Origin of the sequence: Pseudomonas graminis (assembly GCF_013201545.1) — a bacterium.
Lineage (GTDB): Bacteria > Pseudomonadota > Gammaproteobacteria > Pseudomonadales > Pseudomonadaceae > Aquipseudomonas.
Genome location: NZ_CP053746.1, coordinates 4,329,596 through 4,385,511, shown reverse-complemented (window position 1 = coordinate 4,385,511; position 55,916 = coordinate 4,329,596). Strand labels below are relative to the sequence as shown.

53 protein-coding genes and 1 pseudogene (2 of these 54 running past the window's edge) are annotated in these 55,916 nt (G+C 60.6%); 28 read left to right on the top strand and 26 right to left on the bottom strand.

What is annotated here, in order from left to right; genetic code table 11:
* Both cheD and FX982_RS19760 read left to right on the top strand, forming a co-directional pair.
* A protein-coding gene (gene cheD, locus FX982_RS19765) for a chemoreceptor glutamine deamidase CheD (protein WP_172612178.1) crosses the window boundary here: on the top strand, positions 1-456 show its 3' portion. Its footprint begins 78 nt before the window's first position; only the last 456 of its 534 coding nucleotides appear in the window; the start codon falls outside the window, past its left edge; it ends in the stop codon at positions 454-456.
* Positions 419-1,501 (top strand): protein-glutamate methylesterase/protein-glutamine glutaminase, encoded by a 1,083-nt coding sequence (locus FX982_RS19760; protein ID WP_172612177.1) that lies wholly within the window; start codon positions 419-421, stop codon positions 1,499-1,501. Before cheD ends, FX982_RS19760 begins: the two co-directional genes overlap by 38 nt.
* Before the next feature lie 41 nt (positions 1,502-1,542).
* Here FX982_RS19760 and FX982_RS19755 read toward each other — a convergent pair whose 3' ends face one another.
* Positions 1,543-2,847, bottom strand: a complete 1,305-nt coding sequence (locus tag FX982_RS19755) for a tyrosine-type recombinase/integrase (protein WP_172612176.1) — start codon at positions 2,845-2,847, stop codon at positions 1,543-1,545.
* Between the two features lie 1,333 nt (positions 2,848-4,180).
* Positions 4,181-4,429, bottom strand: coding sequence for a CsbD family protein (locus FX982_RS19750; RefSeq protein ID WP_172612175.1), 249 nt, complete (start codon positions 4,427-4,429; stop codon positions 4,181-4,183).
* A 280-nt stretch (positions 4,430-4,709) separates the two neighbouring features.
* On the opposite strand from FX982_RS19750, the gene FX982_RS19745 reads away from it, so the two are divergent.
* Positions 4,710-5,336: a glutathione S-transferase family protein gene (locus FX982_RS19745; RefSeq protein WP_172612174.1), complete on the top strand. Its 627-nt coding sequence runs from the start codon at positions 4,710-4,712 to the stop codon at positions 5,334-5,336.
* 126 nt (positions 5,337-5,462) lie between these two features.
* Here the strand turns inward: FX982_RS19745 and FX982_RS19740 are convergent, their stop codons facing one another.
* A complete protein-coding gene (locus tag FX982_RS19740) occupies positions 5,463-5,831 on the bottom strand; it encodes a histone-like nucleoid-structuring protein, MvaT/MvaU family (RefSeq protein WP_172612173.1) in 369 nt (122 codons plus the stop codon).
* Between the two features lie 276 nt (positions 5,832-6,107).
* Between FX982_RS19740 and FX982_RS19735 the strand changes: the two genes are divergently transcribed.
* From FX982_RS19735 to FX982_RS19720, 4 genes are all read left to right on the top strand, one after another.
* Positions 6,108-6,566 carry a GNAT family N-acetyltransferase gene (locus tag FX982_RS19735; RefSeq protein ID WP_172612172.1) on the top strand — a complete coding sequence of 153 codons (459 nt, stop codon included), beginning with the start codon at positions 6,108-6,110 and terminating at the stop codon, positions 6,564-6,566.
* 184 nt (positions 6,567-6,750) lie between these two features.
* Positions 6,751-7,086, top strand: coding sequence for a hypothetical protein (locus FX982_RS19730; RefSeq protein ID WP_122537078.1), 336 nt, complete (start codon positions 6,751-6,753; stop codon positions 7,084-7,086).
* A gap of 585 nt (positions 7,087-7,671) precedes the next feature.
* Positions 7,672-8,811: a glutathione-independent formaldehyde dehydrogenase gene (locus FX982_RS19725; protein ID WP_172612171.1), complete on the top strand. Its 1,140-nt coding sequence runs from the start codon at positions 7,672-7,674 to the stop codon at positions 8,809-8,811.
* Between the two features lie 337 nt (positions 8,812-9,148).
* The gene (locus FX982_RS19720; protein WP_172612170.1) at positions 9,149-10,696 is read left to right on the top strand and encodes a sensor domain-containing diguanylate cyclase; all 1,548 of its coding nucleotides are present in this window, start codon (positions 9,149-9,151) and stop codon (positions 10,694-10,696) included.
* A gap of 89 nt (positions 10,697-10,785) precedes the next feature.
* On the opposite strand, the gene FX982_RS19715 is transcribed toward FX982_RS19720, so the two are convergent.
* The 3 genes from FX982_RS19715 to FX982_RS19705 form a co-directional block, all read right to left on the bottom strand.
* Complete coding sequence (locus tag FX982_RS19715; protein ID WP_172612169.1) at positions 10,786-11,406, bottom strand: dTMP kinase; 621 nt, start codon at positions 11,404-11,406, stop codon at positions 10,786-10,788.
* Positions 11,403-11,948: a glutathione peroxidase gene (locus FX982_RS19710; RefSeq protein ID WP_172612168.1), complete on the bottom strand. Its 546-nt coding sequence runs from the start codon at positions 11,946-11,948 to the stop codon at positions 11,403-11,405. Before FX982_RS19710 ends, FX982_RS19715 begins: the two co-directional genes overlap by 4 nt.
* A 146-nt stretch (positions 11,949-12,094) precedes the next feature.
* Complete coding sequence (locus tag FX982_RS19705; protein WP_254074830.1) at positions 12,095-14,347, bottom strand: putative bifunctional diguanylate cyclase/phosphodiesterase; 2,253 nt, start codon at positions 14,345-14,347, stop codon at positions 12,095-12,097.
* A 264-nt stretch (positions 14,348-14,611) separates the two neighbouring features.
* Here FX982_RS19705 and FX982_RS19700 point away from each other — a divergent pair, with 264 nt between their 5' ends.
* Complete coding sequence (locus FX982_RS19700) at positions 14,612-16,195, top strand: putative bifunctional diguanylate cyclase/phosphodiesterase (protein ID WP_172612167.1); 1,584 nt, start codon at positions 14,612-14,614, stop codon at positions 16,193-16,195.
* Between the two features lie 186 nt (positions 16,196-16,381).
* Complete coding sequence (locus tag FX982_RS19695; protein WP_172612166.1) at positions 16,382-16,543, top strand: hypothetical protein; 162 nt, start codon at positions 16,382-16,384, stop codon at positions 16,541-16,543.
* A gap of 141 nt (positions 16,544-16,684) precedes the next feature.
* On the opposite strand, the gene FX982_RS19690 is transcribed toward FX982_RS19695, so the two are convergent.
* The 7 genes from FX982_RS19690 to FX982_RS19660 form a co-directional block, all read right to left on the bottom strand.
* Complete coding sequence (locus FX982_RS19690; RefSeq protein ID WP_172612165.1) at positions 16,685-16,924, bottom strand: Rieske (2Fe-2S) protein; 240 nt, start codon at positions 16,922-16,924, stop codon at positions 16,685-16,687.
* The gene (locus FX982_RS19685) at positions 16,917-17,762 is read right to left on the bottom strand and encodes an iron-containing redox enzyme family protein (RefSeq protein ID WP_172612164.1); all 846 of its coding nucleotides are present in this window, start codon (positions 17,760-17,762) and stop codon (positions 16,917-16,919) included. The genes FX982_RS19690 and FX982_RS19685 overlap by 8 nt, the downstream gene beginning before the upstream one ends.
* Positions 17,759-18,604, bottom strand: a complete 846-nt coding sequence (locus FX982_RS19680; RefSeq protein ID WP_172612163.1) for a dihydrodipicolinate synthase family protein — start codon at positions 18,602-18,604, stop codon at positions 17,759-17,761. Before FX982_RS19680 ends, FX982_RS19685 begins: the two co-directional genes overlap by 4 nt.
* Entirely contained in the window at positions 18,597-19,109 is a 513-nt protein-coding gene (locus FX982_RS19675) for a DUF6190 family protein (RefSeq protein WP_172612162.1), read from the bottom strand. The genes FX982_RS19680 and FX982_RS19675 overlap by 8 nt, the downstream gene beginning before the upstream one ends.
* Positions 19,102-20,295, bottom strand: coding sequence for a pyridoxal phosphate-dependent aminotransferase (locus FX982_RS19670; RefSeq protein WP_172612161.1), 1,194 nt, complete (start codon positions 20,293-20,295; stop codon positions 19,102-19,104). The genes FX982_RS19675 and FX982_RS19670 overlap by 8 nt, the downstream gene beginning before the upstream one ends.
* 152 nt (positions 20,296-20,447) lie before the next feature.
* Positions 20,448-21,146 carry a LuxR family transcriptional regulator gene (locus tag FX982_RS19665; protein ID WP_254074829.1) on the bottom strand — a complete coding sequence of 233 codons (699 nt, stop codon included), beginning with the start codon at positions 21,144-21,146 and terminating at the stop codon, positions 20,448-20,450.
* A gap of 40 nt (positions 21,147-21,186) precedes the next feature.
* Complete coding sequence (locus FX982_RS19660) at positions 21,187-21,816, bottom strand: glutathione S-transferase family protein (protein ID WP_172612159.1); 630 nt, start codon at positions 21,814-21,816, stop codon at positions 21,187-21,189.
* 88 nt (positions 21,817-21,904) lie between these two features.
* On the opposite strand from FX982_RS19660, the gene FX982_RS19655 reads away from it, so the two are divergent.
* On the top strand, positions 21,905-22,975 hold the full coding sequence (locus tag FX982_RS19655; RefSeq protein ID WP_172612158.1) for a transketolase-like TK C-terminal-containing protein: 1,071 nt from the start codon (positions 21,905-21,907) through the stop codon (positions 22,973-22,975).
* On the opposite strand, the gene FX982_RS19650 is transcribed toward FX982_RS19655, so the two are convergent.
* The gene (locus FX982_RS19650) at positions 22,960-23,424 is read right to left on the bottom strand and encodes a MarR family winged helix-turn-helix transcriptional regulator (protein WP_172612157.1); all 465 of its coding nucleotides are present in this window, start codon (positions 23,422-23,424) and stop codon (positions 22,960-22,962) included. The genes FX982_RS19655 and FX982_RS19650 overlap by 16 nt on opposite strands.
* Before the next feature lie 128 nt (positions 23,425-23,552).
* Here FX982_RS19650 and aceE point away from each other — a divergent pair, with 128 nt between their 5' ends.
* The gene (gene aceE / locus FX982_RS19645) at positions 23,553-26,222 is read left to right on the top strand and encodes a pyruvate dehydrogenase (acetyl-transferring), homodimeric type (RefSeq protein ID WP_172613112.1); all 2,670 of its coding nucleotides are present in this window, start codon (positions 23,553-23,555) and stop codon (positions 26,220-26,222) included.
* A 112-nt stretch (positions 26,223-26,334) separates the two neighbouring features.
* Here the strand turns inward: aceE and FX982_RS19640 are convergent, their stop codons facing one another.
* Positions 26,335-27,345 carry a zinc-dependent alcohol dehydrogenase family protein gene (locus FX982_RS19640; protein WP_172612156.1) on the bottom strand — a complete coding sequence of 337 codons (1,011 nt, stop codon included), beginning with the start codon at positions 27,343-27,345 and terminating at the stop codon, positions 26,335-26,337.
* Between the two features lie 173 nt (positions 27,346-27,518).
* Between FX982_RS19640 and FX982_RS19635 the strand changes: the two genes are divergently transcribed.
* Positions 27,519-28,418 (top strand): LysR family transcriptional regulator, encoded by a 900-nt coding sequence (locus FX982_RS19635; RefSeq protein ID WP_172613111.1) that lies wholly within the window; start codon positions 27,519-27,521, stop codon positions 28,416-28,418.
* A gap of 79 nt (positions 28,419-28,497) precedes the next feature.
* Here the strand turns inward: FX982_RS19635 and FX982_RS19630 are convergent, their stop codons facing one another.
* The gene (locus FX982_RS19630; RefSeq protein ID WP_172612155.1) at positions 28,498-29,427 is read right to left on the bottom strand and encodes a helix-turn-helix domain-containing protein; all 930 of its coding nucleotides are present in this window, start codon (positions 29,425-29,427) and stop codon (positions 28,498-28,500) included.
* Between the two features lie 283 nt (positions 29,428-29,710).
* On the opposite strand from FX982_RS19630, the gene FX982_RS19625 reads away from it, so the two are divergent.
* The 3 genes from FX982_RS19625 (at position 29,711) to FX982_RS19615 (ending at position 32,775) form a co-directional block, all read left to right on the top strand.
* Positions 29,711-31,024, top strand: a complete 1,314-nt coding sequence (locus FX982_RS19625) for an ABC transporter substrate-binding protein (protein WP_172612154.1) — start codon at positions 29,711-29,713, stop codon at positions 31,022-31,024.
* 55 nt (positions 31,025-31,079) lie between these two features.
* Entirely contained in the window at positions 31,080-31,853 is a 774-nt protein-coding gene (locus tag FX982_RS19620) for an L-iditol 2-dehydrogenase (protein WP_172612153.1), read from the top strand.
* Positions 31,854-32,052: 199 nt separating this feature from the next.
* Positions 32,053-32,775 carry a YkgJ family cysteine cluster protein gene (locus FX982_RS19615; RefSeq protein WP_172612152.1) on the top strand — a complete coding sequence of 241 codons (723 nt, stop codon included), beginning with the start codon at positions 32,053-32,055 and terminating at the stop codon, positions 32,773-32,775.
* A gap of 34 nt (positions 32,776-32,809) precedes the next feature.
* Here FX982_RS19615 and FX982_RS19610 read toward each other — a convergent pair whose 3' ends face one another.
* Complete coding sequence (locus FX982_RS19610; protein ID WP_172612151.1) at positions 32,810-33,766, bottom strand: threonine dehydratase; 957 nt, start codon at positions 33,764-33,766, stop codon at positions 32,810-32,812.
* Positions 33,767-33,871: 105 nt separating this feature from the next.
* On the opposite strand from FX982_RS19610, the gene FX982_RS19605 reads away from it, so the two are divergent.
* Complete coding sequence (locus FX982_RS19605) at positions 33,872-34,678, top strand: AraC family transcriptional regulator (RefSeq protein ID WP_172612150.1); 807 nt, start codon at positions 33,872-33,874, stop codon at positions 34,676-34,678.
* A 15-nt stretch (positions 34,679-34,693) separates the two neighbouring features.
* Here the strand turns inward: FX982_RS19605 and FX982_RS19600 are convergent, their stop codons facing one another.
* Together FX982_RS19600 and FX982_RS19595 are read right to left on the bottom strand one after the other, a co-directional pair.
* Positions 34,694-35,320, bottom strand: a complete 627-nt coding sequence (locus tag FX982_RS19600) for a glutathione S-transferase (protein WP_172612149.1) — start codon at positions 35,318-35,320, stop codon at positions 34,694-34,696.
* 16 nt (positions 35,321-35,336) lie between these two features.
* On the bottom strand, positions 35,337-35,552 hold the full coding sequence (locus tag FX982_RS19595; RefSeq protein WP_172612148.1) for a DUF6434 domain-containing protein: 216 nt from the start codon (positions 35,550-35,552) through the stop codon (positions 35,337-35,339).
* Positions 35,553-35,697: 145 nt separating this feature from the next.
* Between FX982_RS19595 and FX982_RS19590 the strand changes: the two genes are divergently transcribed.
* The 3 genes from FX982_RS19590 (at position 35,698) to FX982_RS19580 (ending at position 39,588) form a co-directional block, all read left to right on the top strand.
* Entirely contained in the window at positions 35,698-38,025 is a 2,328-nt protein-coding gene (locus FX982_RS19590; RefSeq protein WP_172612147.1) for a putative bifunctional diguanylate cyclase/phosphodiesterase, read from the top strand.
* Positions 38,013-38,888, top strand: a complete 876-nt coding sequence (locus FX982_RS19585) for a phosphate/phosphite/phosphonate ABC transporter substrate-binding protein (RefSeq protein ID WP_172612146.1) — start codon at positions 38,013-38,015, stop codon at positions 38,886-38,888. The genes FX982_RS19590 and FX982_RS19585 overlap by 13 nt, the downstream gene beginning before the upstream one ends.
* 418 nt (positions 38,889-39,306) lie before the next feature.
* Entirely contained in the window at positions 39,307-39,588 is a 282-nt protein-coding gene (locus FX982_RS19580; RefSeq protein WP_172612145.1) for a hypothetical protein, read from the top strand.
* A 38-nt stretch (positions 39,589-39,626) separates the two neighbouring features.
* Here FX982_RS19580 and FX982_RS19575 read toward each other — a convergent pair whose 3' ends face one another.
* Together FX982_RS19575 and gcvA are read right to left on the bottom strand one after the other, a co-directional pair.
* Positions 39,627-40,454, bottom strand: coding sequence for a DMT family transporter (locus FX982_RS19575; protein WP_172612144.1), 828 nt, complete (start codon positions 40,452-40,454; stop codon positions 39,627-39,629).
* Between the two features lie 75 nt (positions 40,455-40,529).
* Positions 40,530-41,435: a transcriptional regulator GcvA gene (gene gcvA / locus FX982_RS19570; protein WP_172612143.1), complete on the bottom strand. Its 906-nt coding sequence runs from the start codon at positions 41,433-41,435 to the stop codon at positions 40,530-40,532.
* A 354-nt stretch (positions 41,436-41,789) separates the two neighbouring features.
* On the opposite strand from gcvA, the gene FX982_RS19565 reads away from it, so the two are divergent.
* From FX982_RS19565 to FX982_RS19535, 7 genes are all read left to right on the top strand, one after another.
* Positions 41,790-42,950 (top strand): transporter substrate-binding protein, encoded by a 1,161-nt coding sequence (locus FX982_RS19565; RefSeq protein ID WP_172612142.1) that lies wholly within the window; start codon positions 41,790-41,792, stop codon positions 42,948-42,950.
* Complete coding sequence (locus tag FX982_RS19560; RefSeq protein WP_172612141.1) at positions 42,947-43,531, top strand: ANTAR domain-containing response regulator; 585 nt, start codon at positions 42,947-42,949, stop codon at positions 43,529-43,531. Before FX982_RS19565 ends, FX982_RS19560 begins: the two co-directional genes overlap by 4 nt.
* On the top strand, positions 43,528-44,376 hold the full coding sequence (locus FX982_RS19555; RefSeq protein ID WP_172612140.1) for an ABC transporter permease: 849 nt from the start codon (positions 43,528-43,530) through the stop codon (positions 44,374-44,376). Before FX982_RS19560 ends, FX982_RS19555 begins: the two co-directional genes overlap by 4 nt.
* Positions 44,376-45,302, top strand: a complete 927-nt coding sequence (locus FX982_RS19550; protein WP_172612139.1) for an ABC transporter permease — start codon at positions 44,376-44,378, stop codon at positions 45,300-45,302. The genes FX982_RS19555 and FX982_RS19550 overlap by 1 nt, the downstream gene beginning before the upstream one ends.
* 27 nt (positions 45,303-45,329) lie before the next feature.
* Positions 45,330-46,937: an ABC transporter substrate-binding protein gene (locus FX982_RS19545; RefSeq protein ID WP_172612138.1), complete on the top strand. Its 1,608-nt coding sequence runs from the start codon at positions 45,330-45,332 to the stop codon at positions 46,935-46,937.
* 88 nt (positions 46,938-47,025) lie between these two features.
* Complete coding sequence (locus tag FX982_RS19540) at positions 47,026-47,973, top strand: acetamidase/formamidase family protein (protein WP_172612137.1); 948 nt, start codon at positions 47,026-47,028, stop codon at positions 47,971-47,973.
* A complete protein-coding gene (locus FX982_RS19535; RefSeq protein WP_172612136.1) occupies positions 47,970-49,712 on the top strand; it encodes an ABC transporter ATP-binding protein in 1,743 nt (580 codons plus the stop codon). Before FX982_RS19540 ends, FX982_RS19535 begins: the two co-directional genes overlap by 4 nt.
* 87 nt (positions 49,713-49,799) lie before the next feature.
* On the opposite strand, the gene FX982_RS24925 is transcribed toward FX982_RS19535, so the two are convergent.
* Together FX982_RS24925 and FX982_RS24920 are read right to left on the bottom strand one after the other, a co-directional pair.
* Complete coding sequence (locus tag FX982_RS24925) at positions 49,800-50,504, bottom strand: methyl-accepting chemotaxis protein (protein WP_438826340.1); 705 nt, start codon at positions 50,502-50,504, stop codon at positions 49,800-49,802.
* A 204-nt stretch (positions 50,505-50,708) separates the two neighbouring features.
* Positions 50,709-51,587, bottom strand: a pseudogene (locus FX982_RS24920) (cache domain-containing protein); the annotation flags it as partial.
* 400 nt (positions 51,588-51,987) lie between these two features.
* Between FX982_RS24920 and FX982_RS19525 the strand changes: the two are divergent.
* On the top strand, positions 51,988-52,749 hold the full coding sequence (locus FX982_RS19525) for a YoaK family protein (protein WP_172612134.1): 762 nt from the start codon (positions 51,988-51,990) through the stop codon (positions 52,747-52,749).
* 52 nt (positions 52,750-52,801) lie between these two features.
* Positions 52,802-53,158 carry a hypothetical protein gene (locus FX982_RS19520; RefSeq protein WP_172613110.1) on the top strand — a complete coding sequence of 119 codons (357 nt, stop codon included), beginning with the start codon at positions 52,802-52,804 and terminating at the stop codon, positions 53,156-53,158.
* A gap of 306 nt (positions 53,159-53,464) precedes the next feature.
* Here the strand turns inward: FX982_RS19520 and FX982_RS19515 are convergent, their stop codons facing one another.
* The 3 genes from FX982_RS19515 to FX982_RS19505 all read right to left on the bottom strand — a co-directional run.
* Positions 53,465-54,556 (bottom strand): polyamine ABC transporter substrate-binding protein, encoded by a 1,092-nt coding sequence (locus FX982_RS19515; RefSeq protein WP_172612133.1) that lies wholly within the window; start codon positions 54,554-54,556, stop codon positions 53,465-53,467.
* Positions 54,553-55,587, bottom strand: a complete 1,035-nt coding sequence (locus tag FX982_RS19510; RefSeq protein ID WP_172612132.1) for a histone deacetylase family protein — start codon at positions 55,585-55,587, stop codon at positions 54,553-54,555. Before FX982_RS19510 ends, FX982_RS19515 begins: the two co-directional genes overlap by 4 nt.
* 132 nt (positions 55,588-55,719) lie before the next feature.
* Positions 55,720-55,916, bottom strand: the 3' end of a protein-coding gene (locus tag FX982_RS19505; RefSeq protein ID WP_172612131.1) for an AraC family transcriptional regulator. 796 nt of this gene lie beyond the right edge of the window; the window shows 197 of its 993 coding nt (coding positions 797-993); the start codon falls outside the window, past its right edge — the gene reads right to left on this strand; its stop codon occupies positions 55,720-55,722.

Here is a 55,916-nt window from a genome sequence, read left to right as displayed (position 1 = left end):
CGCACACTGCTCGGTTCCTGCGTCGCGATCACCTTCTGGCACCCGCAGCGGCTGATCGGCGGCATGTGTCACTTCATGCTGCCAGGACGCCTGCGTCACGATCTGCCGCTGGACGGCCGATATGGCGACGAGGCGCTGGAGTTGCTGCTTCGACACGCTCTTATCAACGGTACTCAGGTTCAGGATTACCAGATCAAGCTGTTCGGCGGCGGCAGGATGTTTCCCGATCAGCCGCGCGACCTGCGCACGCAAGATGTGGCCAGCTTGAATATTCGCGCAGCGCTGGACCTGGCCGAACGTTACCACCTGCACCTGACGGCTCAGGACATGGGCAGCACCGGTCACCGCACGATCATGTTCGACCTGTGGAACGGCAACGTCTGGGTTCGGCACCAACCAATGGGAACACTTCAACACGATGCCTACCAAAAAAATCAGCGTTCTGCTGGTCGATGACTCGGCCGTGGTCCGCCAGGTGCTGATGGCCATCCTCAGCGACACCCCCGACATCCATGTCATGGGCGCGGCGTCCGACCCGATTTTCGCCATGGACAAGCTCGCCCGGGAATGGCCCGATGTGATCGTGCTGGACGTGGAAATGCCACGGATGGACGGGATCACCTTTCTCAAGAAAATCATGAGCGAGCGTCCGACGCCGGTCGTGATCTGTTCCTCACTGACCCAGAAAGGCGCCGAAACCTCCCTGCAGGCGTTGTCGGCAGGGGCTGTGGAAATCATCACCAAGCCCACGACCGGATTGAAGAATTTCCTGATCGAATCGGCGGCAGAGCTCGTTGCAGCGATACGTGCTGCTGCACATTCCAACGTCAGAAACCTAGGAAAGCGCAGCGCCAGCCCGGCGCCGTTAGCCGCGCCGGCAGGGAAGCTGACTGCCGATGCCATCCTGCCGGCCGCCAGTGGCCACGCCATGGCACAGACGACCGAACGCATCGTCGCCATCGGCACCTCCACCGGTGGGACCCAGGCGCTGGAAGCAGTGCTCAAGGCTCTGCCGAGGGTGTGCCCGGGCATTGTGATCGTGCAGCACATGCCCGAGAAGTTCACGGCCTCCTTTGCCGAGCGGCTCAATAGCATCTGTGCGATCGAGGTGCGCGAAGCACGTAACAACGACCGCATCCTGCCCGGCCTGGCGCTGATAGCGCCCGGTGGCAAGCACCTGATGGTCACCCGCAGTGGCGCTTATTACCACGCGCAGGTCATCGACGGGCCGCAGGTGAATCGCCATCGACCTTCAGTGGATGTGCTGTTTCGGTCGGTGGCCAAGTTCGCCGGCAAGAACGCCACCGGGATTATCATGACCGGCATGGGCGACGACGGCGCCCGCGGTCTCAAGGAGATGCTCGACGCCGGCGCCGCCACCGTGGCCCAGGATGAGGCGAGCTGCGTGGTGTTCGGCATGCCCAAGGAGGCCATCAAGCTCAACGCTGCCCAGCGGATCATGCCGCTGGAGCATATCCATCAGGCGATACTGAACGGCTAGCCTGGCCGCCGGCCTTCAGCTTCCGGCCAGGCAATGAACGATCACGATCGCTCTTTCATGGGCAGACGCTTGACCGAGTACGCCCGCTTCTCGTCCTCGGAGTTGTAGTAGACGTTCTGCGTCGTGCTGAGGCTGTTATGGCGCAGATCGACTTGCAGATCCTTCATGTCCCGGTGCGGCGCGTCGAAGGTGGCCGAGGTGTGCCGCAGCCAGTGCAAGGATGCAGCGCGCAGACGGCCGACGTCTTCATCGGGCCAGTGCTCGGCTTGCATACGCTGCAGCGCGCGATCAAACACCTCCTGCAGCAGCACGCGGATATGCCGGTCCGATAGCCCGGCGCGACCGCGCTGAGTGGCGATCAGCGGCGTGCTTTCACGGAAGCCGGGCAGGGGAGAAAGACCCTGATGCAGGCGCCAGCGCTTGAGGTAGTTTTCGACATAATCGTCGCGCACGCTGATCTTGCCGGCTTTATTGCCTTTGCCCACTACGTGGTACCACCAGTTGCCGGCGCTGTCCTTGCGCAGATCGCCCATGGTCGGTTTCCAGTTATCGCGACCCACCAGATCGGACACCCGCAGGTACATGGCAAAGATCGTCGCCACGATAAACAGCGTGCGTTCGTACTTGGTGTCTTCGGCGGCCAGCAATTCGGCGGTTTCCAGCACGAAATCCCACTGCAGCGAGGTCAGGATGCGCGTGTCCTGGTTATCGGTGTTGCGCTCCTTGTATTTGCTCTTTTGCTTCACCGCGCGAAAAGGGTTCTGCTCACAGAAACCTTCGTCGATCGCGTGCTGGAAAAAACTGCCGCATACGGCGAAGATCTGCGCGATAGAGCCTTGGGCCAGCCGGTAAGTGTCCTGGAGGGCGGGCCGGTTTTCTTCCTGCGCGCGCTTGCGTTCTTCCTTGGCGACGGTCTGGCTGAACGGCCGCCAATCAGGGTTGAGCGCGTAGGTGTCCGTCGCGGTTTTCTTGCGTGCACCCAGGCGGGTGAAGCGGGATTTGACCACCGGACCGACCCAGGCGGGGTCAGGCGCCAGGCAAAATTCCATGAAGCCCTCGGCCTGGGTGCGCCGCATGGCGAGGAGGGGCGTTCTGGATTTGAGCATTGTCCAAAGCAGCAATCGCTCGACGTGGGTGCGGTAGGAATTAAACGTGGATTCATTGCCGGCGTAGGATTTTAGAAAGCTGCGCACGGCGCGGTAGCCTTCGATGGCCTGAGTCTCGGCGGGGAACTGCTCGAGATATTCACGGATCGCGGGAAGCTCTTCCTTTAAGGAGCTGAAGTTGAGCTCGCCAAACTTCGCGTAGGTTTCGAACAAGGGATGAGGTGACGAGGGCGCGGGCATGGGAATTCGCTTGGTGGCAACGCGGAAGGTGCCGGCATGATCATGCAGGACAGGCCCAGATGCAATATCCGGGTCTGACAGTTATCGGATATTGCATTTTTGCGTCGGGGTGTGTTAGCGGGGTTCTCTGGTCACCCTAGGGTTTGTGAACTCTTTTATGCCTTCCGGGCAATTCAAGTGACGTTTGCGTGTGCAGGTAGGTGTATTTCGCGACTTTTGGGCCAGTTTCGACGCCCAGGGGCAGCGATTTGTTGGGCTATCCAGTGGCTTCTGCGGGCGCACTGATACTCTGCTGCCTGTTACGCGGCTGGAGTGACGGTTCATTGGGGCGTCCTTGCACTGACTTGAGCCGGCTGTGTCGGAGGATCGGCTTCGAAGCCTGGGCCTCATGAAGTCGCCGTTCAAGCTCCCGGTGGTCAGGCGCTCGCGGTCAGCTGGATGTCGGCGAGCTGAATTGTCGTGAATCTCCGGATCTGCGTCTGTGGCAGATCGTCTGTCGTGCATATCACTGGCGCTGGTCAGGTATCGACATCCTCGTGACTTGGGGATCAGGTATCGATGCTGATGTGGATGTGGATGTGGATGTTGGCATGGCTTACGAGATGTTCGCTGTGGATTCGGAGGCTGCGCTGGATTCAAGGGTGCGCGGTAGGTAAGCGGCGATTGAGCTTGTTGGATCATTGAGCTCGGCGTGAACGGTGAGCTGTGATCATCGAAAGTGAGCGTTGGGTTTGATGTCTGTGACAGAGGGTCATGAAATGCAGAAGCGCCACGTTCGATTAGCTGGGACACTGGGCCAAATGCGTAACATGGTGTTACGCATAATGTATATTATGTTAAATTATGTGTCGGCGTGCAGGTTCTTTGTAACCGCATTCATCAATCCATAGCCCATCGCTTCCCTATCACAAAACCTGAGCTAGTTGCCGGATCGCACCGCCTGGCAAGTTACGCCGATAATCGCCGATGCGACCCGGAGATCCTGATGCCCAGCACAGGCAGCCCTCGCAATAAATGAACAACAGCTGAATTAACAGCGGCGTGTTTCATGCTAGCTGTACATAAAAACACACAAGCGGTTGCAGGAACTGAACGCTCAACGTTGCAACCGCGGCCAGGGTGTAGGACGGTGCGCCCAGCGAATTGGCAAAGTCGACGTAGTAACTCGATGCCGAGCGCGCATTCAATTGCGCATAGAAGCCCGCGGCCTGGCGGTATTCAAGCTCGGCCTGATAGGCCTGACGCGGCAGGCCGGGCAGGACTGAGCGCGTCGGGGGCAGGCAGGTCCAGACTAAACGGGGACGCCCCTATCGGAACGTCCCTTTCTCCTCACTCAGCGGCGAAAGAGACGGTCCAGAATCAGCAGAGTAATTCCACCAATGGCAACTGCAGCGACTGGTTTCTCTTTAACAAACGCAGAGATGCTGTCCATCGCATCGCCATAGGCTTGGGTCAACTGACCAGAAGCCTGGCGACCGGTACCTTCCGCCTCCAGCTTAGAATCACCAAACAGTTTCCCAACTGCGCTCTGTGCTTTGCCGGCAACCTGCTCTACAACGCCTTCTACCTGTTCGCTCTTCATGATTCACCAAACCTTCGTGTGTGAGTGACCCAGGATCAGCCTGGGATTGGCGCAACGTGCGCAGAATTAGGGGCCAGGGGCAGTGATTAGTTCAGCGACGATCAGCCTCCGGGCTCCTGCGCATGACGGCTAACCGATTCTGCGCCTGTAACCGCCATGTGCTTAGACGTCCCAAGTGCTCGCCTCGCCAAACCATCAAGCCAACGCTGACAACCATTTAGAACCACGGTGCGCCACAAGAGTCTGTCCTTACACACCCTTAAGCCTCATCGAGAATTTCATGATCATCGTTCATCATCTCAACAATTCCCGTTCGCAGCGCATCCTCTGGCTACTCGAGGAGCTCGCCCTTCCCTACGAGATCAAGCACTACCAACGAGACCCCAAAACCAACCTGGCGCCCCCAGAGCTGAAAGCCATAAACCCGCTGGGGAAATCACCGGTGATTCAGGATGGCCCTCATGTACTGATCGAGTCCGGCGCTATCGTCGATTATCTGATCCGCCGCCACGGCAACGGCCGTTTGCAACCTGACCCGGCCACCGCAACCTACGACGAATACGTGCAGTGGCTTCATTTCGCAGAAGGGTCGGCCATGCTGCCGCTGATGCTGAGTCTTTATGTCGGGCGCCTTGGGGAAGCTGGCAAGCCGCTGCAGCCGCGAATCGAATCTGAACTGGCCAACTATCTGGGGTATCTGGAAACCGCATTGAAACTTACCCCGTACTTGTTGGGCGAAGAAATCAGCGGCGCGGACATCCAGATGAGCTTTATTGGCGAGTTTGCAAAGTCCCAAGGCATGCTGCACGACTACCCTGGCCTCTCCGCGTGGATCGACCGGTTCCAGGCGCGGCCGGCCTATATCAGTGCGGTAGAAAAAGGCGGTGATTACAAGTTCGCAAGCTGAGTACTAAACACGCAGGCTTGCTAGCCCCGCCCTGGAAAGCGTCTCCAGACGCTTCATAGCCCACGTCAGGGCGCAATCGCAGTCATAAAAAAGCCGTCTCACGACGGCTGTTTCAGCTTAACCAGGTCATTTAACCAACCAGTTCTCAACCTCGTCGCCGAACTGGCCTTTCCAGGCTTTCAAAAGCTTGTGGTTGCCGCCTTTGGTTTCTACGACCTCACCTGTCAACGGGTTTTTATAAACCTTCATCGCTCGGGCCTTACGTGTTTTTTTCTCGGCAGCCACTGGAGCAGACTGCCGACCGCTGGGTCCCTGAGGATCGAGAATGCCGACTATCTCTTTCAAGCTGAAGCCGTACTCACCGAGGAGGTCACGCAGTTTGGTTTCAAATTCGATTTCTTTCTTCAAGCCGCTATCATTTTTCAGGGTTTCAAGTTCGGCGAGCTGGGCGGCGAGCTGCTGTTCAAGTTTGCGGAATTCAGCAAGGCGGGACATTTAAATCTCCAAGGTCGTTTTGATATGGCCGATGTTAGCCGAACGCCGGTCATCAGTCATTCGCCTGGTTTCCCTAATCACTCCGCCGAACGGCGGGCGCCGCAACAGTAATATCGCCCGGCTGGCTTGCCAAGACTGTTTTGTCAGCGCGGCATCGCTAAACCGCTAGGCGATGGTTTGAACTCCTGCAACTACGTTGCGGCGGCCGTGGGTAGCGACGCAGCACGCACACTTGAATCAGACTCTGCAAACCTGCTCCTCTCAAGGATTAATCACATGTTCCAGACCGTCTTGCTTCGCGATCACATGGACCATAGCGACACATTTGCATCGTGGCTGCATGAACAGTTCGCGTATGAATTCGTCGCCCAGGCGCTCCCTGATTGGCAGCGCGAATTCAAAGCTGGCCAGAACGACGGTAACTGGCGAACCGTGATCGCTCTGGAAAATGGCCAACTGCTCGGAGGGGCTGCCCTGGCCAAGGACGACTCGCCCGATCACCCAGCACTCGGACCATGGCTTGCGTGCGTTCTTGTTGCACCGTTGGCAAGACAGCGTGGCGTGGCCGAACGACTCATTGCAGAGATTTGCTCCACAGCAAAAGGAATCGGACATCAGAAACTGTATTTGCACACACATGACCGACGTGACTATTACGCAAAGCGAGGATGGGAGTATCTAGAATCATTTCATGCCTGGGGCAAAGAGCATTCGCTTATGCAGCGCTTGCTTTAGGCTTTCCCTGCAACAATGTTTTCCCGTCATAGGCGTCGGTCATTCAGGTCATTGGGGCGATCTGAATCGCCCCGGATTTAATAGACACCTCGAATGAGATTGAAGATGTGTCTAAGTGTTATCCCTTCGGGTAAAGTGTCGCCGCCCGATAATTGGATTCGGGCTATAGTCAATGGAGTTTTACGTGAAGTCCTTTAGCAAAATCATCGCTTCTGCAGTGTGTGGTCTGGTTCTGGCGGGTTGCACCGGCACCGCCATGAAGACTCAGCAATATGACAGGAGCCAGTACACCGTCGTTGGCCATAGCGAGGCAAGCGCGACTGGCCTGATGCTTTTCGGCCTGATCCCGATTCGTCAGAACGACCGTTTTGTCCGCGCTCAGAGTTACGCCATCCAGGCCAAAGGTGGCGATGCGCTGATCAATACTCAAGTGCAGGAAAAGTGGTTCTGGGCTTGGGTTCTGAATGGCTATACCACGACTGTATCCGGTGACGTGATCAAACTGAAAGCCGCTCAATAAGTAGCCTTCGGTTTAAGAAAGCCCGGTTCGCCGGGCCTTTCTGTTTCTGGGGGTAGGAATGTTGGGTGCCGGACAGGTGTAGTTTGCCTATTTCTTCCGGTTCGAGATTCCTTACTCCCGGGCTAGCGACATGGAAGTTTTGCGGTCCGTCTGTGGACGGCTTAATCCTTGATGCCCACCCTCTCCTACCGATGATCTGTTCCCGGCGGTGCGCGAAAAATGCTGTGCACTCTGACGACTGCAACTGCTGACACTGCAAATAACCAGGCGTTTGTAACGGCCGTAGTCATCAGTCAATAGCAGGTTTGGTTGGCAGCACCGATCAGGCACTTGCTGCTAAGGGGCTGGAGCGGCGGGTCGTCTTGTCAGTGCCCATTTTCAACAATTCTGAGTATTCAGTACGGTAGGTTTTCGATCCTGCCTGGCGAAAAGTCCGTCAATACAACGCTAGAAGCCGCATCGCAGAGCCATTGCGGCTGTCTGCCGTTCGTCACCCCCGACCAATCTCTTTGAACGATGCCCGGCAAGGGTCTACTAAATCAGGCGTCTACCAACGCAACCCGTATTCAATCTTCAGGAGAACCAATGAAAGCCATTATCTACAACGGTCCTCACGACGTCAGCGTTCAAAACGTTCCTGATGCCAGAATCGAAAAAGCCACAGATGTACTGGTCCGCATTACCACGACCAATATCTGCGGCTCTGATTTGCACATGTATGAAGGTCGCACCAGCTTTGAAACAGGCCGGATTCTGGGCCACGAGAACATGGGCGAAGTGATTGAAGTGGGCGCTGCAGTTGACCGCGTCAAGGTGGGCGACATGGTCTGCCTGCCGTTCAACATCGGCTGTGGCTTCTGCGAAAATTGCGAGCGCGGCCTGACCGGCTATTGCCTGACTGTCAACCCTGGCAGTGCCGGCGGCGCTTATGGTTTTGCGGAAATGGGCCCTTACGAGGGTGGCCAGGCTGAGCTGCTGCGCGTCCCGTATGGCGACTTCAACTGCCTGGTCTTGCCCGAAGACGCTAAAGAGAAAGAAGACGACTACGTCATGCTGTCGGACATCCTCCCAACCGGCTGGCACGCGACTGAATTGTCCGGCTTGCTGCCGGGTGAAAGCATCGCCATCTATGGCGCAGGCCCGGTCGGATTGATGGCGGCCCACGCGGCGATGATCAAAGGTGCGTCGCAGGTGTTTGTCGTCGACAGCCATCCAGACCGTCTGGCACTGGCGGCCAAGCTGGGCGCCACGCCGATTAACACTTCCGAAACCCAGGCGGTCGATCAGATTCTGAATCTGACCCACGGCAAAGGCACTGACCGTGGCTGCGAATGTGTGGGTTATCAGTGCTGCGACAAGCATGGCCATGAAGCGAATCACGAAACCATGAACAACCTGGTCGCCACCACCAAGCCAACCGGCGGTATTGGCGTCGTGGGCGTATTCGTGCCGCAAGACCCGAACGCTGCAAGCGATCTGGCCAAAGAAGGCAAAATGGCCTTCGATTTCGGCTCCTTCTGGTTCAAGGGCCAGCAGATCCGTACCGGTCAGGCTAACGTCAAGGCGTACAACCGTCGCCTTGCCGAGCTGATTCATCATGACCGTGCCAAGCCGTCGCACATCATTTCCCACAGCTTGAAGTTGTCCGAAGGTCCAGAGGCCTACAAGCAATTTGACGCGCGGGCTGATGGCTGGACCAAAGTCGTGCTCAAGCCTTCGGCGTAATTCTCCCGCAGGATGGTTGAGGCGCCGTGAGACTGGCGCCTGAACATTGCTTCACGGGTGATCCGTGCCGAAGCGCTCGCTTTGACCCGGATCACCTATGCACATGATGGGCAATGAAACGGGCGCCGGCAGGCCCAACACATGTCCCGGATATGCCCCCTCCTTCGCTGATCGCGTAACGCGCCACAACCAGGCGTCCGCAGCTCACTACCGCCATCAAGGCTTTCCTTCCGTTATGGATATCCCGAGCGTGCTTGATTCGGAGGCAGCGGGATATGCCCTGCGCGGTACGAAAACTGCATTATCTGCACCACTCGCCAATTAGATGACGCCTGACATGACGCTTGCTCGATTTTTTTCCACAAGATTGACACCCAAAGCGCTGTCCAACTCCCTGATAGGTTTTATTGCGTTAGTCTGTTTACTTTTGATTCTTGCTACCGTCTGGCAGATTCAGCAATCGGCAAATGAGCGAGTGGATGCTGCGAAAGTTTCTGTCTCGAACATCGTCATTGCCGCCGAACAGTTAGCGCGTGACACGATGCTGCAAGCCGATAACACGTTGCAAGATATCGCCGAGCGTGTGGCCCATGACGGGATCGGTGCTGAACAGCAAAGCCGCATGACGACGTTGTTAGCTCGGCAGGTCGAACGCATTGACGGACTTCAGGGGCTGTTCATATTCGATGCGAAAGGCAATTGGGTTGCAAATTCTTTCTCTCAGGGTGTCCAGACCAAAAATAATAGTGACCGCGACTACTTCATTTTTCATCGGGATAACACCACCCAGGCCATCCACATCGGTTCTATCGTTCAGAGCAGAACCACCGGGGATCTGATCATCCCCATCAGCCGCCGCATTGAATCTCCTGACGGATCCTTTGCGGGCGTAGCGCTCGCCACTATTCCCGTTTCCTATTTTCAAAACTTTTTCAGTCGGGTAGATATCAACAACGACGGGGTCATCTTCCTCGCCCTCGACAAAGGTGAATTGCTCGCGCGGCGCCCAACCGTGACTGCGCTGATGACAACCAATCTTTCAAAGGGAGAGATTTTCACTCGCTATCTTCCCCACAGTGATAGCGGCACTGCGATTATCAAGTCGGTGGTAGATGGCGTAGAGAGGATATATGCCTATCGTCGTCTATCGGGCCTGCCCATCATCGCGGCGGCGGGGATCTCCTATCAGCAAGTGTTCGCACCCTGGTGGTCATATGTTGCACAGTCTTTGGCCGTTCTCGGCGTGATCATTTTGGCGCTGGCGTTGCTGGGCGGATTACTGTACCGCCAGATCCAGCAGCTGCTTATCGCGGAACGCGAACTTAATGCGGCGCAGAACAAACTGGAAATCATTGCAATGACAGACAGTTTGACGTCATTAGCCAACAGACGAAGTTACGACAGTGCTCTTAAAAAAGAATGGGCTCGCGCGCTCAGAAACCAGTCCAGTCTTGCCGTGATCCTGTTGGACATAGACTGGTTCAAACAATATAACGATCATTACGGCCACTTGCTCGGCGATGACTGCCTGGTTGAAGTCGCTGCTCTCATTGCCAGAAATGTCAGCAGGCCATTCGACATAGCCGCCCGTTACGGTGGGGAGGAGTTTGTCATATTGCTTCCTGAAACGGAGCTGGCGGGTGCGATTGTGGTGGCTGAAAAAGTACGGCTGTCCATTGAGCAAGCACGGATCCAACATTCAGCTAGCGCTCTGGGCATAGTCACAATCAGCGCTGGCGTCGTTGCGGTCTACCCGACTGACAAAAATAGCCACAGGGGTAGCATGGCCGAAGCTGATCGTCTCCTGTACTGCGCAAAGATAAAAGGGCGCAACTGCATAGAAGCCGCTGCATTCCACCGCGACCCATCGGTGATTTGCCACTAACTAACAGTGTGAATGGAAACGGGCCAGAACCCTACCCTCCGAGATGCCCCACCCCCCGCTGTCACGACACCGCGCTGCGCTGAGTGCCGTCACAGAGAAAGAACTTTGGATATCTCCGAGACCACCTGCCTCGTCGCATCCCCGATCAGCCCCTCATTCCGACACAAAACCCAGCCGTTATCCGATACCGCTCGCTCAAACGCCTCAGTGCAAGCCGCGTGTTCCTCCAGCGTATGAATCACTGTACTGCTCAACCCACGCCGTCGTGCCGCTGCCCTCCCCCATGAAACCTCTGCCGCAGTGACGACCCCGACGTGCAAGTCCGGCACGCGTACCCTCCTGTCAATGTTCAGCTGCAGGATCTCTGCAAACGGGACTGTCCGCCGAAACGCCGCGTCAGACGGGTACCAGCGGTCGATCAGGATGATGCTGTCAGGGGGTTGTTGAGTCAGCACGTGCCGGGTTATCCAGGCACGGCTGTCGGCAAGGCGTACGCACACCTCCAGCTCCAGCCGGCGGCCGGGATGTCTGACGAGTTCGTTGACGAGGGCCATTGTTTCACCCCGATGGGGATCGCTCTTACGCTCGCAGAGGCGGATCACTTTCTTGTCGGCGGCCCTCAGCGATTGGGTGACGGCCTCCAGCAAGGTGGTTTTGCCCACGCCCTTCGGCCCATCCAGGGAAACAAACAGCGGACGGTTTGTCTTCACCCAGCGAGGGCGTCGTCGATGGCCGCTGTCAGCCGTGGATCATCCGCCGTCACGTCCGGCGCGAAGCGACCGATGACGTTGCCGTCACGGCCGATCAGGAACTTCTCGAAATTCCACAGCACTTCGGTGCCTGCGCCGCTTTCGATGCCGTAGCCCTTGAGGCGTTCACGGAACGGGCCGTCGCCGGTGGCAGCGGGCTGTGCGGCGGTCAGTTCGCGGTATAACGGATGGGTGTCGTCGCCGGCGACCGAGATTTTCGAAAACAGCGGGAAATGGACATCGTAGGTGGTGGAGCAAAACGACTGAATGTCGCTGTCGCTGCCAGGCTCCTGCTCCTTGAAGTTGTTGGCCGGAAAGCCGAGCACTTCGAGCCCGGCCTCCTTCTTGCTCTGATACAGGCGTTCAAGCCCTTCGTATTGAGGCGTCAGGCCGCATTTGGACGCCACGTTCACCACCAGCAGCACTTTGCCTTGGTACTGGCCCAGTCTGGCGGGTGTGCCGTCGATTTGCGTGAGCGGAATGTCGTACAGAGAATCAGTCATGGGTCGTTCCTGTGTGCTGTTGAGTGGTGATGGGCTCACCGTCCCCGGTCGGCCCGCAGTGACACCTTAAAGCGTACGGCTGATGATTTCCTCTACAAAACCGTTGTCGATCGTGCAACTTGATCCGGATGGCAGACCTGCTTGCCTCACCGCTGAACAGACCAGGACCGCAGCAACGCGGAAACTTCCTCCGCTCTGACCGGCGGACTCAACAGATACCCCTGAACAAATGGACACTCCATTTCCTTCAGTCGATGCAGCTGAGCCAGCGATTCGACACCTTCAGCCGTGATATCGAGGTTCAATGTCCTGCCCAGGGAAAGGATGCTCCTGACGATGGCGTCGCTGCGGTCAAACGCCATCATTCTCGACACAAACGAGCGGTCGATTTTGATGGCATCCAGTGGATAGCGATCGATGTACCCGAGCGAACTGTAGCCGGTGCCAAAGTCATCCAGCGCAATGCGGATGTTCAACCGACGCAATGCCTCAAGGACCTTCGCGATGGCGTCGGGCTGGTGAAGGAACACTGATTCGGTGATTTCTATTTGCAAGTCTTCCGCGGCCATACCGGCGGCGGCCAGGACGCCTTCGACCTGGGCTATATAACCCGGGCGATTCAGTTCGATACCGGACACATTCACGTTCAGGTGCAACTGCAACCACGGGAATTCCTGCTTCCAGCGCTGAAGTTCCTGACACGCCTGAGTCATGACCCAATGGCCGAGCTCATGTATCACGCCGATGTCCTCCGCCACAGGAATGAACACATCCGGGGGCACGTTACCGAGGTCGGCGTGCAGCCATCTGACCAGCGCCTCAACGCCGCTGATTTCACCTGTTTTCACGTTATAAATAGGTTGATAAACAACGTAGAACTCATTGCGAACGACAGCTTTTTTCAGTGCGCTTTGCATGATCAGTGCATCGACAGCGTTTTTGCGCATGGACGGGGCAAAGGTTGCCCAACGTCCCCTTCCCTGCTTTTTCGCCGCGTACATGGCGACATCGGCATCCCGCAACAGATCCTCCGGTGATGCATGGGAAGCGTCGGCGGTGACGATGCCCAGGCTGCACGAGGTAAAGATGTCCCGGCCATCGATCATCACCGGCAAGCTGAGCTGGCTGACGACGTGTTGAGCGATCTCGACGGCATCCGCGGCGGAGGAGCCCTGCGCAAGCAGAATCGCAAATTCGTCGCCACCCACCCGGGCGAACACATCACCGTCGCGAACGCAACGCTCAAGGCGCCGCGCCACCACCTTGAGCAAATGATCGCCGGCGGTGTGCCCAAGGCTGTCATTCACAAACTTGAAACGGTCCAGATCCAGAAACAGCACAGTGGCTGCCGGCATGGGCCGAACGTCATCGGTGTTAAACAGGTTCAGTAACCGGGACATGAGATACGCGCGGTTGTGCAGAGAGGTCAGGTCATCGTGGAACGCGGCATAGGACAATTCCTGCTCGATGCGCTCGCGCTCCAGCAGCCGCGTTTCCAGTGCAATCTTGGCGTCCCTGTCCGCCTGGGCCTGTCGAACGAGCAGCTCGGCTTCTTTGCGTTCACTGATGTCACGCTGCACCGAGACCCAGTGGGTAAACCATCCGCGCTCGTTGGCCACGGGGACGATGCTCAACTGCACCCAGAATTTGCTGCCGTCCTTGCGCACGTTGATCAGTTCGACTTCCACCGGGTGCCACTGGGTCAAGGCATCGCGGATCTGATCCAGCGCTTCCCGACTGGTTTCGGCTGATTGAAGAATACGCGGCGTCATGCCGATGACGTCCGAAGCATCAAACCCGGTGGTCGCCAGGAAGGCAGGGTTGCAATACACGATCCTCGGCCCTGGTTGATCGATGGGCTCTGCTTCGGTGATGAGAATGGCGTCTTTGGCGTTCACCACAACGGATTCCAGCAATCGCAGGCGCTCGATCATCGGGTTGTCCGATGAAGCAGGTTTCCCGACTTTCGCTTGCATGAGCCTGCCGAAGAGTGCGCCGTGGGTCTGCAACGCATACACCTGCGCCGGGCTCAGGTGCCGTTGCGGGTCATTGCCGGCCACCAGCATCACCCCGAGCAAATTGCCGTCGCCCCCCCGCACCGCGACGCCGACGAGAAATCCGTCGCAAAAATGCATGAACCGGTGAAACATCATCGGAAAACTGCGTCCCGCCACTTCACTGATGATGGTCAGGTTTTCGTGAACCAGCGCCTCGCGCAAAAAGGCCTCGGTCTGAACATCGACCGTCAAGACTTCCTGCGCGCCGTAGCTGGCGAGGATCGCCCAATGCCCTTCTACGCCACCTACCAGCATTGCGCTTGAGCAGTCAGCGGAATGAACCGCGGCCTGGGTCAACAGGTTCATTGCATCCCGGCCCGGGGTGTTGACGTCATCGTGCATTGGGTCTCCTGCTACACGCTGGAACAAGGTCGCAAAGCAGGCAAAGTATCACTGCGCCAGCATTCCTGCAGCGCGCTGATAAAAAAATGTCGGTAGCAGCGCCGGGGTCTTGCGCTTGAAGGACGTGTCACGCTTGCCACGTGAATGTTTCGGTCAGTGTGTCATTCATCAGTTAGAGCAAGTTCTTCGATCAACGGTACGAACCTATGTGGGAAGATGGCAGTCTGACATCACAATTCCCTTTCTGGCCCAGTGAGGCCTGACATGAATGATCTGCACCGCCGCAACCCTTGTCGCCTGCCTGTATTGCTAATGATCGCAGTGTCTACTGTGATTGGCCTGTCCGTCCTGTGGGAATTCAAGCTCGAAGGCTGGGTCATGCACTGGCTCGCTCTGCCGTACGACGCTGATTTTGAAGACGCCGAAAGGTGGCGTTTCGTCCTGACCTCGACCGGATTTTCGCTGATTTCACTGATCGTCCCGACCATTCTGCTCAGACGCCTGATTGCCAACGCCCAGTCGAGCTTCCGTCGACTGAAGCAGGCGCAGGCGCAGACAGAAACCCTGGCCACCTATGACTCGCTGAGCGGTCTCGTCAATCGACGTATTTTCATGAACATGGTGCGCAATCAGCTCGGTTTGCGGCGGCCTGCGGCGGTCATGCTCATTGATCTTGACCATTTCAAGGCCGTCAATGATCAGCACGGTCACGCAGCCGGCGACCTTGTGCTATTCGAGATAGCCCGCAGGCTGGAATCCATCGCCGACGATAACGGCGGGGTGGCGGTGCGTCTGGGCGGTGATGAGTTTTGCCTGCTGTTTCTCAACTTCAAACACCAGACTGAGCTGTGCCAGATCGCCGAGGCCGTGGTCGTTCAGCTCAGTGCGCCGTTGTCTTCCGCGGTCGAGCCCTCGGCACTGGGCGCCACCATCGGCATTTCGCGGTCATGGACAGATGCCCAAGAGGCATCGGCCTTGCTGCACTGCGCTGATACGGCAATGTACCGGGGCAAGAAAAGCGGGCGCTCGACCTTCAACTTCTATGACAGCGAATACGAACGGCAGCGCCGGGCCCAGGCCGACCTCGAACTGTCGCTGAAGCGGGCGGTTGAAGAAGACGAAATCGTGCCCTACTTTCAGCCGATCGTGGCGCTCCCTTCGCAGGAGGTCGTGGGTTTCGAGGTGCTCGCACGCTGGTTGAAACCCGACGGCAGCACCAGCACGCCGGCGGAGTTCATCCCTGTGCTCGAGCGCCTGGGGCTGATCCCCGTCATGACCCGCTCGCTGATCAGGCAAGCCTGTCGCGCCGCCAACCGCTGGGACGACCGCTTGCGCCTCTCAATGAATGTCAGCGCGACCATGGTCACCGACGTGCTGTTTCCCGATCAGTTGCTGAACCAGCTGCGGGAAGAACACTTTGCGTTTCATCGCTTCGAAGTCGAAATCACCGAGGAGGCCCTTGTCGGCAATCTCGACGCGGCACAGCGGAACCTGAGCAAGTTGCATGATCACGGCATTACGGTCGCGCTGGACGACTTCGGCATCGGCTACTCGAGTCTTTATCACCTGACCCGCCTCTCGATCGACAAGATCAAAATAGACCGGTCGTTCTTTGAACCCGGGCAGACCGATCACTTGCCCATGGTCGAAGCGATTCTGGGCATGGCCCGCAGCCTGAAAATGCAAGTCACGGCCGAAGGGGTCGAGGAATTTCACCTGCCTCATCTGCCGTCGTGGCTGGCGAACAGCGGATGCAATTACGCCCAGGGCTACCTTTATGGTCGTCCGAAGCCGGCCTCGAGCCTGTTCTGCTACACGCATTCGTCTTTTGTGCAGCAAGCATGCTGAGGATTCGCGAGCATTTCCCGTGTCGACATCGTCCGCCCGCGCGACTTGGTCATGGGGCTCAGTCATCGCGGCTCGAAATGCACTGAACGCTGAACCCGGCACTGACTCCAAACCTTGCCCCGACGCTCACGGCCACCGTGCCGCGTCGGCAGGCATTCGAATCATCTGCCAGCTCAAGGAATTCCCATGACCGATCCACGTAACGTCGCCCACGACAAAAAAGTGCAGCAAGAGAAAAAGAACCACGGCGAAGAAGTCGCGCCGGATGCCGTGCACGCCCCCCAGCCAGGCATGAAGCCTGCGCTCAAGCACGACGATGATGAGACCGAGCAAGACGAACAGGCGTGAATCAGGCACTGACCTGAGCTGAGATCCAGCGTCTGGCGGCGCTGACGAACGTCAGCCGCCGCCGCACGGTCCCCCGCCCGCCCCCCAATCCTGGGAATTCCGCACCACCCAAGCCACGCGAATCCGCGTCCCTGCAAGCCGTCACGTCAATTTTCGGCAGGTCAGATTTCCGCAGGCAGGCCCGCTCAACTGCTCGCCCGTTTCCAGACTGAACACCGAGAAGTGCAGCGGACAGGCGATCGTCCGTCGGTTGTGATTGACCGTCCCATGCTCCAGCCAGCCCTCGCGGTGCGGGCACAGACTGGGCACTTCGTAGAGGTCCTCCCCGGCCTGAATCACGAAGGTCGCCGGCCTCACTGCCACTTCCCCTTCGTCAAGCATGGGCAACGCCCTCGCCGATTTTGATCGACTGAGCCTTGTACACCGCCTGATCGAACGCATGGTTGGTGATCAACCGCCCCATGCAGATGCCTTGCCAGGCATTGGCGTGGTTCAGTTGCTTGTCGTTGTCCATCGCTTTGAGCAGCCGCTGACCTTCAAGGGCATGGAAGACGTCGATGTGCACATGTTCGCTGTAATAGGTGTGGGCTTTGATCCCGAGCCTGTCGCACAGCGTGGTGTAGCAACCGAAGAAGAACGGCACCACCGTCTCGAAGTAAGTGATGACGCCAGCGAAATATGACGGATCCTGGGCACGCATGGTCAGCCAGCAGAACATGTTGGGAAAGGTGCAGCCTGCCTCGGCGTTCGCCTGAATATTGCTTTCCAGATCCGTCGGCATGCCCAGTTCATCCAGCAGCACCTGATAGAGCGTGGTGTGCGAACGCTTGATGTTCCCCGAGCCGAATTCGTCGATCATCATCCGCAGCATGGGCATCTGGGCCTCAAGGCTCAGACGCGGCATGAGGTGATAAAACACCTGGGCTTCGGTGAGACCGTCGAGGGCGAACTCCTGCACGAGGATCTTGAATTCGTCCAGGCTCATATGTTCGGCCACATAGCGCGCCGTCTCCGGCTCTTCTGCCTTGTCGTGTTCCACCAGCGCCGCGAGCATGGCGCGCAGTTCGCCCAGATTGGCTGGCTGCTGCTCGGTCATGCTGTCGCGGATCGCAGCGTCAAGCCATTGCTGCTCAAAGTCCAGCAGCTCGGCGGGGATGGGCTGAAGCGTCTCGATCAGTGCCCGGTTTGCGCGAAACAGCGATTTCTGGGAAACGATCATCTGGCGTACTCCGCACTGACTGGCTCGAGAGCAACGCGCTCGTGAGCATTATGTTTCTGTGTCGTGAGCGACGAACGCAGGACCCCGCGGGCCGCCAGTTCGCGCTTCACGTGTGCGTACCAGTCATCCTCACCCAGGCAGAATGTGTCATTCAGCCGGGCCACGATGGCTGCAACGTCTGGCTGCTGTGCGAGGCAGGCCACCCGGCACAGGGCCGGCTCGAGGTTGGCAAGGGAGACAACGTTTCCATCGCTGATCAACGCGCCGGCCAGTTCCCGCTCCCAGCCGATGAAGTAATCCACGCCCTCCCCCCGAATGCGGTCGATCTGCGCCTGCGTCCGCGCCTGGCTCGGCGAGTCCTTGAGGCCGGTCACACGCTCCAGCCGAGCAATCTTCAACAGCGTATCGAAGCTCTTTTCATTACCCGACAGCGCCGATTCGTTGTAGACCAGCAGGTCCAGCGGGGTGCGGCTGTGAATCGCCTGGTAATGGGCCAGAATTTGCGCCTGACTGATGCCGGGGGCAAAGGGTGACGTCACGATGATTTCCCTGGCGCCAAGCTTGCGCGCCCGTTCGGCCCGTTCAATTACCTCCTCAGTGGTGGGGAGCTCAATGCCCGCCACAACGCGATGGGTGTCCCCGGCAAACTCGAGGGTGTACGTGAGCATGTCGGTCCACTGCGCGGCGGACAGATTCCAGCCTTCGCCTGAGGTCAGACACGGGATGAACCCGTCAACCAGCGGCCCGCAGGCATGAACGAGCTGCTTCACGCTTTGCCGGCAGACCCTCGCGTCGGCGTCGAGTGGCGTCACCAGGGGCACCAGCACTTGGTGTCTAGACATGCTGGTAATCCTCCTCGGCAATGACCAGCTCAAGGGAGGCGTTGTACAGCCGCTGCAACCCGTCGGGAAACCCATGGACGCCGGACGCGGCGTCGAATGAGGCCAGGTGCGGTTTCAGCGCTGCGCAGTTCTGGTAGTCGCGGTCATGGGTGTAGAACAGGCAATCGGCCTCAAGCACCTGCGCCGCCTGCAGGCGCTTTTCCGCAGACAGCCCGGCCAACGCCGGGCTGCTGGCCGCCCGGGTCAGCGCTGCGTCGCTGTAGCCCGCGCGCAGAATGTTCATGTCGGAGTGCAGGACATCCATAAAGGGGTAGTAAACGTCCTGAAGCTCGCGGGCTTTCTTCCAGATAATGGCATCGCAGACGCCAATCTGGCTGAAGCTCATGCGCACTTCGCTGTGATAGCGCCGGGTGAAAAACCCCAGCGACTTGGCGCGGATGTCGGCATTTTGGTGATGCATGCCCATGAATACCGTCGCATCAATCATCGGCGCCTCTTCAAGCATCGTAAGCCTCCAGCGCCTGGCGGATAACCTGCAGAGCCTCTTCGAAAGCGTCAGGGTCACGGGCCAGGGCCAGGCGCACAAAAGAGCGGCCTTGCTCCGGATGGCTCCAGAAGAAATAGCGACCGGGCAAGACGTAGGCCTGATGGGTCAGCAGGTAGGCTTGCAGGTCATCGCCCGAGAGGTCATCGCGCTGGATTTCAAACCAGGCGACGCTGGTTTCAATGGCCGGTTCTACGTAGCGCAGCATCGTGCCTTCAAGGTATTCGCGTGCCACCTTGCGGTTGGTCTGCAGCACGTCGCGAACGGAGGCAAAGCCATCGGCTTCGCTGTCGTTGATGTACTCGGTGACGACTTGAAGAATGAAGGGTGAAACGTTGAGCAGCACGCTGGTGACGATGCTGTAGATCTCCGGGTTCAAGCGGCGACTGCTCATCAATGTCGCGCATTTCGTGTCCTGCAGCGGCCAGGTTTTGCCGGTGTCTTCCATCACCAGGTAGTCGGTGCCGATCTCATCGAGGATCGCGTAGGCGTCGACGCGCTGACCGCCGGTTACCTTCAGAAACGAGGCGAAGCAGAAGTCCAGAATCAGGATCTTGTCGTGATCGCGGCAGTACTTCGCGACTTCGATAAAGGTTTCCGGGCCCTCGGCGAACATGGACGTGCCGGTCGGGTTGTTCGGGTCCACCAGAAAGATCGCGTCGACCGACGATGCGGTTTTCTCCAGCAGCCGGTAGACCTGGGTAGGGTCAGCCAGGATCGCCTCCGGCAGCGGGGTCATCGGCACTTCCATGTGCTTGAGCAGATCGTGCAGGTTGTCGAAGCAGGGTTCGATCAGGGCGACGCTCATGTCGTGCTTGCGCAGAAAGGTGGCGGTGATGTGCATCGCCACCGAGGCGGCGTACACCAGGTAAATCTCATCGCTGCGCTTGAGCGCATGGTGCTGACCGTGAAACTGAAAAAATGCCTTGATGAACGCTTGCTCGCTCTCGTATTGGGTCAGCGTCTGCGCGCGTTGCCACAACTGGGGGAGCTTTCGGACGATGTCGGCCTGGGTGCGGCTCTGGTTCTGGTGGGTGTGGGCATCGGCAAGATTGTGCCGGGTTTTGAGGGCGGTAATTTCGTGCTGAGTAATGTCTTCCAGGACACGTGCTTCATGCGTACTGACGGGCTGGGCAGAGAACGTCATGAGGGATCCCTCTCATTGTGGGTTTGTTATCAGGGCTGCCCGGCAATCATTCTGTATTCCTTTTCGCCCCGAAACTGTACCTAGGTACAGGCAACGCTTGCCCGCGCAGCCTTGTCGGATGCGCCGGTGCAGAAGGCGCACCGGCACCCCCGTCAGGCGATTCCCAGGCGGGACGCCACAAACACCGCCTGCTTGGCGGTGTCGACCTCAAGCTTGCGCACGATGTTGGCCATGTGGAACTTGACCGTGCGCACACGGATGTCACAGATGCAGGCGATCTCGCTGTAGGACTTGCCGAGGGACACCCAACCCAGAATCGTGTGCTCGCGGACAGTGAGTGGCGGCTCTGCGGTGTTCTGCGACATCGCGTCCGGGTTCATGCCGCTGTGAAACGCCACCAATGCCAGTTGCAGCGTGCCTTTAATGTGCTGGATCTGGCGGTGGAAGTGCGGACTCTGCTCGCGGTTGACCAGACTCAACAACCCCATGCGCTGTTGCGGATCGTGGACGACGAAGGTGTAGCCGTCCTGCATCGAGAACTCTCGGGTGAGCTGCTCGAATGCGCCCTGCCCCTGCACGGGTTTGCGCCGGTAGGCTTCGGTCCAGTGGAAAGGCGCGACGCTTTGCACGCCGTGGGAAATGATCGGATCGACGCGGTGCAGTGCCTCGCCGCAGTATTTGCGCTGCCAGGCAATGGGGAAGCTGGACAGGAAGTTCGACAGGCCAAAGGTGCGTTTGTCGATGGTGGCGTAGGTGAACGGGCAGTCTATTTCCGAGGGCAAGTGCTCGATCAGGGTGGCCAGGTTTGGATCCTGGCCCGGCCTGACGAAAAGCGGAGCGTTGAAATGCATGATCAGCATCTTCTTTTTGTTGGCATCAGGCGGATGGGGTTCAGTGTTCCTGGCGAGAGGTTGCCAGCCCTCGCTTGACGGCCGGGCGCTGCTCGATGGTTTGCAACCAGGCGCGCACCGCCGGAAACAGCGAAATGTCCAGGTCCAGTTCTTCATACGTGCGCAGCCAGGTGAACAGCGCAATGTCGGCGATGGTGTAGCGCTGGCCGGCAATGTACTCGCGATCGGCAAGTTGACTGTTCACTACCTTGTAGAGCCGCAGCGACTCTTTACGGTAGCGGTCCAGCGCCTGGTCGTTGGCGATCGTGCTGGCATGGCGGAACCACCAGAGCTGTCCGAGCATCGGCCCCACGCTTGCGATCTGGAAACTCAGCCATTGCTGGACCTGCAGGCGTTCCGCCGGGTTCTCGCCACCCAGTGCAGCGTGCTGATCAGCCAGATAAGTCAGGATCACTGCCGATTCAAACAGCGTCACGCCGTTGGCGCGATCGATCAGGACCGGGATTTTTCCGTTCGGGTTGAGGGCCAGGAAGTCAGGGGCTTTCTGCTCGCCCTTGTTCAGATCGACAGGGGTCAGGGTGTAGTCGAGGCCGAGTTCTTCGAGGGCGATGGGGATTTTCTGGCCGTTGGGAGTATCGGCCGTGTACAGGTGCAGCGAGGCAGTATTCATCGAAGGTTCCGTCCTTGTGGTTGCATTTGCAATGAGTCTGCATTATTCCTTTAGCACCCCGCAAGACAGTCACAGGAGTTTCATCTTCATGGATAGCCTTCGTTTACAGCGCACCGCCAGGACCGAATCGGCGGCTCAGGCGTGCATCGAGTGCATTGAGCACAGCCACCTGTCGGGAGTGGTCACCCAGAGTTCTCCGCTCTTTACCGTTGTCGATCTGATCAAGCGCCTTGAAAGCGATCAGCGCACCCGCGGCCAATTCTGGAAGGTCAACGACCGTGCCCACGAGCCATCCACCGGCACGGCGATCAGTGCGTGGCCGTTGTGGTTCAGCGAACCGACGCGCAACGATGAGCGGCCGTTGTTCTACATGACTCAGTCAGCCACCTCCGCGCACCTCTCGATGCTCACGTCCCAGACCGGGCAGCGAGGCATTGTTCTCAATGACATTGAGTCTTCCCCGTCGCGCTGGGCAAAAGGTGCTCACCCGTGGTTGCCGTTGTGGCTGGCCTCCAATCGGCACTGCATCCCTTTCGACCCCGCCAGTGGCGATGAAGCCAGGGCAATACTTATCGGTGCGCTTGACGAACTCTATGTGCAAGGGGCGCCCGGCTTCTGCTACATGACGCTGCACGATGAAAGCGGTGATGGGCTGGCGTGTGATCGGACCCAGGCGTTTATGGGGATGTACCGGTTGGACAACCCGACCCCCGTGGCACCGCAGGTTCGGTTGCTTGGCGCAGGACTCATGCTGCGGGAGGTGCAAGCCGCCGCGCAGATCCTGCACGATGACTGGGGCATCGCCGCCGAAGTGTGGAGCTGCCCCAGCTACACCAAACTGGCGCGGGACGCAGAACGCCAGTCCCGGCATAAACGCCTTCTGCGCGGCGAGGCACCGAGGACCAGCCATCTGCAGGACTGCCTCGGCAGCTCGCAGACCCCGGTGGTTGCCGTGACCGGGTACGCAGAGTTCGTCGCGGCACAACTGGCGGCCCATGTGCGGGGGCCGTTCACCGCGCTGGGTGCCGACAGCCTGGAACCCCATCAACGCCTGGACCGGCACTGGATCGCGATGACGGCCCTGCGCGAGCTGGCGAATCTCGAGCAGATCAGCACTGCGCTTGTCAGCCAGGCGCTGGACCGCTATCGGCTGGTCTGAGAGATTTTTCGGGATTGGCGGGCGTTGCGGCTGGCATTTTCCAGCGCGTCCGCAAACAGGCGTTTCTGATCGTCATCGAACTCCACCAGAAACAGTTCCTCGACGGCCTGCTTGTAGACCTGCCAGATCCGTTTGCGCAGGGTCCGGCCGGCGTCGGTGATCCGGGCGATGGCGCCGCGCCCGTCCTCGAGGGACTTCTCCCGGGTGACCAATCCTTCCTTCTCCAGACGGTCAACCAGCCGGGTGAGGTTGTAGCGTTCGATGGCCATGACGTCAGCGAGTTCGTGCATCCTCCGGGCGCCGTCCTGCCCGCTTTCGATACCCCAGAGCGCGTCATACCAGTCGTACGGCGGCAGCTGTTCTTCCGCCAGCCGCCGCTCGATTTCCTTGATCAGGCAGCGGTGCGCCCGAATGAAGTTGTACCAGAGGTCTGGCGATGGGGTGGCCATGGTATCTCCAAATCCTAGGGTTGATTGCAGTTGCAATCATAGCGGCAATGACGCTAGATTCAATTGCAATTGCAACGATGAGCGGGTTGAACAACGGCCCGCTGATGCCATTTTCAGGAGATGTAATGATGGAACAGAGCTACCTGCTTCGCGACGAGGATCCACAAGAAACCCGCGAATGGATTGACTCGATCGCATCCGTCGTCGAGGCAGAAGGCCGCCCCAGGGCCCACTTCCTGATCGACCAATTGCTCGATTTTGACGTTTCTGTTCATGGTGACTTCCATGGACGCGTCACCACGCCGTACGTGAACACCATTCCCCCCGAGCGCGAGTTGCCTTACCCGGGCGACCTCGGCATCGAAAAGCGCCTCAACGCCTTTATCCGCTGGAACGCCCTGACCATGGTCCTGCGGGCCGGCAAGCATTCCGGCGTGGGTGGCCATATCGCCACGTACGCATCGGCGGCAGTGCTCTACGACGTGGGCTTCGATCATTTTTTCCGCGGCCGGACAGACACCTTCGCCGGCGATCTGGTGTATATCCAGGGTCACTCGGCGCCGGGGATCTACGGCCGGGCCTTTACCGAGGGCCGTCTCACCGAGGCGCAGCTCGATAACTTCCGCCGGGAAACCGATCGCGACGGTGTGTCGTCCTATCCCCACCCCCGCCTGATGCCCGACTTCTGGCAATTCCCGACCGTGTCCATGGGCCTGGGCCCGATCACGGCCGCCTACCAGGCGCGCTTCATGCGTTATCTGGAAAACCGTGGCCTCAAGGAGCATCAGGGCCGCAAGGTCTGGGCGTTTCTGGGCGACGGCGAAATGGACCAGCCGGAATCCCTGGCCGCCATTTCCCTCGCCGGGCGCGAAAAGCTCGACAACATCATTTTCGTCGTCAACTGCAACCTGCAACGCCTTGACGGGCCGGTGCGCGGGAACAGCAAAGTCATCCAGGAATTTGAAAGCCTGTACCGGGCCGCCGGCTGGAACGTGATCAAGGTGATCTGGGGGGGTGGCTGGGACGAACTGCTGGCCAAGGACAAATCGGGCCTGTTGCGCCAGCGCATGATGGAATGCGTCGACGGCGAGTACCAGACGTACAAGTCCCAGAACGGCGCTTATGTGCGCGAGCACTTCTTCGGCAAATACCCCGAGCTTCTGGAATTGGTCAGCGACATGACCGACGACCAGATCTGGAAACTCACCCGTGGCGGCCACGACCCGGTCAAGGTCTACAACGCCTACGCCGCGGCATCTCGCAAGACCGGTCGGCCCACGGTGATCCTCGCCAAAACGGTGAAGGGCTTCGGCATGGGCGAAGCGGGCGAAGGCCAGAACATCAACCATCAACTGAAGAAAATGGGCGGCGACGCGGTCAAGGCATTCCGCGACCGTTTCGGGCTTGAGCTGAGCGATGACCTGCTGGGCGAAATGCCTTACCTGCGACCGGATGAAGACAGCGTCGAAGCCCGGTATCTTCGCGCCCGACGCGCGAGCCTCGGAGGCCAGATTCCCGCCCGGCACGCCGAGGTCGAGCCGTTGCAGATCCCGCCGTTGGCGGCGCTGGAGGTGCAGCTGAAAAGCACCGGTGACCGTGCGATCTCCACCACCATGGCCTTCGTGCGGATCCTCGCCACGCTGCTGAAAGACCCGAACATCGGCAAGCTCATCGTCCCCATCGTGCCTGACGAGTCGCGCACCTTCGGCATGGAAAACCTGTTCCGCCAGATCGGCATTCATTCCCACGTCGGCCAGCTCTACACGCCGCAGGATGCCGGCACGCTGTCCTACTACAAGGAAAGCACTGACGGGCAAATCATGCAGGAAGGTCTGAACGAGTCCGGGGCGACGTCATCCTGGATCGCGGCCAGTACCTCCTACGCCAACCATGGCGTAATGACCCTGCCGTTCTACATCTTCTATTCGATGTTCGGCTTCCAGCGGGTCGGTGATCTGCTCTGGGCCGCAGGGGACGCGCGGGCTCGAGGCTTTTTGCTCGGCGCAACCTCCGGGCGTACCACCCTGATGGGTGAAGGCCTGCAGCACGACGACGGTCACAGCCACGTGATGTCGGCCACCGTGCCGTGCTGCGTTTCCTACGACCCGACGTATGCCTACGAATTGGCGGTCATCGTCCACGACGGCATGCGCCGCATGTACGTCGATCAGGAGGACATCTACTACTACATCACCCTGCTCAACGAGAACTACCCGCACCCCGAACTGCCCGAAGGCGCCGAACAAGGCATTCTCAAGGGCCTGTATCGACTGCCGATCGAACGCGAGGCCCAGCCCGGTCGCCACGTTCAGCTGATGGGCAGTGGCTCGATCCTCCCCGAAGTCATCGCAGCGGCGGAGATCCTCGCCAGCGAGTACCAAGTGAGCAGCGACGTCTGGTCGGCAACCAGCCTCACCGAGGTCCGCCGTGAGGCGCAGCAGGTCGAACGCTGGAACCTGCTGCATCCGCTGGAAGAGCCGAAAGTGCCGTATCTGACCGAGGTGCTCGAAGGGCACCCTGGCCCGGTGGTGGTCGCGACGGACTACATGAAAATCCACGCTGACCAGATCCGTCCGTGGATCGGCAATCGTCGCTTCGTCGCGCTGGGCACCGATGGTTTCGGGCAGTCGGACACCCGCGAAGCGCTGCGCCGGCACTTCGAAGTGGACCGTCAGTTTGTCGTGCTGGCAGCGCTGAAAGCCCTGGCTGACGAGGGTGCAATCGACCGGCAAGTGGTGGCCCGCGCGCTGGCCGAGATGCAGATTGACGTTGAGAAAGTCGATCCGATTACCGTCTGATTCGACACCGCGATAGACAAAGAGCCAGGCCATCCGCCTGGCTTTTCGTCGCATGCACAGGCCGCCTCCTTGACCCCGTGCATCAGTCAGCCCGGCCTTGAATAAGTCGACCTCAGCTGACCTTGATCACCACCTTGCCAAACGGCCCCCGAGCCAGATGTTCGTATGCCTCACGGGCCTGCTCGAACGCGTAAACATGGTCGATGACCGGACGAATGTGGTGGGTGTCGAGGAAAGCATTCATACGATCGAACGAAGAACGTGGTGCCACGGCAATCCCGCGAAGGGTGGTCTGACGGAAGATCAGCGGCATCAGGTTCAGCGCGGTGGTTTGCCCGGTCAGGAAACCGATCTGGGCAATTTTGCCACCCACTTTTGTCGCCTGAACGGACGCGTTGACGCCCTCCCCGCCAGCCACCTCCAGCAGCAGGTCCACGCCTTTGCCGTCGGTGAGTTTCAGCACTTCCGCCGCCCAGTCCGGGGTCTTGCGGTAGTTCACGCCCGCCATTGCGCCGAGCTTGATCACGGCGTCCAGATTGTCGTCGCGGCTGGAAGTGATGATGACCTTGGCGCCCAGTGCCATGGCGATCTGTGCGGCGAAGATCGACACGCCGCCGGTGCCTTGCACCAACACCATCTGGCCAGGCTCGATCTGGCCGTAATCCACCAGCGAGTACCAGGCGGTCAACGCGGCGATAGGCAGGGTCGACGCCTCTTCGTCGGTCATGTCATCCGGCGCACGCACCGCGCTGTCTTCGTGAATGATCATGAATTCCGCCAGCCCGCCGGGCAGTGGCGAGCCGAAGCAGTAGTCGGGTTCGTCGGAGGCGGGCATGCCGTCGAGCCACCGTGAGTACAGGTGCGAGTTGACCCGGTCGCCGACCGCAAAGCGACTGACGCCCTCGCCCACGGCGACCACTGTGCCGGCGGCGTCGCTCACCGGAATCAGTGGCTTGGGCACCCTGTGCGGTTCATAGATTCCGTCAACGATGGCTTTGTCGCGGAAGTTCAGGGACACCGCGCCCACCTTGACCAGCAGCTCGCCGGCCTTGGGGGTCGGGGTTGCGGTTTCGCCCAGTTGCAGGTTGTCGAGGCCGAAATCTTTCAGAAGCCAGGCTTTCATCGCGTATCTCCGTTGAAGTGTTTACCAGAAGGCCGGGGTCGGCCGTCAGTGTGGGGGCATTGTTTCTGTTATGAGCGGAGGGATAAATGCCCGGCAACGCACAGGATTGTTATCCTGATGCGCAACAATCATCGCGATTTCCAAGGAGCGAACCGATGGACCTTTTGCAGTCGATGCAGGTGTTTGCGAGGCTGGCTGAGCTCGGCAGCTTCACCAAAGTGGCCGAAGCGACCCAGTTGGGCCGCCCGCACATCACGCGATCGATCCAGACGCTGGAGGCTTCCCTCGGCGTGCGCCTGTTTCAGCGCACCACGCGCACGGTGAAGCTGACGGCCGAAGGCGAGCAATTTTACGAACGGGTCAAAGGCATCCTCGCTGACATCTCGGACACCACGTCGATGTTCGACCGCAGCGGCGTCACCCTGCAAGGGCGACTTCGGGTGGACATCCCCACGGCGTTCTCCCAACGCAGCTTCATCGAAAGCCTGAAGGGATTCACTGGCGCTTTTCCCGCCATCGAACTGGTGGTGGGCGTCACCGATCGAGCGGTGGATCTGGTGGCTGAGGGCGTTGATTGTGTGTTGCGGATCGGCGAGCTGCGCGATTCAAGCATGGTCGCCCGGCAGATCGGCACAGTGGAAATGGTCACTTGCGCGGCGCCTTCCTACCTCGACACATGGGGTGAGCCCATGACGCTCGGCGATCTGGTCCAGCATCAGGGCGTCGATTTTCTCTCGGGCCAAAGCAACCGGCCCCTGCCCTGGTATTTTCAGGACGACGGAGAGGACCAGCCTTACCCGAGTCGCGGGGCCATTACGGTCAACGAGTCCAACGCCTATGTTCACTGCGGGCTGGCAGGGTTCGGCATCATTCAGGCGCCCGGCATCACCGTGGATGCGTTTCTCGCCAGCGGCGAACTGATCGAAGTGCTGCAGCCTTTTCGCCCGGCCCGGCGCAAGGTCTCAGTGCTCTATCCCAGCCGGACGCACCTTGCGCCCCAGGTCCATGCCTTTGCCGACTGGCTGCGTGAACACTTCCCTGCGTTGCATCCCAAATGGTTCAAGGCTGACTGACACAACCGACACACCGGGTACGCCGTCGGGCGTGGCCTTGGGTTCATGGCCGAGCGGTAAGGGTCGAGGGAGAGAACGACTAAGACGCCTTCGACGTGTTCAAGTTGAACAACGTCGCCGCTGTCCCTCTTCGGTAGTCGGTCGGCGTCTGGTTCATCTCGTAACGGAAGTGTCGATTGAAGTTCGACAGGTTGATGTAACCCACTTCAAAGCAGACATCAGCGATGGACATCTGTGTCTGCAGCAACAACCGGCAGGCCTTCTGGATGCGCAGCTTGCGCATCAGGTCGATAAACCCGTGACCCGTCGCGCGCTTGAAGAACCGTGAGAACCCCGGTTCGCTCATGTGCAGTCGCTCGGCAATCACTGACAGCCTGATATCCCCCGTGAGCTCCCGTTGCAGGTAGTCGAACGCCCGGTGAACGCGCTCGGCGCTCTTGGCATCCAGGGTCGGCGCGTAGCACGAACTCGCCAGCGTGCGGGCTTCACGGGTAGGCACTGTGTTCAGGGTGCTGAGCAGCTCAAGAAACAGCAGCAAGCGCTGTAACCCGTTCGCCGAGCCTATGCGTTCAAGCAGGTCGGCAGCCCGCAGTGCGGTTTCGCCGGTGAATTCCAGCCCACGGCGGGCGCGATCAAACAAGCCCTGCAGTTCACCCAGCTCAGGCATCGTCTCGCGCAGCGCCAGCAAGGTGGCACCGTCGAACTGAAGCACGACGTCACGGCCTTCCAGGTATTCACCCGGCGCCAGATCGCCCATCCAGTCATGGGGCAAGTCGGGGCCGATCAGCGCAACGTGCCCAGGGCCGAAGGCACCAATGTAATCGCCAGCCACCAGCTTGCCGCTGCCTTTGCGGATCAGATGAATCTCGTATTCAGGATGGTGATTCCAGCGCGCGAGCGCATAGGGATAGTCGTGCTCGTACCAACGGAAACTCTGCTGGGGTGCTGGCAGGATGATCTCCAGCTCCGCAGGCAATTGCTCGAATAAGTCGGTCCGGCTTGCAGGCATGGTCTGCCCCTTTTTTGTCGTTGTTGGCGCATGCATCGACGCACCATACGCCCATTGCATCGCCCTGCTCCACCTCGCCTGTCGCTGCGCGCTGATACTTTTTTAGCCGGGCGCAGGGCCGGGCTGCGCGGTTAAAAAAGCATCAGTGGCCCATCCTCAGCGTGTTTGTTGCAGGGCGTGCAAGCTGCTGTAATCGACTCGCCACTGCCCGGAGTCACTCGTGGGATGGCAGTGGTTAACAACAATAACGATTCCGCGCCACCGGCGTGGAGTGGAGATCACCATGAAGATCACCCATCACGCGCTGCTGCTGGCTGCCGGCCTGTCTCTGGCTGGGGTCAGTCATGCTGCCGAGACCATCACCATCGCGACGGTCAATAACAACGACATGATCCGCATGCAGCGGCTCTCCAGGGTGTTCGAAGAGCAGCACCCCGACATCAAACTCAACTGGGTGGTGCTCGAAGAGAACGTCCTGCGCCAACGGCTGACGACTGACATCGCGACCCAGGGCGGCCAGTTCGATGTGTTGACCATCGGCACCTACGAGACGCCATTGTGGGGCGCAAAAAACTGGTTGGAGCCGATGAAGGACCTGCCCGCCAGCTACGACCTCGACGACATCATCCCCTCCGTGCGCCAGGGCCTGTCGGTCAACGACACGCTGTATGCGTTGCCCTTCTACGGCGAGAGCACGGTGACCTACTACCGGACCGACCTGTTCAAGCAAGCCGGGCTGAGCATGCCCGAGCACCCGACCTGGACCCAACTCGGGGCGTTTGCCGCCAAACTGCATCACCCGGATCAGGGTCAGTACGGCATGTGCCTGCGAGGCAAGGCCGGCTGGGGCGAGAACATGGCCTTGCTGACAACGATGGCCAACGCCTTCGGCGCCCGCTGGTTCGACGAGCAATGGCGCCCCGAGCTGACCAGCCCCGAGTGGAAGGCCGCTGCCGATTTCTACGTCAACACGCTGAAAAACTACGGGCCGCCCGGCGTCTCCAGTAACGGTTTCAACGAAACCCTCGCCCTGTTCAACAGCGGCAAATGCGCGATCTGGGTCGACGCCAGCGTGGCGGGCTCGTTCACCACCGACAAGGAACAGAGCCGTGTCGTGGACAGCGTGGGCTTCGCGCCAGCACCCGTTGAAGTGACCGACAAGGGTTCGTCCTGGCTGTACGCCTGGTCTCTGGCAATCCCGGCGACCTCCAGACACAAAGACGCCGCCAAGGCCTTCACCACCTGGGCCACCTCCAAGGAATACATCCAGCTGGTGGCGCAGAAAGACGGCATCACCAACGTGCCGCCTGGCACCCGCACCTCCACCTACAGCGATGCCTACCTCCAGGCTGCGCCGTTCGCCAAAGTGACGCTGGAGATGATGAAGCACGCCGATCCGACGCACCCGTCGGCCAAGCCTGTGCCCTATGTTGGCATTCAGTACGTGACCATCCCGGAATTCCAGGCCATCGGCACGTCGGTGGGCAAGCTCTTCTCCGCCGCACTCACCGGCCAGACCTCCGTCGAGCAGGCACTGGCTGCCGCGCAGTCGACGACGGAGCGGGAGATGAAGCGCGCCGGCTACCCAAAGAAATAAACCCACCGCCGACGGACGTCGGCCGGTTCTCACCGCATGACGGATGACTCTTTTTATGAAACGACTCGAAGGTAAAAGCGCACTGATCACCGGCTCGGCGCGAGGTATCGGGCGGGCCTACGCCGAAGCCTACATTCGCGAGGGCGCGACGGTCGCCATCGCAGACATCAACCTGGAGCGCGCGACCCAGACCGCCACCGAACTAGGGGCCAGTGCCTACGCAGTGAGGATGGATGTCACCGATCAAACGTCCATCGACGCGGCCATGGCGGCCGTCGTTGCCACCACCGGCAAGCTGGATATTTTGATCAACAACGCCGCGCTGTTTGATCTCGCGCCCATTACGGACATCACCCGCGAGAGCTACGAGCGCCTGTTCTCCATCAATGTAGCTGGCACGTTGTTCACCCTCCAGGCGGCGGCGAAGCAGATGATCGCCCAGGGTCATGGCGGCAAGATCATCAACATGGCGAGCCAGGCCGGGCGGCGCGGCGAGGCACTGGTGGGCGTCTACTGCGCGACCAAGGCCGCGGTCATCAGCCTGACCCAGTCCGCCGGGTTGAACCTGATCAAACACCGGATCAACGTCAACGCGATCGCACCGGGCGTCGTTGATGGCGAGCATTGGGACGGCGTCGACGCGCTGTTTGCCAGACACGAGAACCGGCCGCTGGGGGAGAAGAAAAGGCTCGTTGGCGAAGAAGTGCCCTACGGTCGCATGGGCACCGCCGAGGACCTGACCGGCATGGCGATCTTTCTCGCGTCAGCGGAAAGCGATTATGTCGTCGCCCAGACCTACAACGTCGACGGTGGCAACTGGATGAGCTGAGGCCTGGAAAAACGTGGGTCGCTGATCCATCGCATCAGCCAGTGGGAATGGCTCGCCCCGCTGATGGCCGCACACGGGACTAACCGGATTGAGCTAACCGCCGTATGATCCCCGTTCAATGAATAGCGGCCCAGGCGACCTAGACATCAACGACTCAACAATTCCCTCAACAGCCAACCCTCCGAACGTAGACCCCGACATGCGCTTCGAGTGCGTCGGCTGCGGCGCGTGCTGCCGCGGCCGCTTCGTCCCCTTGACCCTGAGTGAAGCAGTGACCTGGCTAAAACGCGGCCATTCTGTCGGGGTTTTGCTTGAGGCGTTCGATGAGTCGCTCTGGCCGGTTGGATCGGCCGAGTACGCCTACAACGCCGGGCGATCCGCGCCGGTCCCTGGCGGTTCGGGCACCCTGCGGGTAACGGTGATTCTGGCGGCCAACGCGATCCCTGAATGCCCGAACCTTCAAAAGGACGGCCTCTGTTCGGTGTACCTGGAGCGTCCGCTGGTGTGCCGGATCTACCCGATGGAGATCAGTCCTTTCATTGAGCTGAAACCTCAAGCCAAGGACTGCCCGCCGGAAAGCTGGCAGCAGGGCAGCCTGCTGGCGTCGGATCAGGGATTGGCGATGCTGGTCCAGCAATCGCGCCAGTCCGACCGCGAGGATGCCCGGCGCAAGGTGGCGGTATGCGAAAGCCTTGGTTTGACCGTCGCCGGCTGGAAAGGCAACGGCCTGGTCATTCACCAGCCTTCGGTCGAGACCTTGCTTGCTGCGTGCGAAGGTGCCGAAGTCAATGCTGGCGCTGCTGCGCAGCCTTGGCAGATCAAGGCAGAGGACCCCGCGTTGAGGGATTATCTCCACACCCAGTCCGTGCCCCTGGCTGACTCACCGACCGACGATTACATCTTCCACCCACTACCCCGCTGAACGGCCGCCGCTGAACCGCTTGTCGCTTGCCGTTTCAGCCTATCACCCGCGCATACACCGACCGATCCACATTCCCGCCAGACAGAATGACCCCGACCTTCTTCCCTGCCATGGCCTGGCGTTCCTGAATGAGCGCCGCCAGTGCAGCGGCGCCTGCACCCTCCACGAGGTTGTGGGTGTCGGTGTAATAGACGCGCATGGCCTCGGCGATTTCTTCCTCGCTGACAGCAACGATGCGCTCTGCACCTGCTCGATAGATCGCGAAGGCGGCAGGAATGGGCTGGCGCACGGCAAGGCCGTCGGCAAAGGTATTCGCCGATGGGGTCTGCAAAAGGGTGCCTTCTTCGAACGACCACTTCGCAGCCGCTGCTTCGGTGGACACCACGCCGACTACCTTGGTCTGCAGGCCCAACGCGTCGCGGGCCGCAATGACGCCGCAAATCCCCGACCCGCAGCCGATCGGCACGTAAACCGTGTCCAGATCCGGCGCAGCCATGAACAACTCCAGCGCATACGTGGCCACGCCCTTGAGTAACTCGATGTGGAAAGGCGGGACCAGATAGTGCCCATGCACGTCGGCCAGCCGCGCGGCCTCTTCCCGGGCTTCGTCGAAATCCCGGCCGCATTCGATCACGGTGCCGCCGAGGGCGCGCATGGCGTTGTTCTTTTCCGGCGAATTGCCTTCCGGCACTACGATCGACGCACTCAAGCCCAATGCCGTGGCGGCCAGCGCCAGGCTCTGACCATGATTGCCACGGGTCGCGGTGACGATGCCTTTGACGGCCGGGTAAGTGCGCTTGAGCCAGTGCATGAAGGTAATCCCGCCGCGCACTTTGAAGGCGCCGGTGGGCGTGTGGTTTTCATGTTTGACCCAGACCGTGGTGTTTAGCCGCTCGGCCAGTAACGGCCAGGCATATTGAGCGGTCGGCGGCATGACCGCATACACTTGGCGAGCGGCCTGTTCGATATCGTCGCGTGTCAGTCCGTGCATGGGCGTCTCCTTGAAAATGTGGCCCAGTCTAGGTACAGCCCCGCCGCGCCGGCTTTCAAAAAACTGACCTGACTTTTTGCCGCGCACTTCATTAGTATCAATGCCATGAACCCGACAACACGCCCGCCTCGCCCGCCCCCGCCTGAACCGGTTCGCCGTGTCGAGGCAGGCCCGTGGATGATCGAATTGCTCCCCGCCGCCGGTTACGCCACCCGTTACGTGGCGGCTCAGGCGGCGATTGGTTTCGCCTTCGAAAGCCAGCGCGGCCTGCACGCCATTGGCAGCGATCGGGTGCAACCTTTCGATGCGCTGCCCAACGGCCTCGCGTTCGTGCCCGCCGGTTGCGACGTGTTGTCGGAGTCGCCCACGGGTGGTGAATACCTGCGGCTGCTGCGCACGGACGAGCTTGCGCTGACGGGCGACCAAGCCTTTAACAACCGCATCGATGCACAGGCGATCCCTCTGGCGATGAAGATGCGCGCCGCGTTGCTGCAGTCCTCGCCTGCGGACGACTGGGAGGGCTGGGCGCTGGCGCTGGCTGAACGGGTCGCTGACCGAAGCCCCCACGACACGCCGCTGCAAGGCTCGATCAACGGCAGCCGGATGCGCAGGCTGGATGAGTTCATCGACGCAGGCATCGACGGGCCGCTGGGGGTGCACGCCATGGCGGACATGCTGGGGTTGTCCGAGGGGTATTTCATTCGGGCCTTCAAAAACACCACAGGCAAAAGTCCGCACAGTTACCTGATCGACAGGCGCGTGGCCAAGGCACGGACCCTGATGCGCGACTCAAATGCGAGACTGGCAGAGATCGCCCCTGCCTGCGGCTTCAGCTCCCAGGCCCATATGGCGACCGCCTTCCGGCTCCGTTTGGGCACGAGCCCGGCGAAACTGCGCAGTCAGTGGGGGTGATGACTTGTTTCCCAGTCACCAGCCGTGCCGCTGAAGAACCGCACTGACAACGGGATGGCGGTCAACCGTCTCTAAAGACGAGTGAAATCCGGGCCGAGCCCTCTGCAAATGATCCCGCGCCCCGCTCCACTGGCTGACTACGACAGCAAGCATTTCAACCGCGCCAGGTGCCTGTGGGTGCCAGGCCACCGGGTTGTCAAACACATCGCTGAAAACCTCCCACTGACTGTGCAATTTGCGCCGGGCGCCTGCGACCAAGCGATCCAGTTGATCGGGATCGGCGTCAGGCAGCCACCGTTCCGGGTAGTCGATCAGGCCAATGGAGGCATAGCAGTTGGTGGTGATGTACGCTAGCGCACGGAGTTGTTGGGCACGTTCAAGAACGTCGTGAGCCAAAAGGCCGGACAGCGGAAATGCCAGGCCCAGATGGGTGAGGATGGCCGCGCTCTCCGTCAGCACGCCACCACCGGGGATGACCAGGGTCGGCACCTGCATCAGCGGATTCAAGCGTCTCAACTCGTCCTGCCCGGCGCCCGCTTCCCACGAACAGGCGGGGACCAGGCGGTATTCGGCGCCACACAGGGTAAGTGCCATCTCGATGGCGGCCGAGCCGGATCTCTCGGCCCCAAATAAGGTGAACATGTTTTCCCCTCTGTCGTCAGGCTTTATGGCCATGCCGGCGCTGCCATTCATCAACCACATCGCCCAGGGTCTTGCGGGTGTCGTTGCGTATCCAGGCCATGAAGTCGCGGTCGAATTTAAAGGCCGGTCCGCACTGCCCGGTCATGAAGCGGCGCACGTTCTGGGTGTTGCGGTAATCCTGAGTCACAGGGGTGTTTCGGGAAAGCGGATCGCTGTGCCAGTCGAAAGCCATGGGATAAGTCCGAAAGGGTTGTCCTACGCATTCTAGCGGCGAAACCTGCGTTGCCATGACCGTCCATAAGTGCGCAGGAAGAAACCGTCACGGGATGGCAACAATCTGGTATTAAAGTGCCACCATATTCTGCCGGAAGCATCCAGTGATCCCTCGATCGTTGTCCTCGCTCCGTTTCATTCAATCGCTATTGGTATTGCTCTGCGCGGCGACCTTGCTGTTCCTGTGGGGACTGCATTACCAGCAAAAAGCCTCATCTCGCGAGGAGGCGCTGGCAGCCAAGGCGGCCGAGCATTTGAATCTGGCCACCATCGCCGCCGAAAACCTGCGTCAGTTGGTCGACAGGGCCCAGGCCATCGGCGGGGTGGCCCGCAGCGATATGCAGGCGTTGGGCGTGCAGCATCAAGGCCTGGTGCGGATGTTGGCCGAGGACCCGGTATTCAAACGCATGAGCCTGTATGCCGTCGACGGCCAGTTGATCTCTGCCAGCCACAGCGATGAGCCTGCCCAATTACCTTCTCTGTGGCTCACCCAGTTGCAGGATCACTCGGCCCGGTACGGTTTGAAGGCGCTTCTGCCCTCTTCCCTCGGCCCACAGACAACACCCCTTGGACCCAGCTGGCGTCTGCCGTTCCTCTTGCCGCTTACCGATCCGTTCACCGGCAGGCTGGATAACGTCCTCTTGATCCAACTGGACATCGGCTACCTCGCGGCCCTGTTCGAGCACATTGATCTCGGCCAGAGCGGGATGATGCGGCTGATCGATAACATCGGCCGAGAGCGAGTGCGGATCAGCAGCAGCGGCGTGGTGTTCTCCGGTGCACCGATGACGCCCGAGCTGCCGGGTGACGGCCCGGTGGCGGGAATGCTGCCTCAACATTCCCCGGCCGGCCTTTTTCAAAGCCTGTACCTGCGCGTGCCACAGCGGGGTTTCAGCGTTGTCGTGAGCCAGGCGGAGGACGAAATCCTTGCGTCCTCCCTGCTCGCCTCGCGGCAGCAATTCTGGCTGAACCTGTCCATGACCGTGCTGATTCTGGGCGCCCTGTTCTGGACGTTGCGGGTGCTGCGCAAGCGTCAGGAAGCCTTCACCGCCCTTGAAGACGCCCAGCTCATCAATCAACAACTGATCAGCCGACTGGAGGACGAACATCGCCGCAGCAGCCATGCCGCTGCGACGGATCACCTGAGTGGCCTGCACAACCGTCGCCAGTTCATGGAGCTGACCACGCAAGTACTCGCCAGACAGCGCGGCAGGCGCCGATTGCTGGCCATCCTGTTCATCGACATGGACCGCTTCAAATCAATCAACGACTCGCTGGGGCACAAGGTCGGCGACATGCTGCTGCAGGCCGTCGCGGGGCGCATCTCCCGCATGCTTGAACCCGGCGATGAAGCGGCGAGGTTCGGCGGTGACGAATTCGTCATCCTGCTGGCAGGCGAGCGCAGTGAAGAACAGATCGATGGCTGGGCGCGGGCGCTGGTCGAAAAGTTATCGGCGGTGTACTCGCTCAACGACCATGAAGTCATGACCAGCCCCAGCGTCGGCGTCAGCATCTGCCCCCGGGACGGTCAGGACGTCGAAGAGCTCATTCGCGGCGCGGACGCGGCGATGTACTCCGCCAAGCGCGCCGGTCGCGGCCAGTACCGCTTCTTTGACCCGTCGCTGAACGTCGCCGACGTCGAGGAATTCATGCTGGAACAGACCTTCAGCCATGCATTGAACCATCACCAGTTCGTTCTGCACTATCAGCCGCAGATCAGGCTCGACACCCTGCAGGTCGAGGGTTATGAAGCGCTGGTGCGGTGGCAGCATCCAGACTTCGGGCTGCTGTATCCGGACCGCTTCATTTCGATGGCTGAGCGCAACGGTTTCATCGTCGACCTCGGCTGGGAAGTGTTGCGCCTGAGCTGCGAGGACTTGATGCGCTGGCACGCCGAGGGTCGGGCGCTGAAGGTCGCCGTCAATGTTTCCGCGATCCAGCTGCATCAGGCGGACTACAGCGACAGGTTCCTGCGGGAGCTGGCAATACGGGGCATTGCCCCGCAGTTTCTGGAGGTGGAGATCACCGAAACCTGCCTGCTCGACCCTGAAGGCCTGGCCGTTGAGCACCTCCAGCGGCTGCGCCTGGCGGGCGTGCGCATCAGCCTCGATGATTTCGGCAGCGGCTACGCAGGCTTCGCGCATCTGCAACTGTTGCCGTTGAACACGCTGAAGATCGACCGCGCGTTGATCGCCCCACTCTCCAATAGCCCCGATGACAACCCGATCGTCTCCTCCACCATCATTCTGGCCAAGCGCCTGGGGCTTGAAGTGGTGGCCGAGGGCGTGGAAACCCGCGAGCAAGTCGTGTGCCTGAAGCTGGCCGGCTGTGACATCGTCCAGGGCTACCATTTCAGCCGGCCCCTCAGCGTCGCACAGTTGCAAGAGTACCCACCCTTCATGAATCTGGTAGGCGAAGCATGCGTGCAGTGAAAATTCTGGCGGCTCTGCTGGCGAGCGTGATGCTGATCGAGCCGGCGTATGGCCAATGTTCGCAGCAGAGCCTGCGCCTCGCCGTTATTCCGAAGAAAAGCATGGAGGTGCTGCTGCGCGAGCAGCGACCGCTGATAGAACACCTGCGTCGGGCGACAGGCATCCCGGTGGAGATCGTGCCCTCTTCTTCTTACGAAAGCGTGGTCGATGCCATCGTATCGGGCGGGGTGGACCTGGCCTGGCTCGGGCCGGCTTCCTACATCCTGGCGTATCAACGTGATCCGCGCATCGAACCGTTCGCCAGCCTCACCATCGCCAAAGGCTTCTTCACCCCTGCCGGCCAGCATTATCAAGCCTTGCTCGTGGCCCGCCAGGACGTGGCCGGGCAAACCGAAGGTCTGCGCGGCAAACGGGTGGCGCTCACGGACCCCGCCAGTACCTCGGGCAGCATCATCCCCAACGCGGAGTTCTCCGCTCGGATCGGCATGCCCCTGCCGCAGTTTTTCAGCTCGGTGGTGTACTCCGGCTCCCACGACAAGTCGCTGGACGCAGTGCTGGACCGCAAGGTCGAGGCCGCATTCGTGTCCAGTGTCCGCGTGGATGAATACCTCAACAGAGGCGTGATCAGCCGCGCCACCCTGAGCGTGTTGTGGCGCTCGGAGCCCATCTACTACGACCCGTTCGTCTTCCGTGGCGCGCTCTGCGCCGACATCAAGGCCAGGATCCGCGACGCGATGCTGGTGAATAACCAAGGCTTGAGCGGCTTTCTCGATTCTCAGGAAGCCTCGGGAATCGTCCCGGTCGGCCACGCGCAATACGCTCCGTTACTGCAGAAGATGCAGCAGATTGCGCCGGCGCAGTGATGGATTTCGCCGAGCGCAGACTGTTTATTCGGTAGCGCCCACCCTTCAAGCCCTGACCAGAATCGCACTCGAAATCAAATCGAAAAAATGGTCGGCCCAGCCGCGAGGGCGGGCTGATCGTTCACCCAGGTCAGCGCCCCGACAAGGGCGAACAGGTCGGCACCGCCGCGTGCAGTCAGCGGGATCAACGCGAATGTAGGACTGGCTTTAGCCGGGAAGGCGTCGGTGGTTCCACTGCAAGATTTAGGGTGTTAGCGCTGGCCCCTTCCCGGCTAAAGCCGGTCCCACTAAAGCATCGCGCATTCAGTGAGGAGGATTTATCGGTTGAAAGGGTGTCCAAGCCAGTAAGCGCAAATTGATCATATAAAAAGCCCCGCGCCGATACAGTACGCAACCGATCTGTCCCCTTGGAGGCCCGATGAATCCGGACACGACCCTGAGCGACGACGCGGGATCCCCGCCCCAGCAGGACTGGTTTTCCAACGAGCACCGCGGGCGCATCGACGAGCTGATCGCCAAGCTCAAAACCAGTGACACCAAAGAAAGCGTGTCGCGCTACCACGCCATGGCCGAAGGGTATTTGCTGGGTCTGCTGGACAGCTACCACGTCAGCACAGAGCACCACGATGCCGTTCGCCAATACCTGCACAACCTGGCGATAGCGCGCTTGAAGGCCGTGAAACCCAGGCTGCGCAAATGATTCGGCGTGAGCAGCCTGGGCGAATGAGCCTGCGCCGCTCAACCTATGATGATCGTGCCCGCCGCAATGACCACGCACGACAGGATCTTGCGCGCCGTGAGCGACTCGCCCAAAAACAGATACCCGAGCAATGCCGCAAACAGCACGCTGGTTTCGCGCAGGGCCGACACCGCCCCCATGGGAGCCAGGGTCATGGCGTAGATAACGATGCCGTAGGCCAGCAGCGACACCACGCCCCCGCCTAACGACGTCACCAGTCCAGGCCGGACGCTCACCAGACTGCGCACGTCGCGCAGACAAACGTACGTGATCGGCATCAACACTCCCCACAGCGCGCACATCCAGGCGGTGTAGGCCATCGGCGCACCGGACAGGCGCCCGCCAATCCCGTCCGTCACGCTATAGGCGGCGATGAAACACCCGGTGCCCAAGGCATACGGCAGGTTGGCGACGTGCAGCTTTCGGCCCTTGAACGCGAGGGAAATAATGCCTGCCGAGACCAGCGCGATGCCGATCATCGTGCCGGTCTGCACCACCTCCCCGGCAAAGATCGACGCGCACAGGGTGATCAGCACCGGCGAAGAGCCCCGTGAGATCGGGTAAGTCTGGCCGAGATCGCCGCTGCGGTAGGTGCGTACCAGAAACAGGTTGTAACCCACATGCAAGAGCGCCGAGAGCCCCGCGTAGAACCAGCTTTCCCGCGCCGGGGCAGGCATGAAGAAAGCCCCGATCGTGCTGACGATGGCCACCGCCACGCACATGATGGTCATCGACCAGAGCTTGTCAGTGCCGCCACGCAGCAAGGCGTTCCAGCTGGCGTGCAGCAAGGCGGCGAAGAGGATCAACAGGATGATGAAAGTAGGCATGTCGGATTCTAGGCAGTGGCTCATTCGAATTTAAAGCGAAGGCTTTTCATCCGATCATGAATAAATCCTCATGGGTCAATCGTAGGAAATTCCGGCTGCGGTTGATTCTTCGAGCAGCCAGTCGCGGAAACTGGCCACGTGGGGCTGGGTTTCCACCCCCTTCGGGCACACGAAGTAATAGGCAACCGGCGAGGGAAACGGCACCTCGAACAACCTGATCAAACTGCCGTCGCGCAGCTCTTTTTCCACGTGCCCGCTGCGAACGAGGGCAATGCCCTGCCCCAGCAAAGCCGCTTCCACGGTCATGTTGGTGTCGGGAAAACGCACGCTTTCCTTCAGCGAGGTCACGCCAAGGCCTATGTTTTGAAACCATACCTCCCAATTCGGCACCAGGTCGGAGCCGTCCCGCGCCAGCAGCGGATAGCGCAACAGCTCCGCCGGTTCCCGGGGTACGCCGAAGCGCTTGAGCAGGTCAGGGCTGGCCACCGGAAAAATGTGCTCTCTGAACATGAATTCCGAATGCAGCGCGGGGTAATTGCCGCCGCCCAGACGGATCGCAACGTCCGCCTCGCCGCTGGCGAAGTTGATCGTGGTGTCCGTACCGTCCAGTGAGACGAGGATTTCCGGGTGCCGTTCGGCCAGAGTGGGCAAGCGCGGCAACAGCCATTTCAGCGCAAAGGAATAGGTCGTGCTGACCTTGAGCCTGACGCGGCCGTTCTCTTCGCGAAGGTCTGCAAGCGTCGCCTCCAGGTTCATGAAAAACGTCCTGACAATCGGCGCCAGCGCCGCTCCGGCGGGGGTCAGTCTCAACGTCTTGCCGCGCTGAAACAGCTGCACGCCCCAGATGTCTTCGAGATTTTTCAATTGGTGACTCACCGCACTTTGGGTCACGTGCAACTCCTCGGATGCGGAGGTAAACGTCCCGTGACGGGTGGCGACTTCGAAAGCGCGCAAGGTGGCGGTGGGTGGCAGGTCTCTCATTTCACCGAGCCTCTACAAGCAGAGCGGCAGCCGCTCCGATCATGAATGACGGCTCATGGTAGAGGATTTGTTCAGCGAACGGGTGCAGTGCGTCAGCTTACCCACCCTGCTCCGCTTTGAGGCTTGATCGCAGGCGAGCGCCCCACCACGGAGCAACCGCAGACAGGCCGGAGCCGGTAAAGGCCGACACCGCAGGGGAACGTTCACTTGGCACGCTTATTTCATGGTTAAAACGAACGACAAGCCGGATCCAGGTCCTTAAGTCTCGTCCACATACGCGCCTCGAATGCGCCAGGTATCGAAGCCTGATCGACCCCTACCGGGTTGATCGGGCTTTTTTTATGGATGCTGTTCATGCCGAACCTTTTGACTCCTGATCTGCGCCCCAGCATTACCGTAGGCTTCCTGCTCTCGACCGAAGGCACCTATCGGCGCATGGGCCGCAGTGCCTTGCTCGGGTTGCAGGATGCGCTGGCCGAGATCAACGCCGACGCCCGGCGCAACGTGAAACTGGAAGCCATTTGCGTCGACCCCCAGGGCGATCCGGCACGTTACAGCACCGGCATCGCGCAACTGCTGGGTGCGGGCGTCCGGCACATCTTTGGCACCACGCTGTCTGCGAGCCGCAAGGAAATCATCCCGGATCTGGACCAGCACGGCGCGCTGCTCTGGTATTCAAGCCCCTACGAAGGCTACGAAAGCAGCGAGAACGTGCTGTACCTCGGCGGATGCCCTAACCAGACGCTGCTCCCGCTGTTGCGCTACGCCCTCGGCCAGTTTGGTCGGCGGGCTTTTTTGCTCGGCTCCAATTATGTGTGGGGCTGGGAAAGCAACCGTATCGCCCGGGAGGTGCTGGAAGCCAACGGCGCTGAAGTGCTCGGGGAAAAGTACTGGCACCTGGGCGCGACCGGCTTCGACACGCTGATTGAGGGGCTCATTCAAGACCCGCCAGCGTTTGTGCTCAACAACCTGGTCGGCGAGTCCTCCTACGCGTTTCTGCAGCAACTGGATCGGGCGTGCGCGCGCCAGGGCCTGCGCCTGCCGGTGCTCAGTTGCAACCTGACCGAAGCGGAGCTGGATGGGGTGGGCCCGATACAGGCGCTGCGGCTGCTGTCCTGCGGGCCGTTTTTCGAGACCCTGAACCCGGCGTTTTGTGAGGGCCAGCAGAGTCATGGCCCGCGCACCTGTTCGCACTATTACACCAGCGCCTACACGGCGTTGAGGGTATTCGCCGACGCCTTGCACGCCAGCGACGATGCCTCGCCAAAAGCGATTTGCGAGCACCTTTACGGACATCCGGTTGCCAGCGTGCTCGGCACCGTCAGCCTGTCGGCGCGCAACCATCACAGCGCCCTTGCCAGTCATATCGCTGAACTGCGCGAGGGGCGCTTCCATGTGGTGCAGTCGGCGCCTCAGCCGATCGCCGCCGACCCCTATCTCACTGTTACGGATGTACACGCCGACGTGGTCGACCGACACGCCACCCCGGCGCCGCGCCTGAGGATCGTCAAATGAACACACGCGCCTTTCCTGCTTTCGACCAGGGTCATTTGCTGCTGATCGACTGCGATGAACGCAGTCAGGCCAACCTGGGCAAGAGCCTGCACCGCCTGGGGATTCACTCGCAGGTGCTCGATCACGACGGACCGTGTAACGCACAGGGCTGTTTCGCGGCGATCCTTGAAATCGAGCATTTCGCCAGTCCGCTGGCCGTTGGGGCGCTGAATGAGGCCAGCATTCCCATCGTCGCGCTGACGGCTCACGAAACCCTGTCGCAGATCCAGCGCGCACTGCAGCTCGGCGCCACGGCGTTGCTGAACAAGCCCATCAGCCAGGGCTCGGTCTACACCACGCTGATGATGGCGGTGGGACTGCGTGACCGTCAGCGCGCCGACGCCGAACAACTCAACGAGCTGCAACAGCGGCTGGCGCTGCGTCCGCTCATGGCCCAGGCCCTGGCGCGCTTGATGGTGACCCAGCGCATCAACGAGGCGACGGCGTACGAGCGTTTGCGCAGTCTGTCGATGCAGCTCAACCGGCCGATCGAAACACTGTGCGTCGACCTCCTCGCGGCGCGGGACGAGGACCGCGCATGAACACCCTCATGGCCCTGTTGCGTCGACCGGCCGTGGCGGTTTCGCTGCTGTTTATCGTCACCGTGGTGCTGCTCGCGGCCCTGGCCCCGTGGATAAGCCCCTTCGACCCGGACGAGCAATTCGTCGAAGGACTGACCCTGGAAGGCGCACCGATGGCTCCGTCGACGCCGTACTGGATGGGCACCGACCTGCTCGGCCGTGACCTGCTGTCGCGGTTGATTTTCGGCGCGCGCACCTCGCTGTTCATTGGCGTGCTGGCCAACGGGCTGGCGGTGCTGATCGGCACACTGGTGGGCCTGACCGCCGGCTTTGTGCGCGGCTGGCTCGGCAGCGCGTTGATGCGCCTGACCGACCTGATGATGGCCTTCCCCGCCCTGCTGCTGGCGATTGCCCTGTCGGCGATTTTCCAGCCCAGCGTGTGGATCGTTGCCATGGTCATCGCGATGGTCAACTGGGTGCAGATCGCCCGGGTGATCTATGCCGAAACCGTGGCGCTGAGTGCGCGGGATTTCGTCGCCGTGGAGCGCACCCTCGGCGCCAGTTCCCTGCGCATCCTGTTCTCCCATCTGTTGCCCCATCTGCTGCCGACCATTCTGGTGTGGGCGACGCTGGGCATTTCCACCACCGTTTTGCTGGAAGCCACCTTGTCGTACCTGGGTGTGGGCGTACAACCGCCGACGCCGAGCTGGGGCAACATCATTTTCGAAAGCCAGACCTACTTCACCTCCGCGCCCTGGCTGGTGTTCATTCCGGGCGCGGCGATCATCCTCCTGTCCCTGGCGTTCAATCTGGTCGGCGACGCCCTGCGCGACGAACTCGACCCCACACTCAAGGGGCGTCGCTGATGCTGCCGTTCATTTGCCGCCGGGTCGGTTACGCGCTGCTGATTCTGCTCGGCGTGACCTTCATCACCTACCTGTTGCTGTTCCTGTTGCCCGCCGACCCCGCGCGGCAGATCGCCGGGCGCAGCGCCACGCCTGAGGTGGTTGCGGCGATTCGGGCCCAACTGGGGCTGGACCTGCCCTTCTATCAGCAATACCTGGGGTACCTGAGCAACCTGCTCCACGGCGACCTCGGTCGCTCCTACATCCAGCGCACCGCCGTCAGCGAACTGATCGGCGCGCGACTGCGCCCGTCCCTAGAACTCATGGCAGCGGGCATCGGCTTCGAGCTGTTGATCGGCATCAGCCTGGGCATGCTCGCGGCGCTCAAGCGCGACAGCTTCGCCGACAAATTGCTCATGGCGTTCTCCTTCGTCGGTGTGTCGGCCCCGCAGTTCATCGCCGCCATGCTGTTTCTGTACTTCTTCGCCGTGCAACTGGGCTGGTTCCCGCTGGGGGGCTATGGCGGCGCCAGCCACCTGATGCTGCCGGCGCTGACCCTCGGACTGCTCGGCAGTGGCTGGTACTCGCGCATGGTTCGCTCTTCGATGATCGAAGTGCTGCACCAGGATTTCATCCGCACGGCGCGGGCCAAGGGCCTGAGCCGGGCGCGGATCGTGTTCGTGCACGTATTGCCCAACGCCATCGTCCCGGTGATCCCGATGATCGGCATCGACATCGGCGTGTTCATGGGCGGGCTGGTGGTGGTCGAGTCGGTGTTCGGCTGGCCGGGCATAGGTCAGCTCGCCTGGCAGTCGATCCAGCAAGTCGACATTCCGGTCATCGTCGGCGTCACCACACTGTCGGCGGTGGCCATCGTGCTGGGCAACCTGCTGGCGGATCTGGTGATCCCGCTGGTGGACCCGCGCATCGACATCAAGCAGCACTGAATCCATCAACACAAACGGGGCACAACAATGAAGATCAACGCGCTGACCCTGGCCGTGGCGGCCACGCTGTTTACCACGCCACTGTGGGCCGACACGCCGAAAAGCGGCGGCGATGTGGTGGTGACCTACCAGAACGATGTGGCGACGCTGGACCCGGCGATCGGCTACGACTGGCAGAACTGGTCGATGATCAAAAGCCTGTTCGGCCGTCTGATGGACTACAAGCCCGGCACCACCGAGCTGGTGAAAAGCCTGGCCGAGGACTACAGCATTTCCGCGGACGGGCTGGTCTACAGCTTCACTTTGGTCAGGGGCGTGAAATTCCAGAACGGCCGTGAGCTGGTCGCCAATGACGTCAAGTACTCCCTGGAGCGCACCGTCAACCCGAAAACCCAGAGCCCGGGCGCCGGTTTCTTCAGCTCCATCGTCGGTTATGAAGACGTAACCGGCGGCAAAAGCACGACGCTCAGCGGCATCAAGGTGGTCGACGACCAACACCTGACCATCACGCTCAGCGCACCGAACGCGACCTTCCTGCACATCATGGCGATCAACTTTGCCTCGGTGGTGCCCAAGGAAGCGGTGGAGCAATGGGGCGCCGACTTCGGCAAGCATCCGGTCGGCAGCGGCGCGTTCAGCCTGGCCGAGTGGAAACTGGGGCAGAAGCTTGAGCTGGTGAAGAACCCGAACTACTTCCAGAAGGGCCTGCCCTACGTCGACAAGATTACCTTTGAAATCGGCCAGGACCCGACGGTCGCGCTGCTGCGCCTGAACAAGGGCGAAGTGGACATTGCCGGCGACGGCGTGCCGCCTGCGCAGTTTCTGCAGTTCAAGAACGACCCGGCGTCCAAGCAATTGCTTGTCACCGGCAACCAGCTGCAAACCGGCTACGTGACGCTGAAAACCACCCTGCCGCCGTTCGACAACCTCAAGGTCCGCCAAGCCATCAATATGGCCATCAGCAAGGAACGCATCGTGCGCATCATCAATGGTCGCGCGGTCCCGGCGAACCAGCCGTTGCCACCGGCGATGCCCGGTTATGACACCCAGTACAAAGGCCTGCCCTACGACGTCGAAGGCGCGAAAAAGCTGCTGGCCGATGCCGGTCTCGCCAAGGGTTTCGACACCGAGTTGTACGTGATGAACACCGACCCGCAGCCGCGCATTGCCCAGTCGATCCAGCAAGACCTGGCCAAGGTCGGCATCCGCGTGCAGATCAAATCCCTGGCCCAGGCCAACGTGATTGCGGCTGGCAGCTCCAAGAATCAGGCGCCGATGGTGTGGTCCGGCGGCATGGCCTGGATCGCCGACTTCCCGGATCCGTCGAACTTCTACGGCCCGATTCTTGGTTGCACCGGCGCGGTCGAAGGCGGCTGGAACTGGTCGTTGTACTGCAACAAGGCGCTGGATGAACGCGCCGCCAAAGCCGACGCCATGGCCCGCCCGGAACAGCAGGCCGAGCGCACCGAGGCCTGGAAGAAGATCTTCACTGACGCCATGGCCGACGCGCCGTGGGTGCCGATCTTTAACGAGCAACGCTTCACCGTGCGCTCCAAGCGCATGGGCGGCGACGACGCGCTGTACGTCGATCCGGTCCACGTGCCGGTCAACTATGACTACATCTGGGTGAAGTGATTTTGCGCTGGCCTGTTCCCGGCAAAGTCTGGGGCACAGGCCACTGCTTTCCCTCCCCGATAGCCTGTTTGCAACGAGGACCGCACCCATGTGCCAGAACTGCCTGGTCAAGACCATCCACAGCGTCCACAGCCACTTCGGCTGGGACCACAGCTTCACCCCCGTCGAGCGCGTAGCGCCCGGCACCACCTTGCAGATGAACTGCCGGGATTCGTCCAACGGCTATTTCACGGCGCAGTCCCAGGTCGCCGACGTCAGCGTGATGCCCTTCGATCAGATCAACCCGGTCACCGGGCCAATCTACGTGGAAGGCGCAGAGCCTGGCGACATCCTGAAGATCACCCTGGACAGCTTCAAGCCCGGTGGCTTCGGCTGGACCGCCAACATCCCCGGCTTCGGCCTGCTCGCCGACCAGTTTCAGGCGCCCGCCCTGGCCCTGTGGCATTACGACACGCAGACCCTCGCCCCCGCCGCCTTCGGTGATTTCGCCAGGGTGCCGCTCAAGCCGTTCGCCGGGACTGTGGGCGTGGCGCCGGCCGAAGCCGGGCTGCATTCCATCGTGCCGCCCCGCCGGGTCGGCGGCAATCTGGACATCCGCGACCTGGCGGCCGGCAGCGTCTTGTACCTGCCGGTGGAAGTGGCCGGCGCGCTGTTTTCCATCGGTGATACCCACGCGGCCCAAGGGGATGGCGAGGTCTGCGGCACCGCCATCGAGAGCGCCATGGACGTGGTGGTCACGCTCGATCTGATCAAGCAAACGCCGCTGACAACGCCGCGTTTCAGCACCCCCGGCCCAGTGACGGGGCACCTGGACAGCGCCGGCTACGAAGCCTTCACCGGCATCGGCCCGGACCTGATGCAGGCCGCGCGGCAGGCCGTCGCCAATACCATCGACTGGCTGTGCCGCGAGCACCGCATGCCAGCCGAACAGGCCTACATGCTGTGCTCGGTGTGCGGGGATTTGCGCATCAGCGAAATCGTCGACTTGCCCAACTGGGTGGTGTCGTTTTACTTCCCGAAAGTGGTGTTCCAGTGAAACCAGACGATCAGGCGAGTCTCTCGGTGGAGCGGCTGAGCATCGACGTCGGCGGCGGTGCCTCACGGCGTCGGGTGGTCGATGAGCTGAGCTTCGCCCTGTACCCGCGCCGTACCCTGTGCATCGCGGGTGAATCCGGCAGCGGCAAATCGCTGTCGTCCCTGGCGATCATGGGCTTGCTGCCCAAGGCGGCCAGTGTTCCCGGTGGCGCGATCCTGTTCGATAACCGCGACCTGCTGAGCCTGCCGGAGCGAGAGCTGCAACGCCTGCGCGGCAAGCGCATCGGCATGATTTTCCAGGAGCCGATGACATCGTTGAATCCGCTGCTGACCGTCGGCCAGCAACTGGCGGAAACCCTGCGCCGGCATGAGGCGTTGAGTCGCAGCGAGATTCACCAGCGCTGCCGGGCCATGCTCGACGCCGTGCGCATGCCCCAGGTCGACAAGCGCCTGACCCAGTACCCCCATGAACTGTCCGGCGGCATGCGCCAGCGGGTGATGATCGCCATGGCGATGCTCTGCCAGCCGGAAATCCTCATCGCCGACGAGCCCACCACCGCGCTGGACGTGACCATTCAGGCGCAGATCCTCGAGCTGATGCGCGAGTTGCAGCAGCAGTTCGCAACCAGCCTTTTACTCATCACTCACGACATGGGCGTCGTCGCGGAAATGGCCGATGAAGTGGTGGTGATGAATCAGGGCCGCATGGAAGAGCGCGGCTCCCTGCATCAGGTGTTCACCGACGCGCAGGCGCCGTATACCCGCAAACTGCTGGCCGCCGTGCCGGTGCTGGGCAGTGCGCCGCCGCCTGATGTAATGACCGAACAGCCAGTGGTGCTCGCGGTCAAGGACCTCAGCGTGCGCTTCCCTCTGCGCCACGGCTGGTTCGAAGCGCCACGCACGGTGCATGCCGTCGAGGGCGTCAGTTTCGAGCTGCGTCAGGGCGAAACCCTGGGGCTGGTGGGCGAAAGCGGCTGCGGAAAATCCACCACCGGCAAAGCCTTGATGAACATGCTCAGCTATCAGGGCAGCGTCAAATTGCTCGGGCAGGAACTCAACGGTTTGCAGGGCGACGCGCTGCAGCGGGTGCGCCGCGACGTACAGATGGTGTTCCAGGACCCGTATGCGGCGCTCAATCCGCGCAAGACCGTGTTCGATCTGGTGGGCGAGCCGCTGCTGATTCACGACAAGATGCCCGAGCCCCAGCGGCGCGAGCGTGTGGCGCAGTTGCTGCAACAGGTCGACCTGCCACGGGACACCCTGGAGCGCTATCCCCATCAGTTTTCCGGCGGGCAACGCCAACGCATCTGCATTGCCCGGGCGCTGGCGCTGAACCCCAAAGTCATCATCGCGGATGAATCGGTCTCGGCGCTGGACGTGTCGGTTCAGGCGCAAGTGCTGGAGTTGCTGGAACGGCTGCGCGCCGAGCATGGATTGAGCTACCTGTTCATCTCCCACGACATGGCCGTGGTCGAACGCATCTGCCACCGCGTGGCGGTGATGTACGGCGGGCGCATCGTCGAAATCGGCGCCCGTGATCAGGTGCTGCACAACCCGCAACACCCCTACACCCGACGTTTGCTGGCTGCAGTGCCTGTTCCCGAAGTGGGCCGGCGAAGGGATTTCAAGAGCCTGCTGAAAGAGCTGGAACGGCCTGACCCGATCAAGGCAGCGGATTTTGTTGCGCCCGCGCAACGGTTTTCGGCGGTGGCGGCGGATCATTGGGTCGCGGTGGAGTGAGCGCCGGGCAGCAGGCCGAAGCGCGAAAGGGCTTTGCTGGCTATTCGGATATTCGTAGGCCATCCCTGGCCCATGGCTTGATCGGTGTCAGAACTTGAAGCGTCCCACCAATCCATTGAGCTGACCGGAAATGTCGGTCAAACGACCCGAGCCCGCCTGCGACGTGTGGGCGAATTCTTCGACCAGTTGCGCGTCAGTGTGGATCTGGGCGATGTGGCGGTTGATCTCTTCGGCCACCTGATGCTGCTCCTCGGCAGCGGTGGCGATCTGGGTGTTTTGATCACGGATGGAGTCCACGGACGTGCGGATCTTGTCGAAGCTGTCCCGGGCCTGCTGGATGCACTCGACGCTGCTGTTGGAGACCTCCAGACTGCCGCGCATCTGCACCGTCACCTCTTGGGTGCGCCTGGCCAGGTTGCCGAGCAGGCTGTCGATCTCACCGGTGGAATCGGCGGTGCGTCGTGCGAGGGCGCGAACTTCGTCGGCCACCACCGCGAAACCCCGGCCCTGATCCCCGGCACGCGCTGCTTCGATCGCTGCGTTGAGTGCCAACAGGTTGGTCTGCTCGGCGATCGAGCGGATGGTGTCGAGAATGCCGTTGATGTTCTTGCTGTCCTGCTCAAGCAGCTGCATGGTCTCGGTGGACTGTTGCAGCTCCCTGCTCAGTTTCAAGACGCTGCCGTTGGCTTCGCTGATGTGTTGCTGCCCGGCGTGTACGTCGCGATAACCGGCGTCGGCGCTGGACGCTGCCTGGCTGCAGGAACGCGCCACTTCGTTGGCCGTGGCCACCATTTCGTTGAACGCGGTGCTCACCAGTTCAACCGCCTCGCGTTGACGGCCGGCCGCCTCGTCCATGTTGCGCGCGACCTCGCGGGTGTCCGCCGCTGCGCTCTGCAGGTCCGACGAGGCGCCGCCAATGCGCTGCATCAGTTGCGCGATCATGCCGAGAAACTGGTTGAACCACCCCGCCAATGTGGCCGTTTCATCCTTGCCGTGGACCTTGAGCTGGCGCGTCAGATCGCCCTCGCCTTCGGCGATTTCCTGCAAGCCATCGGCCACTCCCCGGATCGGGCGCACGATCACCCCGGCGAAGGTGGCACCGACTATGGCGAAAATGATTGCCAGCGCGGCGGCGATCCCGGCGATCAACCAGGTCAGGCTGGAGGCCTTCGCCATCACTTCGTCGCGCTCAATCAGACCGATGAAGCGCCAGCCAAGCCCTTTCGAACTGATCACGTTAGCCATATAGACCTTGCCGTCTATTTCAATCTGCGTCGCGCCATCGTCGGCCTTGGCAAGCTCGGCATAGTTGGCGCCCAGATCGGTCAGCGGCTTGAAGTTATGCCCGGCGTTGCTTGGGTCGACCAGCACGTTGCCGTTGGCCTCCACCAGCATCAGGTAGCCGCTGTCGCCCAGTTTGATGTTCTTGACCAGCTCGGTGAGTTGCTTGAGGGACACGTCCAGCCCCACCACCCCGACGATCGCGCCACTGGTGTCCGACACCGTGTGCACGGTGCCGATCAGCGACACGTCGTCCGGCGCCCAGTAATAGGCGCCGGTGCGCACGGTGGTGCCCGGTGCGGCGATGGCGGCCTTGTACCACGGGCGCTCGCGGGGATCGTACTTGCTGATCTTGGGATCATCCGGCCAGCTGGCGTAGCCGCCGTCACTCAAGCCCAACGACAGGTAAGCCGTGGTCGGATGGGTTTTGGCGAAGCCGTCGAAAATCTCCAGCAGGCGGCGGTTGCTGTCGGTGAGTGGAAGCTGCGCAGCGTCGGCGCCCGAGTAGTTTTTGAGGTCCTTGGCCGACAGGATCCGCGGATCCTTCGCCAGGTAGTCGACGTTCTGGCTGATGGCGTCGAAGAACTGCGTCATGCCGTTATCGATCTGCCGGATCTCGCGGCCACTGCTGTCCACGAAATTCGCTTCGGCGGCTTCGCGCGCGTTAAACACCACCAACCCCGCCACCACCAGCACCGGAACACAGGCGATGGCTGCGAAGCCCCACGTCAGCTTCTGTTTGATGTTCATGAGACCTTCCGCATCGGTTTTAAGCGTTATTGGGCAGAAATGAAGGCGAGCGTGGTGTTTTAGTTATGCAAGTGTTCCACGGTTACTTGAGTTCTATCGGCTGTTCGCCGGTGAACCTGAGGCGCGAACACGAAGAAGCGCTGTACGACCGCTATGCGTGTGTTGCTTACTGGCGAATCCGGGCGGTCATTGCCTCCGGCGGGTCAGCACCCGCCCAACACGTCGGCAACCACGGGACTCTTACATGGCGATCAGATACATCCGCAGCCTGACCGGCAGAAGACGCACCGTCGTCGCGAACCGGCACCTTGGTTTCGTCTTGGCCTTTGTGGCCGGGGCCATCAACGCAGGGGGGTTTCTGGCCGTGCAGCAGTACACGTCGCACATGACCGGGATCGTCTCGGCAATGGCTGACAATACGGTTCTGGGTGTGTATGACCTGTTGCTGCGTGGCGCCAGCGCCCTGCTCTCTTTCATCGCCGGCGCGGCCTGTTCGGCCATTATGGTCAATTATTCCCGTCGTAGACGTCTGCACAGCGCCTTCGCGCTGCCCCTGTTGTTCGAGGCGTTTTTACTGCTCTGCTTCGGCTTTCTGGGCGCCAGGCTGGCGGCAGTGGACGGATTGATCGTGTCGCTGACGGTCATACTGCTGTGTTTCATCATGGGCCTGCAAAACGCCTTGATCACAAAGGTCTCCAAGGCTGAAATCAGAACCACGCACATTACCGGTATCGTCACCGACATCGGTATTGAGCTCGGCAAGCTCTTCTACTGGAATGGCGCCACACCGTCGAAGCAGCCGCGAGTGCTTGCCAACCGGCCGCGCCTCACGTTATTGACCGTATTGGCACTGAGCTTTTTCGTCGGCGGTGTGGCGGGTGCGTACGGGTTCAAACTCGTCGGGTACATCGCTACTGTGCCGCTGTCGCTGGTGCTTGGCGTGTTGGCCGTTGTACCCGCGCTGGACGATGTGCGCCGGTATGTCCGCCGTGCGTTGCGCGAGTGATCCGTTGTTGATCCTGATTGAGCACCTCCGCCCTACTGCAAAGGAAATTGCGATGCCACCCGGTAAACGTGAACTGGCGCGAATTGAACGCCGGTTAATCGCCACGCTGACCGAAGCGTGCGAAACAGCAAAAGGTGAAATCAAAGGCTTCACCTGGCTGACCCATAGGGCTGACTTGGACGCACTGGCTAACACCCTGAAGGTGATCTGGGTGTTCGAAACGCTGGCGGACAGACAGCTTGCCGAGGTTGAAGCGAAGGTTCGCATTTTTGAGCTGACGGCCATCGCGTTGAATGAAGCCTGCTTTGATCTGAAGCTCTCAGATCGTAATGTCCGTTTCGACTCTGAGGAAGAATGCCAGCGCGCTCAGGACGGCAATTGGCAGAAGCGACTGGGTAAGGATCACTGACGTGGCGAAGATATCGAAGATCCGTGCATCGCTGTGTGCCAGCTCAGGAGCGATCTTGCGCACGGGAATAGGCTGAAGGGCGTGATCGTTAAATCCATTAGCTCAAATCCACGTCACGCTATGTCCCTGCTTGACCTTAAGCCTTCTCGACCTGAGACCGCTGATCAATCACTGGGCGGTTTTCCGAAACTGACCCTTTCCCGCAGTAAACCGACCACTGTGGGCACCGTGAACGCGCACAGCACGCTTTACCTCGGGTGAAAGCTTGGTCATCCCGTTCGCCCAGCCAGGTATAACGACAAGGTATCAGGTGCCTGACTTGATCTTGGTCCAGGCCCGCGTGCGCGCGCGTTCGGCGTCACGCCCCAGAGGCTTGAGCGTATAGAGCGTGGCCATCGCAGCCTCGGTGGGGTACAGGTTGGGATTGTTGCGGATTGCCGGATCAACCTGTTCGGTAGCGTCTTTGTTGGGGTTGGGGTAGCCGACAAAATCGCTGACTGGCGCAATCACCTGCGGCTGCAGCAGGTAGTTGATAAATGTGTAGGCGTCTTGTGGGTTCTTGGCACCCTTGGGAATGGCGAGCATGTCAAACCAGATGGGTGCGCCTTCCCTGGGCAGACGCATGTCCACGGTCACGCCGTTCTTGGCCTCTTTGGCGCGGTTGGCGGCTTGGGAAAAGCTGCCGGAGTATCCAACCGCGACGCAGATGTCACCGTTGGCGATATCTGCCATGTATTTGGAGGAATGGAAGTAGGTGACATAGGGGCGGATTTTCATCAACAGCGCTTCGGCCTTCACATAGTCTTTGGGGTTGCTGCTGTTGGGGTCCAGGCCCAAGTGCTGCAAGGCCAGGGGCAGGATTTCGGAGGGCGAATCCAGCAGCGCTACACCGCAGGACTTGAGCTTGCTGATGTTTTCTTCCTTGAAAATCAGGTCCCAGCTGTCCACTGGCGCATCGGAACCCAGGGCGGCCTTGACTTTGTCCGGGTTGAAGCCGATCAGGATGGTGCCGTACATGTAAGGCACGGCGAATTTATTGCCCGGATCGTTGGCCTCGATCAGCTTCATCAGCTTGGGATCGAGGTGGTTCCAGTTCGGCAATTGGCTGCGGTCCAGCGGCTGGAAAATACCGGCTTCGATCTGCTTGGCAAGAAACACGTTGGATGGCACAACCACGTCATACCCTGAGTTGCCGGTGAGCAGCTTGGCTTCCAAAGCTTCATTAGTGTCGAAGATGTCGTACACCAATTTGAGGCTGGGATTCTGCGCCTTGAAGTCCTCCAGCGCCTTTGGGGTGATGTAGTCGAACCAGTTGTAGACCCGCAGGGTTTTCTCTTCGGCATGAGCCATGCCGCTGATAACGGCAGCGCAGAGGATAAGTGACTTGAACATGTTCATTGGCCAGCCCCTCCAAAACCTTCGAGAACGTTGACGGCATTGATGCCGATTTCTTCCACTGCGTAGCCGCCTTCCATCACGAACAGCGTAGGTTTACCCAGGCGGGAGATGCGTGCGCCCATCGCCAGATAATCCTTGCTGTCGAGTTTGAATTTTGAGATCGGATCGTCCTTGAATGTATCTACGCCCAGGGAGACGACGATGATGTCGGCGCCATAACGATCAATTTCTGTGCAGGCTTGCTCGAGCGCCGCGCTCCAGGTTTCCCAGCCGGAACCGGCCGGCAGTGGGTAGTTGAAGTTAAAGCCCGCACCTGCGCCCTCACCCGACTCGTCGGCATAGCCCAGGAAAAACGGAAACTCCGCTTCCGGGTGGCCGTGGATCGAGGTAAACAGCACATCGCTGCGCCCATAGAAAATCGACTGGGTGCCGTTGCCGTGGTGGTAGTCCACGTCCAGAATCGCGACCTTTTTGTGGCCCTGATCAAGAAAGGCCTGGGCGGCAATAGCGGCGTTGTTCAGGTAGCAATAGCCGCCCATCAAGTCGCCCGCTGCGTGGTGTCCCGGCGGACGGCACAGGGCGAAAGCACTGTGGGCACCTTGCTGAATCGCTTGTTGGGCGCTAAGCGCGACCTGCGCCGCCGAGTAGGCTGCCTGCCACGTGCCGGCGGTGATTGGCGCTCCGCCGTCGAAGCTGTAATAACCGAGTTGACCATGCAGGCTTTCGGGTAGTACGCGGCGCAGGGTGCGGGCGGGCCACGTGTAGGGCAGGAGGTCGCCTTCCTGACCGAATTCGGTCCAGCGCGCCCAGGCACCCTTGAAGAAATCGAGGTACTCACGGCTATGAACGCGTTGCAGCGGTTCCAGACCAAAGTCCTGCGGCGCCTGTACCTCGCCAAGTTGACGGTCCTTGACCCGTTGTAATACATGATCGGCGCGTGAGGGCATTTCGAAGCAGGGCATCAACTGCCCGTCCATCAGCTCACAGCGGCCGTGGTGCAGGTGGTGATCATCCGAGTAGATTGTCAGCATTTATTGTTCTCCGCAGGCTGTATCGGTACATACAGTCTTGCGCCGGGCGAGGTTTATGAGAACGGCAAGTACGGCCAAAAGGGGATAAATATGGCCAGATTCTCTGTCCGTAATTCGCCCCTTAATGAGGCGTCATGCACGAAATTGGCTCGGCGCCACGCCACTCCAGCGCACAAAGGCGTGCCGAAAACTTGCGGTCTCGCTGAAACCCAGAGCCTCGGCGATCCGGTAGATGGGCCACCGGTCTTCGGCCAGCAGTTGCTTGGCGCGTTCGAAACGAAGTTCGTCGAGCAGTTCCTGATAGCTGCAGCCCAGGTCGTGCAGGTGTC

Excerpts from the sequence above, each read along its gene's own strand:
- FX982_RS19660 (WP_172612159.1), bottom strand. The coding sequence starts at position 21,816 with ATGAATACTGCCTCGCTGCACCTGTACACGGCCGATACTCCCAACGGC.
- FX982_RS19525 (WP_172612134.1), top strand. The coding sequence starts at position 51,988 with ATGGCGATCAGATACATCCGCAGCCTGACCGGCAGAAGACGCACCGTC.
- FX982_RS19755 (WP_172612176.1), bottom strand. The coding sequence starts at position 2,847 with ATGCCCGCGCCCTCGTCACCTCATCCCTTGTTCGAAACCTACGCGAAG.
- FX982_RS19585 (WP_172612146.1), top strand. The coding sequence starts at position 38,013 with ATGCGTGCAGTGAAAATTCTGGCGGCTCTGCTGGCGAGCGTGATGCTG.
- FX982_RS19510 (WP_172612132.1), bottom strand. The coding sequence starts at position 55,587 with ATGCTGACAATCTACTCGGATGATCACCACCTGCACCACGGCCGCTGT.
- FX982_RS19580 (WP_172612145.1), top strand. The coding sequence starts at position 39,307 with ATGAATCCGGACACGACCCTGAGCGACGACGCGGGATCCCCGCCCCAG.
- FX982_RS19595 (WP_172612148.1), bottom strand. The coding sequence starts at position 35,552 with ATGGCTTTCGACTGGCACAGCGATCCGCTTTCCCGAAACACCCCTGTG.
- FX982_RS19725 (WP_172612171.1), top strand. The coding sequence starts at position 7,672 with ATGAAAGCCATTATCTACAACGGTCCTCACGACGTCAGCGTTCAAAAC.
- FX982_RS19760 (WP_172612177.1), top strand. The coding sequence starts at position 419 with ATGCCTACCAAAAAAATCAGCGTTCTGCTGGTCGATGACTCGGCCGTG.
- FX982_RS19655 (WP_172612158.1), top strand. The coding sequence starts at position 21,905 with ATGGATAGCCTTCGTTTACAGCGCACCGCCAGGACCGAATCGGCGGCT.
- FX982_RS19680 (WP_172612163.1), bottom strand. The coding sequence starts at position 18,604 with ATGTCTAGACACCAAGTGCTGGTGCCCCTGGTGACGCCACTCGACGCC.
- FX982_RS19565 (WP_172612142.1), top strand. The coding sequence starts at position 41,790 with ATGCCGAACCTTTTGACTCCTGATCTGCGCCCCAGCATTACCGTAGGC.
- gcvA (WP_172612143.1), bottom strand. The coding sequence starts at position 41,435 with ATGAGAGACCTGCCACCCACCGCCACCTTGCGCGCTTTCGAAGTCGCC.
- FX982_RS19740 (WP_172612173.1), bottom strand. The coding sequence starts at position 5,831 with ATGTCCCGCCTTGCTGAATTCCGCAAACTTGAACAGCAGCTCGCCGCC.
- FX982_RS19600 (WP_172612149.1), bottom strand. The coding sequence starts at position 35,320 with ATGTTCACCTTATTTGGGGCCGAGAGATCCGGCTCGGCCGCCATCGAG.
- FX982_RS19610 (WP_172612151.1), bottom strand. The coding sequence starts at position 33,766 with ATGCACGGACTGACACGCGACGATATCGAACAGGCCGCTCGCCAAGTG.
- FX982_RS19720 (WP_172612170.1), top strand. The coding sequence starts at position 9,149 with ATGACGCTTGCTCGATTTTTTTCCACAAGATTGACACCCAAAGCGCTG.
- FX982_RS19540 (WP_172612137.1), top strand. The coding sequence starts at position 47,026 with ATGTGCCAGAACTGCCTGGTCAAGACCATCCACAGCGTCCACAGCCAC.
- FX982_RS19630 (WP_172612155.1), bottom strand. The coding sequence starts at position 29,427 with ATGCCTGCAAGCCGGACCGACTTATTCGAGCAATTGCCTGCGGAGCTG.
- FX982_RS19685 (WP_172612164.1), bottom strand. The coding sequence starts at position 17,762 with ATGATCGTTTCCCAGAAATCGCTGTTTCGCGCAAACCGGGCACTGATC.
- FX982_RS19545 (WP_172612138.1), top strand. The coding sequence starts at position 45,330 with ATGAAGATCAACGCGCTGACCCTGGCCGTGGCGGCCACGCTGTTTACC.
- FX982_RS19625 (WP_172612154.1), top strand. The coding sequence starts at position 29,711 with ATGAAGATCACCCATCACGCGCTGCTGCTGGCTGCCGGCCTGTCTCTG.
- FX982_RS19735 (WP_172612172.1), top strand. The coding sequence starts at position 6,108 with ATGTTCCAGACCGTCTTGCTTCGCGATCACATGGACCATAGCGACACA.
- FX982_RS24925 (WP_438826340.1), bottom strand. The coding sequence starts at position 50,504 with ATGGTGGCCACGGCCAACGAAGTGGCGCGTTCCTGCAGCCAGGCAGCG.
- FX982_RS19710 (WP_172612168.1), bottom strand. The coding sequence starts at position 11,948 with ATGACTGATTCTCTGTACGACATTCCGCTCACGCAAATCGACGGCACA.
- FX982_RS19700 (WP_172612167.1), top strand. The coding sequence starts at position 14,612 with ATGAATGATCTGCACCGCCGCAACCCTTGTCGCCTGCCTGTATTGCTA.
- FX982_RS19675 (WP_172612162.1), bottom strand. The coding sequence starts at position 19,109 with ATGCTTGAAGAGGCGCCGATGATTGATGCGACGGTATTCATGGGCATG.
- FX982_RS19575 (WP_172612144.1), bottom strand. The coding sequence starts at position 40,454 with ATGCCTACTTTCATCATCCTGTTGATCCTCTTCGCCGCCTTGCTGCAC.
- FX982_RS19620 (WP_172612153.1), top strand. The coding sequence starts at position 31,080 with ATGAAACGACTCGAAGGTAAAAGCGCACTGATCACCGGCTCGGCGCGA.
- FX982_RS19670 (WP_172612161.1), bottom strand. The coding sequence starts at position 20,295 with ATGACGTTCTCTGCCCAGCCCGTCAGTACGCATGAAGCACGTGTCCTG.
- FX982_RS19705 (WP_254074830.1), bottom strand. The coding sequence starts at position 14,347 with ATGCACGATGACGTCAACACCCCGGGCCGGGATGCAATGAACCTGTTG.
- FX982_RS19695 (WP_172612166.1), top strand. The coding sequence starts at position 16,382 with ATGACCGATCCACGTAACGTCGCCCACGACAAAAAAGTGCAGCAAGAG.
- FX982_RS19745 (WP_172612174.1), top strand. The coding sequence starts at position 4,710 with ATGATCATCGTTCATCATCTCAACAATTCCCGTTCGCAGCGCATCCTC.
- FX982_RS19560 (WP_172612141.1), top strand. The coding sequence starts at position 42,947 with ATGAACACACGCGCCTTTCCTGCTTTCGACCAGGGTCATTTGCTGCTG.
- FX982_RS19515 (WP_172612133.1), bottom strand. The coding sequence starts at position 54,556 with ATGAACATGTTCAAGTCACTTATCCTCTGCGCTGCCGTTATCAGCGGC.
- FX982_RS19650 (WP_172612157.1), bottom strand. The coding sequence starts at position 23,424 with ATGGCCACCCCATCGCCAGACCTCTGGTACAACTTCATTCGGGCGCAC.
- FX982_RS19750 (WP_172612175.1), bottom strand. The coding sequence starts at position 4,429 with ATGAAGAGCGAACAGGTAGAAGGCGTTGTAGAGCAGGTTGCCGGCAAA.
- FX982_RS19555 (WP_172612140.1), top strand. The coding sequence starts at position 43,528 with ATGAACACCCTCATGGCCCTGTTGCGTCGACCGGCCGTGGCGGTTTCG.
- FX982_RS19640 (WP_172612156.1), bottom strand. The coding sequence starts at position 27,345 with ATGAAAGCCTGGCTTCTGAAAGATTTCGGCCTCGACAACCTGCAACTG.
- FX982_RS19550 (WP_172612139.1), top strand. The coding sequence starts at position 44,376 with ATGCTGCCGTTCATTTGCCGCCGGGTCGGTTACGCGCTGCTGATTCTG.
- FX982_RS19635 (WP_172613111.1), top strand. The coding sequence starts at position 27,519 with ATGCAGGTGTTTGCGAGGCTGGCTGAGCTCGGCAGCTTCACCAAAGTG.
- FX982_RS19615 (WP_172612152.1), top strand. The coding sequence starts at position 32,053 with ATGCGCTTCGAGTGCGTCGGCTGCGGCGCGTGCTGCCGCGGCCGCTTC.
- FX982_RS19520 (WP_172613110.1), top strand. The coding sequence starts at position 52,802 with ATGCCACCCGGTAAACGTGAACTGGCGCGAATTGAACGCCGGTTAATC.
- FX982_RS19665 (WP_254074829.1), bottom strand. The coding sequence starts at position 21,146 with ATGCATTTCAACGCTCCGCTTTTCGTCAGGCCGGGCCAGGATCCAAAC.
- FX982_RS19605 (WP_172612150.1), top strand. The coding sequence starts at position 33,872 with ATGAACCCGACAACACGCCCGCCTCGCCCGCCCCCGCCTGAACCGGTT.
- FX982_RS19690 (WP_172612165.1), bottom strand. The coding sequence starts at position 16,924 with ATGCTTGACGAAGGGGAAGTGGCAGTGAGGCCGGCGACCTTCGTGATT.
- aceE (WP_172613112.1), top strand. The coding sequence starts at position 23,553 with ATGGAACAGAGCTACCTGCTTCGCGACGAGGATCCACAAGAAACCCGC.